Source organism: Shewanella marina JCM 15074, from assembly GCF_000614975.1.
Classification (GTDB): domain Bacteria; phylum Pseudomonadota; class Gammaproteobacteria; order Enterobacterales; family Shewanellaceae; genus Shewanella; species Shewanella marina.
Genome location: NZ_BALM01000031.1, coordinates 1 through 47,782, shown reverse-complemented (window position 1 = coordinate 47,782; position 47,782 = coordinate 1). Strand labels below are relative to the sequence as shown.

Sequence of the window (47,782 nt, the reverse complement as noted above, 5' to 3'; positions counted from 1 at the left end):
CCGATGAAACTAAATACCCTGTGGTTGATAAGCACTTTACTCCTATCATTGCAGTTAACGATTCTGAATTAATGGTCGCAATGCCTAAATTCTTAACTGCTGCGACTGGTATGGACGCATTAACTCACGCAGTTGAAGCTTATGTCTCTACTGCTGCTACACCAATTACTGATGCATCTGCTATTAAGGCGATTGAGTTAATTTCTCAAAACCTAGCAACTGCCGTTGAAAATGGTGAAGACCGCGAAGCACGTGATGCAATGCAATATGGTGAATACCTAGCAGGTATGGCGTTCTCTAACGCATCTCTTGGTTATGTTCACTCTATGGCGCACCAATTAGGTGGTGTTTATGACCTAGTACACGGTCTATGTAACGCTATCTTATTACCTGAAGTATCTCGCTTTAACGCCAAAGTCACACCTGAGCGTTTCGTTGATATTACTAAAGCAATGGGCGTTGACGTTACTGGTATGACCCAAACACAAGCTATTGAAGCGGGTATTGCGGCGATTGAAGCGCTATCTGCTCAAGTGGGTACAAATCAGCGTTTAGCTGACCTTGGCGTGAAAGAAGACAAGTTAGCATTTATGGCACAAAACGCCCTAAACGATGCTTGTTCACTGACTAACCCACGTCAAGCAAGTCTTGAAGAGATTGTTGAGATCTTTAAAGCTCGCATGTAATCACTACCTGCGAATAGCAACAAGATTGAATAACTCAAACTCAACGACATGACCGAGTTATTCAATAACCTAAAACCTTCGACAAACGTTACAACACAACAGCAAAAAGGGTAAAGACGGAGTCTTTACCCTTTTTTTATCTCTATTTTTCGTCAACACATTTCAAGCTAAATATCACTGCGGCCTTTGCGTTACTCATCGGTCATCAAAAACGATTAAGGTCATCGGCCATATCTTGCATTTCATACTTGATAATGATTATCATTTACATATAATTGTGGCAATCTATATGCCTATAAACATATCAATTATCGGAGGTGCTGATGAATACACTAACCATTAAAACAAGCAGCTATTTACAGCAATTCCGCTTATCACATAAACGTCTTATCCTACCGATATTAATGCTAGTACTGATTGCTACACCAAGCACTCATGACATTGCAATTGGCAGTTTGTCAGATGCCTTTTGGGCTGTCTCTTGCTATGTAGCACTGACTTTATCGATTTATCATTATTGCGCAAAATTATTTAGCCAAAACAATAAACTAAGCCAGTTATACCACCAGTCTGCGACCAATCAGGTCGTTATTGCCTCTTTATTAGGTGCATTACCTGGGTGTGGCGGCGCGATTGTGGTCACCAGTCAATTTATTAGTGGCCGCGTTGGTTTTGGTTCATTAGTTGCGGTGCTGACAGCGACCATGGGCGATGCCGCCTTTTTGTTATTAGCAAGCCAGCCAGCAACAGGTTTAGGCGTAGTATTGCTTGGTATTGTGGTCGGTATTATCACGGGCTTAGTGGTCAACAAGATCCACCCCGCTGACTATTTAAGACCCACCAGCCCGCAGCAAACAGACTCATTCAACTCGTGCTCATGCCAAGCCAGTAACACACCGCCGCAGTCGTTAAAAGCGATTAACTTGCAAGGCCAATTTTGGCAGTTATTACTGATCCCTACTGCAGTTATTGCACTGTTGGGGTCATTTCAAGTCGATAGTAATCAGCTGTTGGGGCTGCCAGAGATGAGCATTGAATATATAGGCGTAGGCTTACTGATTATCAGCATGTTTTTATGGGCACTGACCAGTGATATTTATGATTATCAATCGGCAGTGGCTGAAGATGATAAAAGCCGCGCCTCTCATCCCATTCAAAAAGCAGCGCAGGATACCCACTTCATTAGTGCTTGGGTGATTGTGGCATTTCTCGCATTTGAATTAACCAGCCATTTTGCCAACTTGCAGTTTGATAGCATGTTCAGCCAGATGGGTATTTGGATGCCATTAATTGGCTTAGCTGTCGGCATGTTACCGGGCTGCGGCCCACAGATTTTAATCACCAGTTTATACCTCACTGGCGCGGTGCCGTTATCGGCACAAATCTCTAATGCCATTGCAAATGATGGCGATGCCTTGTTTCCTGCCATTGCCTTAGCGCCTAAAGCGGCAATGGTGGCGTCAATTTACACCGCCGTTCCCGCCTTTATTACAGGTTATGCTTGGTTATTTTTATTTGAATAATAAAACGGGGAGCACTGCTCCCCGTCGTTAGTATTATTTACCCCGCTTAAAACGATAAACCAGCAGGTATAACACTGGCAAAATAACCAAGGTTAATAGCGTGGATGAGATAATACCGCCAATCACCACGGTCGCTAATGGTCGCTGCACTTCTGCCCCCGTACCGAGATTAAATGCCATTGGCACAAAGCCTAAACTGGCCACTAAAGCGGTCATTAATACGGGTCTTAACCGCTGACTAGCCCCTTGTTTAATTGCTTCAATCAAGACCAACCCTTGCTGAGTTAATTGTTTGATAAAGCTCAGCATCACCACACCATTGAGTACCGCAATGCCCGATAGCGCAATAAAACCAACTGCTGCTGAAATCGATAATGGCATATCGCGTAATACTAATGCCAATACCCCGCCCGTTAAGGCTAATGGCACACCACTGAAAATAATCAGTGAGTCACGCACTGAGCCAAAGGCGCTGTATAACAAACCGAAAATCAGCAATAGCGTTAATGGCACTACAATCATCAATCGATTTGATGCTGACTCTAACTGCTCGAAAGTGCCACCATACTCACTCCAATAACCGCTTGGTAAATCGAGTTTTTGTGTCATCAATTGCTGGGTATCGCTAATAAATGAACCTAAATCGCGACCTTCAACATTGGCGGTCACCACCACATGGCGCTTACCACTTTGACGATTGATCTGATTTGGGCCAATTTTAAATTGGATCTCCGCCACTTCCCCTAATGGCACATAGCTCAATTCAGGATTAGCGCCTACAGGTAATGCAATCGGTAAATTTTGCAGACGCTGGATATCTTGACGAATATCATCATCGAGTCGCACCACTAATTTAAAACGGCGATCGCTTCATACATGATACCAACATCAACACCAGCAACGGCAACTTGCAAAGCTTGCTGTACATCGACAATGGTTAACCCTAACAGCGCTAAATGATCACGATTTGGCTCAACCGATAAGGTGGGTAAACCTGACATTTGCTCGACTCGCACATCGACTGCACCTTCAATTTGATGGAACAGCCCTACTGCGCGATCACCCGCCTCTTTCAGCACATCTAAGTCATCACCATAAATACGTAGCGCCACATCGGCACGCACACCTGCGATTAACTCATTAAAACGCATCTCAATTGGCTGGGTAAATTCATAATTATTACCCGGCACTTGTGCGATATGCTGACGTAGCTCATCAACAAACTCGTCTTTGGTTTTATTGGGATCTAACCACTGTGATTGCGGCTTAATGATCACTATGGTATCGGCCACACTAGGCGGCATAGGATCGGTGGCAATTTCTGGTGTGCCGACTTTAGAAAACACCCGCTCCACTTCATCGAGTTCATTTATCACTGTTTCCAGTTTTTTCTGCATCTCGATTGATTGCTCTAACCCAGTGCCCGTAATACGCATGGCATGTAATGCAATATCACCCTCATCTAACCTTGGTAAGAACTCTGAACCTAAGCGAGTCAGTTGGTAACTGGTTAATGCCATTAAGCCCAAGGCTAAGCCAACAATCAGTGCAGGCCGCTTTAATGAGAAAAACAGTATCGGTTGGTACACTTTACGCGCACTGCGCATTAACTTATTTTCTTGCTCGTTAATTTTGCCTTTAACAAACAAGGCGATTGCCGCGGGTACAAAGGTCACCGATAAAATCAGCGCGCCCACCAATGCTGCAATCACAGTAAATGCCATTGGCTCAAACATTTTGCCCTCAACTCCGCTTAACGCGAAAATAGGCAAATACACCAACATGATGATCAACACCCCAAATACCGCAGGGCGGAACACTTCTTTGGTGGCGGCAAACACGGTTTCTAAGCGTTCATTTAGGGTTAATAGACGGCCATGTTGTTGCTGCGCCATACCAAGGCGGCGCAATGAGTTTTCAACAATAATCACCGCACCATCAACAATAATGCCGAAATCAATTGCGCCCAAACTCATCAAGTTACCCGACACTCGGTTGGTGGTCATGCCCGTAATGGCGAACAACATACTCAACGGGATCACCAATGCGGCAATTAATGCTGCGCGGAAGTTACCCAATAAAGCAAACAGCACCACAATTACCAGTACCGCACCTTCAAATAGGTTCTTTTGCACAGTGGCAATGGCTTTATCAACCAATCCGGTACGATCATATACCGCCTCAGCGACTACCCCGTCTGGCAAACTGGCATTAACCAACTGCAGGCGTTCAGCTACTTGTTTAGCGACCACTCGGCTGTTTTCACCGAGTAACATAAACGCTGTGCCTAATACGGTTTCTTGACCGTTTTGGCTAGCTGCACCTGTACGTAATTGCTTGCCATAATAAACATCGGCCACATCACCAACACGTACTGGCGCATCATCACGCTTTGCCACCACCACTTGTCTGATTTCATCAAGATTTTTTAGCTGCCCAGGCGAGCGAACCAACCACTGCTCACCGTTACGTTCAATATAACCCGCGCCGACATTGCGATTATTTAAATCCAATGCAGTTATCACATCAGCAACACTGATATTAAAGGCAAGTAGCTTTTTAGGATCGGGCGCAACCTGATATTCGCGCTCATATCCGCCTAAGCTGTTAATTTCAGTCACGCCAGCGACTTTGACTAACTGTGGTCGAATAATCCAATCTTGAATGGTGCGTAAATCTTCGGCGCTATATGCACTGCCGTCTTCTTTGGTGGCACCTTCTTCAGCGCGAATAGCATAGGTAAAGATCTCACCTAAGCCACTACTAACTGGGCCTAAAGTCGGCTTGGCTTGTGCGGGTAATTCGGTTTGAATCGCTTGCAAACGTTCACTAATTTGCTGACGTGCCCAATAGATATCAGTGCCTTCGTCAAAAATCACCGTCACTTGCGACAAACCATAACGCGAAATTGAACGGGTATGATCAAGCTTCGCGATCCCCGCCATGGCATTTTCAATTACATAGGTGAGCCGTTGCTCTGACTCTAGTGGTGAATAACCTGCTACTGCAGTATTAATTTGTACTTGCACATTGGTGATATCTGGCACCGCATCAATCGGCAATTTAAAGGTGTTATAAATCCCCAGTAATGCCATTAATAAGGTCAGTGCCAGTATTAATAAGCGCCGTTTTAGTGCAAAGGAAATAATCGTATCCATGCTTACTGACTCCTAGTGCACATGCTTAGCGGCATTTTTCATAATATCGGCTTTCAGCAGATAGCTATTTTTGATGACGTATTCAGTGCCACTGGCTAAGCCATTAATCACTTCTACATATTTGCCGTCTGACTCGCCCAAGATTACTGGGCGAGCTTCAAAGATATTGCCATGCTTCACAAACACAGCGGCTTATCCATAAAGGTTTGTATCGCATCCACCTTTACTGCCACTGCGGCTTGTTTGGTTGCAGTTTCAATATCTGCTTGTATGTGCATCCCCGGACGCCACTGACCTTGTGGGTTATCCAGTACTGCACGGACTCTGGCAATATGTCCGCCGGTCATCATCGGCGCGATGTAACTCACCTCAGTTTGACCCGCATGAGAATGGTGATCGTCATCAGCCAGTGTCACTTTCTGCCCTAGCGTTAATTTGGCGATATTGTTAGGAAAGGCTGATAACTCAAGCCAGACTTGAGAAAGGTCACTAATTTGCACCAATGCACCATTAACGGTGTGATTACCCACGGTTAAATATTGCTGCGTAATTTGACCATTGGCTGGACTAAACAATTGATAGGTTTGCAGCGTTTTAGCATTCGTAATGGTGGCAATAAGCTGATCTTGTTTAACCTTATCGCCCACACTGACATGCAACTGTTTGATCACGCCATCATAAGGTGCATGCAGGTTAAACTGCTTGTCAGTAATGGGCGCGACTACGCCAAATAGGCGATCAACAAAATGCAGTTGTTGAGTAGCAGCTAGTTGTGTTTCGATTCCTGCTAATGCTAATAAACGATCATTAATTTCGGTACGGCCATTAAAGTTATCGTAATGCCAATCAAAGTCTTGCTCAGCAATGCTGGCATGCACTTCTACCGCAAATGAATGCGGCTCAGCGACACTTTGTTGGCTGACTAAATAATCTTGCTCGGCATTAAACTGAACTGTCTCAGTGACCCCTCCTAAACGGGTGAGTAACACCTCTAACTTGACCTCATTAGGCGGCAATAACTCACCCTGTTTATAGGCATAAACTCGCATTTCAGGCGGAATGCCTGCTTCTGCCATGGTAATTTCGACGCTGTAGTCGCCACTTTCTAACAAGCGGCCGCCATGTGGGCCCTCTGGCGCGTGTTCTTGTTCCTCTTCATGCCCGTGACCATGGCCATGATCACCACCAGCAAAAACTTGATGAGTTGGCACTAATAGCAAACCTACCATTGCCCATACTGCAACTAATTGAGCTAATATCTTTTGCATTATTTTGTCTCCAGTGACGCTTGCTGATGAGGAGTTGCCACTACCATGGATTGTCCAGTAATTCGTTCTAATTCGAGAAGTTGTTGATAAGCCATTGCGCTAAAGTCGATCACCGCTAGCTGTAATTTAAATAGCTCAGATTGAGCATCAATTAATTGCAAAACATTGGCTTGGCCTGTTTGATAGGCTCGCTGTGTATCACTTAATAACTGCTGCGCTAACGGTAATAAATGGGTTTGCAAACGCTGTACTTGGGAGGCGTTATTCACCATCGTTTGATGAATTTCTAACAGGGTAAGTCGCAATTGACTCCGCGCTATACGCTGTTGTTCTAACACATTATTTTGGTCTATTTTAGCGGCTAAAATATTACCTTGATTGGGATTTTCTAATGCGATTGGCATGGATACATTAAACATTAACGCACCGCTATCAAAACCATCATAGCCGCGTACGCCAATGCCAACATTCACATCGGTGACCGCTTTTGATTGTTCAAATCGCCATTTGGCTTGCAGCACTCGCTCCCTGCTGAGTAGGTGTAAATATTGTGGTGCGGTTTCCATCGCATTTAATACACTGGCAGCGGTAGGAACTTGCGTCATTGCAGGTAAATCACCGCTGATCTGCTCAAACTGAGGCTCACTATTCCACATGGCAGCTAACTGATATTTAGCTAATTGCACTTCTCCCAGTAATTGCTGCTGTCTTGCTTGAGATGCCGCAAAACCGAGCGCCATTTTAGCGACATCAGCTTGAGTGACGGCTCCTGCATTGGCGCGGGTCGTGATGGTTTGTAATGCTTGTTGTTCGATATTAAGGCGTTGCTGATTCCAACTGAGTTGTGCCTGCAACCGTAGCAATTGGTAATATCGCTCAGTCGCTAATGCCAACACGTCTAACCGTAATATTTCATATTGAGTTAGCTGTTGCTGCTGCTCAGCCTGAGCCAGATCAATGCGTCGCTGACGTTTGTCACCCAGTTCAATCAGCTGACTTAGCGCCAAGGTCACTTCGGCATTATCAAGCCCTTTTCTATCACCACTGCCTAAGATATTTTCAATAGATAGCGACAATTTAGGGTTTGGGCGAATGCCTGCTTGTAAGGTGAGTGCTTCACTGGCTCTCAGCTCATAGGGATAGCTTTGAAGTTGGCTATTGTTGAGCAAAGTTTGCTCTAATACCCAAGCTAAATCGATACGTTTTATCGTCGGTGTTGATTGTGCTATTGCTGGCGTAACCGTCAGACTTAATAAGCATAAATATACGGCAGCAACACAACGCTTGTATGTCGCCAACCTCATGGTTAACTCTCTCTTCACGAGAACAACTCCAATAATCTCATCGCAACGTAAACTATTGCGACAACGACTAAGCCAACCTTTAACTTGCACATCGCTTTTGCACATAGCAAACATATGCCAAGCAAAGGATATGACTAATTAAATTAGACTTAACTAATGTATAAAATTTTGATTAGTTACAGGAGATTAAGCGTATGGAGGAGGAATAGGTGGCGCATCACTACGATTTTTGTAGCGAGTATCATAATGACTAATGCCGTTAATTCGATTGAATTCAGCGGCGAAACTATGTTCTACCGGTGGATGGCAAGAGGTATGAAAATCATTATCAAATTCTGCACTATGTTCACAACTATGTTGCTGCTGGTGACAACACTCAGCCTCAACGTCAGTTGCAATTAATTGCATCGACTTAGATTGTTCACTGAAATGAATATCCGCTGCCACACAGGTTGGAAATAATTGCGACACCAATACCACCAGTAATAATACTAGTGTCAGCTTTGATTGCAGTGTTTGCATCGCTACTTTGGTGTGAAACAACTAATTTTCCAATAGAAATAGAGTGATAGACCGGCTATTAGAACAAACAACCGAATTTAGGTCTAGTGACAAAATGTATCAAGCTCAAGGTTGCGCCATTGGATAAGTAAAAAATATTAGATGGATCATATTGAAAATGAAGTGTACCAATACAGCAATGGATAATTTACGAGTCCAATAATAGGCGATGCCATAAACCGCACCCGCTAATGTGGCCACAACAATAAACCTAATTCCACCCGCATAATGGGCTGCACCAAACAATATGCTAGTAATAGCAATCGCATATACAGGAGAGATGTAATTGAGTAATTGCCTTTGTATATAACCTCTAAATAATGCTTCTTCAACAACACAGGTGAACAGTAAATTATTTAAAACAAATAACCATAACCAACTTGGTACACTCCACTCTAGATGTACAAGCTGCAATAACCAAGCAAGAGCGACAATCGTGAGCAAGCCGGTAATCAAGGTTAACACTTGGCTACTCGTTAATATTGCCTTAGACCAATAAAACTCCCGCTGATCAAGTAACTGTGGGAACAATAACAGTAAACCAAAGAACACCAATGGTTTATCAAAATTAAGATACATACTAAAGGGGATGCTTGAGGAGCCAGTTACAACATGATCCAGCATAAGCCAGTTATTTACATCAGGTAACTGGTGTAGAGCGAGTGCGGCTATCCAGCCTAACGTTAATATATGACCGAGTAATTTTAGCCAGACGATTGAGCAACGATAAGTCGCATAAGCAAGTAATAAACCCGCAACAATAATCCCAACACTGATGTAATCAACAATGCCTAAATAGAGCGCACCAATTAAACTCAGACTTAATGGTATTAACCATAAATAGGGTCTTAAAAAAGCAGTTAATACTGATATCCCTAATAATATCCATACCAGTAATTCAACCGATAACTCTTGTTGCATAAGCTTTCCCTAAACTTAAATGCAATCAGTCTAGCATTAGCGATGATCAAACCATGTAAGTAAAACAAGGAATCTATTGTTGAAATGGACACGGCTTAATTGATTAGCCGTGTCCATAATTGATTATTTTTTCTTAGAAAGACGCTTGCGGATTTGCACTGTAATAATAGTGATAATAATCGACATTAAGATCAGACCAATCGCCAATACTGGGTTTTGCATTGAGGTCGGATCCCACACTAACATGCCACCTAAACCAAACATCATTAAACCTGACATTAGCTTTAAGCTCTCACCCTCTTTTTCAGATAACTTACGTTTACCAAGCGTCATACTGAAAATAATCACAATGGTCGCTAATGGGATCACATACACGATGTTGTACATCACCAAATACATATAGCGTTCAAATACTGGCAGTTCATGCATCGACAATACACTGGTGTAAATCATCGGGAAGCCCGCAGTACATAACAACTCATAAGTATTAGCTAAAATGGCCAAGATAGTGGTGCCCACAATCATGGTCGGTAAATTACTGGCGCTGGAGAGTTTACCCATACGTTTAATCAAGCTGGTGCGATTTTCGGTCGACATCGACAAGGTCACTTTGCCCTTGGAGAAGAAGAAATCTTTTAAATTGAGCGTACCTGCCACTAACGCCAATAGACCCGCCACTAAAATAATGGTGCCACCACTGCTGCCCGCCCCCAATAATTGGAAAATATTGAGCCATGCAGACATAAAGATGAAGTAAATAAAGCCAGAGAAGAACACGAAAATACCGCCAACCAGCAGCATACGACCACGGCTTTTAGCGTTGACCATAATTGACAATAGGAACAACAATACAAAGAAAGCACATGGATTAAACGCATCAACGCCGGCTAACACTACAGTTAATAATGGCAGAGACATTTTTTCTGGTGCGACTGCGCCAATTAACGGTACTTCTATTGGTTGTACTGTTTTTACTGGGGTAATATTGGCTGGCTCAGAGCTACCACAAGGTGCATCGCCATCTTCACCACTACAAGTTGAAAATAGGGCCAGTGGTTTATCAAGATTACTGCTGCTATCAGCACGCTGTTGCTGATGACTATCTAACTTGCCACCTAGCTGCTGGTAACACTGTAATAGACTATCTTCAATATATTTACCCGTCACTTCAGCGCTGCTATAACCAATAATAGCTTGACCACATACCGCCACAAATGGCACCGAGGTTACCGCTTGATTAGTGGCATTGGCTAAAACTTGTAGACGGTCAAATGCGCCATCTTCAGTCACTTTTTCAGAATACAAACTGACCCACGGATATTTAACCGCTAAGTCATCAATAAAAGGGTGGGCTTTGGCACAATGGGGACAAGTTTCTGACCAGAAGAAATATAACTTCACTTGAGGTGCAGCTTGATTATCTGTTGACCATAAATGTTGTGAATCGAAGGTTGCAGCTTGCGCTGTACTTACCAATAACATCAACATGGCAAACCATGCTGCTTTAACTACTCTTAGCGCCGTCATCTCATCTCCGCGAACAGAACTCTATATTGCATTTTTATAAAGAGGAGATTTTACGCCGACTCGGCTCATTACGCATATCGCATCCATTTTTTTGCTAGCAAGTTCAAGCTTTTACATCTAATCATTGTTATTTATCTTTTATGATTGAACTCTCGTTAACTGCGACATAAGTGCATAATTTTGCAAACCTCACTATTCTTAGCATAAATGCCAAATCCTGCTGCGATTTTAGTTTATTTAGCCAATTACCTAACTTTTTAGTAAAAATCACTGTTAATTAGTGAACCGTATTACAAGTAGCGTAATAATATTTAGCCTGAATCCCGTTTTATTTTAAATATCAGCACATTACAAAATTGGCATGAGATCTGCTCTATTCAAGTTAACACTGAATAATCACGCTATTGTGCAAGGATAAAATAATGACTAATTCAAGCCGTATTAAACGCATGCAAGCCATCTGTATTGTTGCAGTATTTACCCTCATTGCAGTACCAACAGTAACCGCTGCCAATATGAGTTTTCAACAGACCACTGCGCAGTTGATATGAATTACGATGTGGCCGTTAACCCCCAGCAAGTGACCTTTAGCGACGAAGGCAAAACCCTATATCAAATTAGTGCTGATACACTGCGAATCAATGGCGAATCAATAGCATTAACCGATGAACAACGTCATACCCTTGAACAATATCAAGATGCCATTACTGCGCAGGTACCTAAAGTGGTGACCTTTATTGGTGATGTCAGCCAATTTGCCAGTACTGCGGTCACGGAGTCATTACAACCGTTACTGAGCGACAATGCTAACAGGCAGCTTGATAAGCTAGTTGAACAAGTTAATAGCAAAATAAAAAAGCTCGCTAATCAACAAAATAATGAGTACTACTTAAGTGCCAAAAGTGAGCAAATAGAACAAGTTTTCGGACCAGAATTTGAACAGCAACTACAATCAATAATAGAGAGTTCAGTTGGCACCATTTTAATGAATTTAGGTCAACAGATGTTCAATAACGAAAACCAAAGCCTTGAACAATCCATGGATGACTTTAGCAATATGATGGATAACTATGGCGAACAATTATCGGCAAAAATGGAGCAGCATTCACAGCAATTTGAACAACAGGCTGAGCAGATGTGCCAACAGTTAAAACAGTTAGAAAAAATGGGTCAGCAAGTTCAACAACAAATTCCACAACTACAGCCTTTTGGTAATGTCATTAGCACCCAATAAACAGCATTAAATAAATTTGTATGTCCTCCCAACCTTATCCCAGCTCTGCTGGGATTTTTTTATATGCATGTCATGCATAGTGTTATTCCCTTTTATTCATTAGCAACATCTAAATAACTTAGGTAGTATGCGCGGCTTTTTTATCATCTAAGTGATTTATGTTTTCTCAGTCTTTACCTGCACAACTATTACGTTGGTTAGCGTTGCTGCTGCTTAGTTTATGGGGCTTACATCATTGTCAGCCACTGCAACAAGCCTTTAGCCAAAATGCGACCCATGCAGGTTGTCATCAAATGTCTGGTGACAGCGAAATGGATCAGCATCACTTAACCAATGAGACATCTAAATGAGTATTTTTCGTCTGCCGCTACTTGTGTGGGCCGGTATTGCAATCTTAATTATCAGCCTAGGTATAAGACAATCCTTTGGCATTTTTATGATGCCTATTTCAACCAGTTTTGGTACGGGTCGAGAGTTCTTTAGCTTTGCCATTGCCTTACAAAACTTATTGTTTGGTTTATTCCAACCCTTTATTGGCATGGCATCCGATCGTTTTGGTGCTAAACGCATTATTATTCTGGGTGCAATTGCTTATGGTCTGGGGTTATTTTTGACCTCAATCACCAGCCATGCAGAGATGCTATATCTTTCTGTCGGTGTACTGATTGGCTTAGGGTTAAGTGCCACTAGCTATGTGATTATTCTTGGCGCGGTTGCCAAAGTCGTACCAGCAGAACATACCGCCAAAGCTTTTGGTTTAACCACAGCAGCAGGTTCATTTGGTATGTTTGCGGTCATCCCAGGCGCGCAATCATTATTAGCCAACTATGACTGGCAAACCGCACTACAAGTATTTGCAGTGCTATGTAGTATTATGGTGGCCTGCTCAGCCTTTATTAAGATCAATAAAACAGACACTAACAGCAATAACCCAAGCACTGATGAACAAACATTAAAACAAGCATTAACGGAAGCTTTGAATAACCGCAATTATTGGTTAATTAATGCAGGATTTTTTGTGTGTGGTTTTCAAGTGATGTTTATTGCGACTCATCTACCCAGCTATCTTGCAGACCAACATCTATCAGCACAAACAGCAGCAATGGCGCTTGCTTATGTGGGTATCTTTAATATTTTTGGCTCATATTTTTGGGGTGTAATGGGTGATCGTTTTGACAAACGTTATGTCATGAGTTCGCTCTACCTAATGCGTACTGTGATTATTGCACTATTTGTGTCGCTACCAATTACCGAACATAGTGCGGCTATTTTTGGTGGTGCTATTGGCTTTTGTTGGCTCGGTACGGTCCCGTTAACGTCTGGTTTAGTACGTCAAATATTTGGGGCAAAATATCTATCAACCTTATACGGTTTAGTTTTCTTCTGTCATCAAATCGGCAGCTTTTTGGGCGCATGGGTTGGCGGTAAAATTTATGATATATCTGGCAGCTATACCCCAATTTGGTGGACTACCGTTGCCATGGCGCTGATTGCAGCCTTGCTGCACTTACCAATAAATGACAAACCATTACCCCGTTTACAAGCAGCAGCTAGTGCATAAATAAAGCGTCAAAATAATCGTGTTTAATTGCAAATTCGCCTTTGTAACTGATATATCAGTTACAAAGGCGGGTTATATTCATTTTTGCTCAATAAAAAATCATCACAACCACTCATCCTGCTGCGTCATAAAACCATCACCAATAAAATGATTAACTGGCCATCATTATTGCGGCTCACAAAAGCAAAAAATGAGCAGTAACTTCACTGCATTTTTTAAGCTCATTTTTGTCGAATTTTGTCATTTTCAGGTATCTATTTTAGAGCGACAATCCAACTAAAACTTGCGTGATTAATCAGCACTAAAGATGGCTAACTCAACTCATTATGTTTATCGTCAATAAAACAACATTAATTCGCAATTAAATAGTAAGCAACTGATTAACAACTAAATTCATGTAACATATTAGTGATATATTATTGATTCACAGAAAGAACATAACAATCAAGTGCTGTACTTTAAGTAGATGCATAAAGCCAAAAAAGCCGATTATCATCAAGTTTAGCCAGTGATTAATCTCATTATATTTTCCGTATCTGAGACGAGAATATTACTTAAATTAAATAGCTTTTTTCGCTATTTAATTTAGTCAAAATTTTACCCAAACTAAATAATTTTGATGACCGAATAAAAACAAGTTAAGGCACTTATTTGTTCAATATGGTGGTCGCTATTTACTGATATATCAGTAAATAATGACATCAATTAATAAGCGCATTTCGTTATCTCTGGCTTAACTAGTAAATAATGACTCTGATGGATGGATGACTTTATGGGGCGCTACATCTGCGGTAATGGTAAGGCTGGGTTGCTGTATTAAATCAACGTAATTAATCGGCGTCAGTTGCTGACTCGCCATATCAAAGAAACATTTTATAATCGTACTGGTTTGACTTTCTCTCGCTCGATACCAAACGACGCCGACACGGTTATCAGATAACTGCACTAACGATCCTACCGGATAGAAGCCAATACACTCAATAAACTGCTCCACTAAATAATAATCAAGCTTATTGGGCGTCATACTTTTCAACACCTTAAAGGCCTCTAACGGGCTTAATGCTCGTCGATAACAACGGTTCCCCGTTAACGCATCATAAATATCAACAATCGCAGCCATACGCCCATAAATAGAAATTTGCTTGGCCAGCAACCGTTTAGGATAGCCGCTACCATCAAGCTTCTCATGATGTTGCAAACAGATGTCATGACAAATGGCACTAATAGCGCCTTCTGAAGGCAAAAAGTGCTGTACATATTGTTGATGTAATTTAATCAGCTCAAATTCAATTTTTGATAATTTTGTTTGTTTATTTAAAATGCTGTTATCAACCTTTAATTTACCAATATCATGCAGTAATCCACCAATTGATAACTGCAATAACACATCGCTATCCATCTCTAAATATTGACCAAACTTGGCCAATAAAAAACTGACATTAATTGAATGTTCTAATAGATCACTACGATTCTTACGCAAGACATCGAGACAACGATAACTGTCATTTTGATGATTAACTTGCGACACAATTTGTTGGGCAAGTATTGTGATAGGAGCAAGACTAATTGGTTGTGGTTTATCAATTAGCAATTGTTGCATCAGTAATTTAGCTGCAATTAAGACTTGCTTACTTGAAGCACAGGCAATGGCCTGTTGACGTATACCATAACTCACTGATTTACTGGTTGCGACGGTTAACGCCCGATGTGGACGTTGGTAGGATGAGCGATGCCAATCAATTAATGCATATTTAACCCGACTATTTTTTATCTTGATTAATACACTAACAGAATTAAGTAATCCTAATGGCTGCGGTTCAGGTAACGCTTTTGAAAATGCAACAATGTACATCCCCAACATTAATTTTTTAGTTGCCACTTTTTCAACTTGTGCAACGGTTTCTGACTCCATCATGATTAACAGCCCTTCCATCCTTAGAGAACTCATATCTAATAAAAAAATAGCAAGCAATACCCGTAAAGTCTGTCATTCGTATGTATTCTTTCCTACATATTTTATTAACTTATTGAAATCGCTGTGACCAATGTTTGAATTACAGGCTAACGTGAGATAGATCACACAAGATTTAAGCGAATACATAGCATGCCAATAGCCTATCCTTGACACTGGTGATTGTCAGTCTTATCTTTCAACACCGTGATTCATATCGAAAAGCTATGATTAATTTGTTGGCTGCATTTCTGATATAATTACTTTTTATAGTCTTTAAATAGTTGGGAGTACCATTTGTCTGCAAGTATGCTGTTACAGATGCTGGAGTCTTTATCTGAAAAAATTAATCAGTTAAAGCAAAGTCCAGTTAGAGAACCGATTATGCAGTTGTCGATTACGATACCTGCCATTCCGCTAATCTCTTGGCTAGCAGCGCAACAAAGTTACCCTCGAATTTATTGGCAAGGGCGCGACAAAATAGAAGAAGTTGCTGCAATTGGTAGCTGTAAAAGCTTTTTCTTTGAAGAGTCTCTTGATGACACTGAGCTTGCCAACTATTACCAACAACAACGTAGTCTCTCAAATAATATTGATGTCCGTTACTATGGCGGCGTCGCATTTGATCGCAGTATTGAAAGCTGGCCTGAGTTTGGCCGCGCTCACTTTGTACTACCGCGTATCGAACTACGCCGTAGTGGTGAAAGCTATAAAATTCTCGTCAATCTTAATTTTGCAGACAATAACGATGCGCAGCAGGAATGTGATGCTGCTATTGCAGCAATCAGCGCAATTTTACCCGCCAAGCCACTGATGCCACCGCATAAACTCAAATTACTTGGTCGCGCAGATAAACCCAATTTCGTTCGCTGGCAAGAGCTAGTAGAACAAGTCACATCTCCTGAATTCAATAAACATACTCCCAAAGTCGTATTGTCACGTATCAGTCAGCTTGAAGTGAATAATGACGTTGACCCTTGGATGGTATTAGCTTGTTGGCAGGGCCGTAATCCAACTAGCTTTCAATTTGGATTTCAATTTAGTCCTGAACGTTGCTTTATCTCTTGTTCGCCAGAGCGTTTATATCGCCGCCGCCAACAAGAACTATTTACAGAGGCTTTAGCGGGCACGACCGTGCGAGGTCTGAGTGAAGAGGAAGATATCGCCTTAGCCAACCAACTACTAGATGACACCAAAAATAGTCATGAAAACCAATTAGTACGCGAACATATTGTTGATGTGCTCAATCCATTGAGCAACTATGTTGGCGCAGAAGAGATGCCAACTGTCTTTAAACTCAGCCATATTCAGCATTTACACCGTTCTATAAGAGCTGAGCTAAAAGCGGGGATTAATGACTTTCAACTCTTGCAAGCCTTGCACCCAACACCCGCTGTAGGTGGCTTACCTCGAGAAAGCGCCATGAGCTATATCCGCATTAACGAAGGTTATATGCGTGGTTGGTATGCAGGAGCCTGTGGCTACTTTAATAAATTTGAAAGTGAATTTTCAGTGGCGATCCGCAGTGCTTTATTTGAACCAGGCAAAATCAACCTATTTGCTGGTGCTGGTATTGTGTCAGGCTCAGATCCTAAGTCTGAATGGCAAGAGCTCGACAATAAACTCGCCACCATCTTATCTATTTTGGTTGAAATGTAGCGACCAACTTTAATCAAATTGGTATCACACATCACTTGCACTTCATCCAAGCTACTTTATAATACCCGCCCCTATAAAATGTAGGGGCATACCTCTAGGTATTATCACGCGGGTTCCCTAACCCCGCCCAACTAACTAAAAAGGCTACATCATGCTTGCTTTAACTCACGCACAGTATCAACGTGCGCTTGTTCTATTGGTCAGTTTTCATATTTTTATTATTACGGCCAGTAACTACTTAGTTCAAATCCCATTCCAATTATTTGGCTTCCATACCACTTGGGGCGCATTTAGTTTTCCATTTGTTTATTTAGCAACAGATCTCACTGTTCGTATTTTTGGTAAACAATCTGCTCGACGCATTATTTTCAGTGCCATGATCCCAGCACTCATAATTTCTTACATTGTGGGTGTGATATTCCATCAAGCCAGTTTCCAAGGATTTGAATCTCTAACTCAATTCAACGAAATGATGTTCCGTATTGCCCTTGCAAGCTTTGCTGCGTATTTAGTGGGACAATTAATGGATATCACTGTGTTTGCTAAGATCCGTCAAAACAATGTTTGGTGGCTAGCACCCACTGCCTCGACGATTATCGGTAATTTAGTGGATACCGTCGTGTTCTTTAGCATCGCTTTCTATGCCTCAAGTGATAGCTTTATGGCAACCCATTGGCCTGAAATTGCAACTGTTGATTATGGATTTAAGCTATTGATTAGCCTTTGTTTATTTTTACCTGCTTACGGTTTGTTACTTAAATTCCTGCAGAATAAAATTCTTAAATCTGAAAAACAGCTATCAATCATATAATTGTACTGGTCAGACCACATGATTTTAGCGTAAAATATGGCCAATTTTTATTGGCCATATTTATTCTATTATCAGGTTTGCTATGTACACTATTGAAATAAAACAGTTTGATCTTTTAGAGCAACAACATTCGCAGTTATTACTCGAGTTATACCAACAGATCCCTGAATTTGATCGTGACCTCAGCCATCAAACTTTGATGGATAAACTTGGTAATCAACCACATCTATTATTATTAGCTTATGTTGAAGGCGAATTAGCGGGCTTTAAATTGGGTTATCAACTTAACAATGAAGTGTTTTACAGCTATTTAGGTGCTATCCACCCAGAGTTTCGTCAGTTAGGTTTAGCTCAACAGCTTTTATCAGCACAAGAGCAATGGGCTATTAATCAAGGCTATCGTCATATGCAGGTCAAAACCTTCAACCATTTCCGCGGTATGCTCAATTTATTGATTAAAAACGAATATCAAATTGCAGCATTAAATCAAGCTGAAGATCTTAGTAAACATGAGCTTACGTTAACAAAACAGATTTTGCGCGCAGCTTGAACATCATATAGTTAGAAAACTATGCAATATTAGCTTGCAAACGATAATGAGAATGATTATTATTAAGTTGCGTTCCAAAACTCTCTATTTAACGTTAAGTGATTTGCTTACGTTACGCTGTTTTTGAGTTTCAAAGCACGACATTGCTCACACACTCTTTCTGCCGAATATCTTTATATTCGGCATTTTTTTATCTGTTTTTTGCCATCTTAAATTTTATTTCATCATAAGCCTGTAAATTAAGTACTTAAAAATTAGATAGTTAATTAACCGATCTTGTCTGAGGAGAAAAAAGATACAAGTTTTTTCTATTTTTTACACAATTTAGGTTGCAAACGATAATGAGAATGGTTATCGTTATCTGACGTTCCAATACTCTCTATTAGGTTTACCAAGGGTTAACTTATGTTGTTTTTGAGTTTTTAAGTACTGAGTCACTCACACTCCGCTCAGTACTAGCACTACATTTGCTCACACACTCTTCTGCCGAATATTTTATATTCGGCATTTTTTTATGAGTCACAACCATTAATGAACAAACCATGATCTTGGTTATCTTCTTTGGCAAGATGATATAAACCAATGGTAAAAATGGTGCCTTTGCCGACCACAGAGCTTACTTCAATGGTGCCACCAAAGCGCTTAATAATGCCGTAGCTCAACGATAACCCTAAACCAGTACCATCTTTACGTGTGGTAAAAAATGGGTCAAAAATTCGATTCAGTTGCTCGGCAGGAATGCCCATCCCTTCATCTTCAATTTCGATCTTAGCGCCAACTGCCTCTCCTTGCTCAAGCCAGTCATACGTGCGGATCCAAATTCGCCCTTTACCATTCATCGCATGAGCGGCGTTGACCACAAGGTTAATCAATACCTGTAATAATTGAGGTCTATTTACCTGTACTAACTGGGTTGCACTCAATTCTTGGATTAAATGCACTTCCTGCTTTTGAATCGAGTGACGTACCAGCACCATCATCTCTTCAATAATTGGGGTTATTTGGTGCATCTCTAGTGGTGCATTAAATTCACCAGGGCGACTGTATTGCAATAAACTGCGGATAATCGTACTGATCCGACCCACTTGTTGGATCACCAGCTCAATCTCTTCTTCAACGACTTTGGCATCGTCACCTAACTCATAACGAAGCAGCTCCATATTACCGAGAATCACCGCTGTCGGATTATTGATCTCATGCGCGATACCCGCAGTAAGTTCACCTAATGCAGTTAATTTTTCATTGGTCACCATTTGCTGTCGAGTCGCATTCAACAACGCCATATTACGTTGCAACTCTTCCGTTTTTTCTTTCAGGCTACGAGTACGCTCTTCCACTTTCATTTCGAGCTGCTCAGCGGCGGCTTGAATTTGGCTATTACGACGTTGTAATAGATCTAACATACGGTCAAATTGCTCCGCCAAATTAGATAACTCATTATCACGATCAAGCCCAAGTGAGCCAATCCGTAAATTACGCCCAGCTTGTACGCCTTTCACCACCTGATGAATACGCTCAATAGGCAGTAATAAACTGTAAGCCCCGCGATATACCAATAAGCCTGAGACCAATAGCACCAACATTAAAATAGTGCCTAGCTCGATAATATTCAGCAGGTAATTATGAATAAAGGGTGACTCTGAAAAACCTGCGTAGATCATACCAATACGTTTACCGCGAATATCTTGCAGTGGCGCGTATGCAGAGATAAACCAGTCATCATAAACAAAGGCACGATCAACCCACAGCTTACCTTGCTGCAATACTTGCCTTTGCACATCTTCAGACACTAGACTGCCCAACGCTCGACCTTGTTGTTCAGGCGAACGAGGGAAGAAATGCAATGGTACGTTAGTGGCAATACGTACGTTATCCAAAAAGATAGTTACCGCGCCAATAGAGCGGTCAGGTAAGGTACCTTTGTCGTACACCAGATCGCGAATATGATCGACAATCCGCGTGTCATGATTTAATAAAACGCCGCCATCCAAATACCAAATTGGATGACCTGTTTTACTCATGATCGGCATCAAACTACGACTCACAAGCCCTTTCTTTTCAACCGTTTTATCTAGCGGTAAGGCTCGTTGGGTGGCAATCAGTGGAATTAGCGCTTTACTCGCCAATGCTGGATTTATTCGCGCTAACTGCTGTTGATCTAACACCATTAACCCTGAAAATGCTTTGCCATGCTGAGTATGGGGTAGCATTAATCTTAATTCCGGATCCGCAGCGGCATCAGAGACGCTAATTAGACGCACAAAGTCTAAATTTAATTGCGATTTTTGGTTATTAAGATAGGTTTGTATTTGCTGCTGCACCGGATCATGATCACGACGCAGATGTTGGAATTTATTTTGGAATGTCCACGAGTTCATGATGTATTCAAGCTGCTGCGCTTGATGAACTTGCGACTCTTCAAGGGTGTTTTTAGCGACAGTTAAATCAGCTTTTACTTTCATAAATAGCTGTTTACCTGTGTAGCTGATGTTCCAATAAATGGTAATAAATACCAAACTTACCAGTGTTAGTAGAATTGGCACCAAAGTCAGGATCAGAATGCGATAACGCACTTTTGCCTGCAGATGACGCCAACTCACCCCAAATAGTTGGGTAAAGAACGACACGATTAGTCTTCCTTATCGCTATCGATATCAAACCACTCTTTATATTTACGATCGAGGGTTTTTCTAGAAACACCTAAGTCGCGTGCTGCTGCTGATTTATTACCACCATGAGCATCGACAACGCGGGTTAAATGACTCTTTTCCACATCTTTCAGTGGCCAATCTAATGGATAACCGAACTCTGACTGACTTTCCACTTTTGGTTGCGCTTTCCAATATTCAGCAGGTGGCTTACCTAACAAAATACAACGCTCAATCATATTACGCAGTTCACGAATGTTACCTGGCCAATCATGTTGTTGCAGTTTAACCAGATCTTCATGGCTCCATACAACTTCACGTACACCTAATTCCGCCGCTAACTGCAAGGTAAAGTGATGGGTCAGTTCAACCACATCTTGAGGACGCTCACGCAATGGTGGGATCACAATATCCAGTACGTTTAAACGATAATAAAGATCACGGCGGAAATTACCGGCTTCAACTTCTTCAGCCAATTTACGGTTGGTTGCCGCAACCACCCGGACATCAATATTAACTTCTTTTTCGCTACCCACAGGACGAATTGCACGCTGCTCTAATACGCGTAATAAAGCCGTTTGCATCTTTAGTGGCATCTCACCAATTTCATCTAAGAAAATAGTGCCACCAGAAGCAAAACTAAATAGTCCTTCACGGTTACCTTTTGCCCCAGTAAATGCACCCGATGTGTGACCAAACAATTCACTTTCTAGTAGCTCTGGCGCAATCGCACCACAGTTAACGGGCACAAAAGGCCCTTGGCGACCACTTAATTGATGCAATTGACGAGCAACTAACTCTTTACCCGTGCCCGACTCGCCTTCAATCAATACCACTGAATTAGTCGGCGCTACACGTTCAATAATGCGCTTCACTTCCATCATGGCTTCACTGTTGCCAATAATGGTTGATGAATGACCGATTGAGACTTCACGACGCAGCATTAAATTTTCGCGTTTTAATAAACGGCGTTCAATACAGCGATCAACCGCTTTCATCATCTGTTCAAGATGAAACGGCTTCATGATAAAATCTGATGCACCAGCACGTAGTGCTTGAATGGCGACATCCATATCCGCATAACCGGTCATAAAAATAATGTCTGAGCGGCGTTCATGATCTTCTAACGCTTCATGCCACTCGATGCCTGAACGACCAGGTAATCTGATATCCACAATCAATAAGTCAAAATGACAACGGCTTCTTAACTGCTCAGCTTCTTCTACACTGGCGGCCGTTTCCACTAAGGCAAATTTCTTTGATAGGGCTTTTTTCAAAAAACTGCGCATGCCGGGTTCATCATCAACAATCAATAATGACACTGCTGATGGAAGTGGCTTTAATACATTTTCGAATTGACTCATTGGGGCTTCTTCAAGACATATTGACTCATATGGAGCAGATTCTATCATTGTTGAAACCAAAATAGGTCATCATGAACCACATAAAGCGAGACATTGGACAAATTGTCTGACAAATTTTGGCTATACTTGCTCACAAGCTCTAGCCAGATCACATTTATGCCTGTATTTTTTGTTGGCACGGAATATGCTTAAGTGCGATTCTTAGTAGATAATTCTACTCAAACAACCGATAATATATCCTTTATTATTATCCCATTACTGCATTCATCTTCTTAGGAGCCAGAATGTTAAAGTTAAAACAGATCATCGGTCTAGTATTTGCCGCTGTATTAGTTGCTAGTGCACCAGCACATGCCAGCAATGACATCATCAAATTAGCAACCACCACCAGTACTGAAAACTCAGGTCTACTTGGCTACTTATTACCAAAATTTGAAAAAGAAACAGGTTACCAAGTACAAGTTATCGCAACTGGTACTGGTAAAGCACTTAAGTTAGCTCGCCAAGGCGACGTTGACGTTGTAATGACTCACGCTCCAGCTGCTGAAGCTAAATTTGTTGCTGAAGGTTATGGTATTGACCCACGCGGCATCATGGAAAACGATTTCGTAGTGCTAGGTCCTAAAAATGACCCTGCTAAAATCCGTGACAGCAAAAACGTAGCACAAGCTTTCGACAAAATTGCTAAATCAGGTTCAGGCTTTATCTCTCGTGGTGACAACTCTGGCACTAACATGAAAGAGATGATCATCTGGGAAAAAGCTGGTGTTAAGCCAGACTTCAAAGGCTACACTTCAGTAGGTCAAGGCATGGGTAAAACTCTGCAAATGGCTAACGAATTACAAGCTTATACCCTATCTGACCGTGGTACTTACGTTGCTTATAAGTCTAAGCTAGACCTAGCAGTTGATTTTGATGGTGGTAAGCAACTTGCTAACCCATACCAAATCATTCTAATCAACCCTAAGAAATACCCAGACCTAAACCACAAAGGTGCTTTAGCACTTAGTGACTGGATGATTTCTGCTAAAACTCAAAGCTTAATCAATAGCTACAAAGTTAACGGTGAGCAGCTATTTAAGGCTACTTATCACAAATGAGTGATAGCTGGTTAACATTGATAAAGCAGGCCTTTGGCCTGCTTTTTTCACTTGATCCCCATGTATGGTCAATCATTGGCGTCTCGTTTAGCGTCTCATTTGCAGCACTTGCAATCACCCTAATTCCATCGATGGTGCTGGGCTTTATTCTAGCCTTCGTCAAATTTCCGGGTCGCTGGGTTGTCACTAACTTAGTACAAACTCTGCAATCTATTCCCACTGTTGTTATCGGCTTACTGGTTTATCTGCTACTGACACGTAATGGTGCATTTGGCGATCTCAAATGGCTATTTACCAAAAAGGATGATTTTAGGCCAAATGATGGTTTGTGCTCCGGTAATTATCTGTATGAGCCAAGCCGCATTTACCAGTGTCGACCGTCGTGCATGGGAAACCTCTCGTACCCTTGGTGCACCATGGTTTAGCGCGGTATGGACGCTTTGCCGTGAGCTCAAAATGCCATTACTGCTTGCGATTGTTGCAGCCTTTAGTCGCATTGTAACCGAGGTGGGTTGTTCAATGATGGTCGGTGGTAACATTATGAATGTTACCCGTAATATTCCGACGGCAATTGCGTTAGAAACCAGTAAAGGAGACTTCGCCCAAGCGATTGCTTTAGGTCTCGTATTACTGATTTTATCGCTTATTCTTAACTTTATGTTAGGCACGCTTCGCGGCCGCGCCGATCCTCGGAGTCACTAATGACAGCCAAGCTACTCATTAACAATATGCGTATGAATTTTGGTGACCGATTACTGTTCGCAGCACCTCAATTAGAGTTTGCGCAAGGTGATGTGATCTACTTACAAGGTGAGAATGGTGCGGGTAAAACCACACTAATGAAACTGTTAGCAGGCCTTGTCGCACCAAGTTCTGGCTCAATCACCGCGACGGGATTCCCTGCTCGGCCATGGTGGCGCAATCAGCGCTCTGTTTTAGGCCGCGCCATCTATTTACATCAATATCCTTATCTTTTTGATGGCAATGTTAAGCGCAATCTCACCCATGGCTTAAAATTTATTGATGACGATAAAAAAACCATTGATTTACGCGTAGAACAAGCCTTAGAGATGGCACATCTACAACACTTAATCAATCGTACTGCCAGTCATCTGTCTGGCGGTGAAAGACAAAGACTTGCCATTGCACGCGCTTGGTATTACAACCTAAACTGCTAATGCTTGATGAACCAACATCGAATATGGATAAATATTCGCAAAGCTTAATTATGCAAATGATCCACCAGCTACGTGAGTTAGGGACAGGGTTATTAATCAGTAGTCATCAAACTTGTGAGCTAACTGACTTATGTCACAATCAATGGATAATTCAGCAGCAACTAATTCAAGCATCTGCTATTGTCGCTACATCCGTTACCACCGAGGATACACAATATGAGCTTGCAAATTGAAGCCGTCATTTTAGCTGGCGGCATGGCCCGTCGTATGGGCGGCCACGACAAAGGATTAGTCGACTTTGATGGTCAACCTATGATCCAATGTACGCTTGATCGTATTCGACCTCAGGTAAATAGTATTTTAATTAATGCTAATCGTAACCAAGCGCAATATCAGCAGTTTGGTTATCCCGTATTATCAGATATAGAGACTGGTTACTTGGGACCACTTGCAGGCATGATTACTGCCATGCACCACACCCAAGCCCAATTATTATTAACAGTACCTTGTGACTGTCCGCAATTACCACTCGACTTAGCAGCACGTATGCACTCAGTCATGCAGCAGCAAGGGTGTGAGATTGTGGTGGCCAGTGATGGCAAGCGCGAGCAACCTGTAATCATGCTACTTAAACCAGATTTGGTCAGTTCAATGCAAGCCTTTTTGGATGGTGGTGAGCGTAAAATTGATTTTTGGTATATCAAACATAACTATGCGGTCTGTGACTTTTCTGATGTCGATAACGCCTTTACAAACGTCAACACACCAGAGCAAAAACAACAACTAATTCAATTAATTAATTCGTAAAATTGTTTGTGAGGTTTCAATGAGCATTTCGTTTACTAATCCCTTATCTTTACCTGTTTTGGGATTTTGTGCTTACAGCGGTACGGGCAAAACAACCTTACTTAAAAAGCTGATCCCAGAACTCAACCGCCGCGGTGTACGCATGGCAGTGGTTAAACATGCGCATCATAACTTTGATGTCGATATTCCGGGCAAAGACAGTTACGAAATGCGTAAGGCCGGTGCCAAACAGATGTTAGTCGCCTCCCATGTGCGTTGGGCATTAATGACTGAAGATGCACGCGAAGGCGACCCAGAATTACCACATCTATTGAAACAACTCGACACTGACAATATTGATATCGTTTTAGTTGAAGGCTTTAAGAAGTTAACCCTACCTAAAATTGAATTACACCGCGCAGCTCACGGCAAACCCTTTATTTACCAACAAGACGATAATATTCAAGCTATTGCTTGCTGTGACGATACCGTTCTTCCCGCTGAACTCACTCGCTTAGACATCAATAATGTTGAGCAAATTGCTGATTATGTACAGCAATATATTAGTCAATGGCGTCCACAGATCACCCATATTCCATTAGCTGAAGTACCAGCATGTGAGCTTGATAGCAGTAGCAGTTTGACCGTACGCCAAGGTATTGATCATATCTTAAATCAAGTGCAGCCAATTACAGCAACCGATGCCGTGAGTTTAGATCAACTTGATAATCGCGTGTTGGCAGCAGATGCCATCTCACCTATCAATGTGCCGCAACAAAATAACTCAGCAATGGATGGCTATGGTTTTGCTTTTAGTGATCCATTACCGACTGAATTTACCCTTGTTGGTGAAGTACTTGCTGGGCATAGCTACGATAAACAAGTGCTTGCAGGTGAAGCGGTACGGATTATGACTGGAGCCCCGGTTCCTGCAGGAGTTGATACCGTTCAACCTCGTGAACTTGCCCATGAACAAGCTGGCAAAGTGAGCTTAGAAGGCAAAATTAAACAAGGTCAAAACGTCCGCCAAGCAGGTGAAGATATCGCTAAAGGCGCAGCCGCAATCAATCAAGGCCAACGTATTGGTGTAGCCGCCCAAGGCTTATTAGCCTCATTAGGCATGGCGCAGTTTGATGTTTATCGTCGTCCTAAAGTGGCGGTATTCTCTAGTGGCGACGAAGTTTGCCAGCCGGGTGAAGCACTGAAATCAAGCTGCATATTTGATGCTAACCGCTATAGCATTAAAGCCATGCTACGCCGCTTAGGCGCTGAAGTGATTGATTTAGGCATTATTGAAGATTCAGAAGCAGCTCTTGCGCAAGCGCTATTAACGGGTGCTAGCCAAGCCGATATGGTGATCAGCTCTGGCGGCGTATCAGTGGGTGATGCTGATTATATTAAAACCGCATTAGCCAAAGTCGGTGAGATTAATTTCTGGCGTATTAATATGCGTCCGGGACGTCCACTTGCATTTGGTAAAATTAATGATTGTCTATTCTTTGGACTACCAGGTAATCCCGTTGCCGTCATGGTCTCATTATTGCAGTTTGTTCAACCAGCACTTAGAAAATTGGCTGGCGAGCAAGCGTGGCAACCACAACTTATTGCTGCAATAGCCGATCAGCCATTGCGTAGCCGTAGTGGCCGCACTGAGTTTATTCGCGGTATTTACCATCTTGGTCAAGATGGCCGCGTGCACGTACGCAGCACTGGCGCTCAAGGTTCTGGTATGTTGTCATCAATGGTGCAAGCAAATTGCTTAATCGTGATTGCCGATGACAATGCCAATATTAATGCAGGTGAGATTGCCTACATTCAACCTTTTGCCGATTTAGTTTAACGGTAGAGATATCAAAATGAGTGTATTGGTTGATAAATTTGGCCGTAAAGTCGAATATTTGCGACTCTCGGTCACTGACCGCTGTGATTTCCGTTGTGTGTATTGCATGAGTGAAAACCCATGCTTTTTAACCCACGAACAAGTTCTATCATTAGAAGAATTGGCGCTTATCGGCCAAGCATTCACTGAGCTCGGCGTAAGTAAGATCCGCTTAACAGGTGGTGAGCCGCTCATCAGACCGAATATTGATTTCCTCGTTAACCAATTAGGACAACTGCCCGGTTTAAAAGAGTTATCGATGACCACCAATGGTTCTCGTCTAACTAAACTGGCTGATAGCATGTATCAATCTGGATTAAGCCGTTTAAACATCAGTTTAGATACGCTCAATCACGAGCGTTTTAGTGCCTTAACCCGTAATGGTAATTTAGAACGCGTGATAGCAGGTATTGATGCCGCTAAAGCAGCAGGGTTTAATCGCATAAAGATTAATGCGGTGATCCTCAAAGGCAAAAATGATGATGAAATTATCGATCTGGTTAACTTCTGCCGTGATCGTGAACTGGATATTTCATTTATTGAAGAGATGCCATTAGGCGTTATTGACGAGCGTAAACGTCAGCGTCATTGCAGCAGTGATGAAGTAAAACAAATCATTAATGATGTTTATCCATTAACTGTGTCAGACAAGCGTACTGGTGGTCCATCTAAGTATTTCACTATGGCTGATAGTGCCATTCATATTGGCTTTATTTCGCCGCACAGTCATAACTTCTGTCATGAGTGTAATCGCGTCAGAGTCACCGTTGAAGGGCGTTTATTACTTTGTCTTGGTAATGAACACTCGGTTGACCTTAAAGCCGTATTACGCGAGTATCCAAATGACTTAGCGCGTTTAAAGCAAACCATTATTGACGCAATGGAGCTCAAACCTAAAGAGCACCATTTTAGTACCGATGGTGATGTGCAAATCTTACGCTTTATGAATGCGACAGGTGGCTAATAGCAATTCCAATTTATTAGCGTTACACTGACGAGATAATAATCAACTATCCTAGAATAAACATGGCATTATCTCGTCGAAATTGGAATAACATTATTATTTTCTGTAGCGTGGCAATGGTCGCCACACTCAGTTTTTTATATGAAAAAACGGATCATTTACCGGATAACAGCCAAGTATTATTTGATGCTCAAGCGCCACTTGCTCAACTGGAGCAAAATGATTGGTGGATGGCACACCGTGATAATAATTGGCTATGCAGCAGCGATATCAAAAACTGTCCAATCTGGGTCGAAGCATGGCGCAATGTGCATGTATCAATAGTAGAACATCCAACCTTACCTACTGAACCACCACAGCACCTCACTATTACCATTAAAGATATTCCCCATAGTCAGCACTGGCAATATTACCCAGACGCTGGACTACTGCAATCGGCTAATGGTGCTTGGTATTTAGTCCCCCCAAGTTTGCGCGCAGGGCTTATCCCTGAAACGGCAGCAAACGTTCAAGGATAAATAACACCGTATGCCTGAATTACCCGAAGTAGAAGTTACTCGCCAAGGTGTAGCCCCCTATTTAGAGGGACAAACCGTTAAACAACTGATTGTCCGCAATGGCTCATTACGCTGGCCTGTACCAGATATTGCCCAAAATATTGTCGGCCAAACCATTAAAGCCGTCCGTAGACGCGCAAAATACCTATTAATTGATACCGATGCTGGTACCACAATAGTGCATTTAGGTATGTCTGGCAGCTTGCGTATTTTAAGTGCTGATACGCCACCCACTAAACATGATCATATTGACTTGGTATTAGATAATGGCCGTGCATTGCGCCTTAATGATCCTCGTCGATTTGGGGCATGGTTATGGTGTGAATTACCAGAAACCGTTCATCCTTTACTGAGTAAGTTAGGGCCTGAGCCATTGCTTGATGACTTCACGCCAACCTATTTGGCTAACGCACTAAAAGGCAAAACCAAGGCGATAAAACTGGCGCTAATGGATAATGCTATTGTGGTCGGCGTAGGTAATATTTATGCCAATGAGGCACTATTTGCTACCGGCATTAACCCGCAGACGGCGGCAGGAAAAGTCACCAAGAAACAGATCTCGCAATTAGTCACAGAGATAAAACGGATCTTAGCGGGTGCAATTGAGCAAGGTGGCACCACCTTAAAGGATTTCACCAACGCCGAAGGAAAACCGGGCTACTTTGCGCAAAAGCTACATGTCTATGGCCGTGGTGGCTTGCCTTGTACGCAATGTGGTCATCTACTCACCGAAATAAAACTAGGCCAACGTGCCACGGTTTTTTGCCCGATTTGTCAGCCTAAAAAGCGTTAATAATGTCATATAAAAAGCCCCTATGATGACCAATAGGGGCTTTCTGTTAGATAAATCGCTGCTGCGCTTATCGGTCTTGGCTAATAAAATAGCCCTCTTCACACTGCCTTTGATAACAAGGCAAAATTACCCGTCCATCAAATGGTGCAACTAATGCTTGCCCAGATAACCTTGCCAATAATTGTCCTGCATTAACTTGCTGGAAATTAACAAAGCCCGGTTCCATCTCAAATATCTGCTCAGTTGTCACAGCTTGTCGATAACAGATATGTGTTTTTAAGTAAGAGTAAGGCTGGGTATGCGCAGATAAATAACTAAACGCTTGCTGAACTTGTTCACAATCATCAAGCATATCAAGTAAATACATGTGATAAATCAAGGTGTGAAAACCAAAATCAAAGGTTGACTCTGCTTGATGCTGACCACATTCGACAATATGACTACTGGTTAACATAGGTGCAAACCACTTAGCTAAGCATCCTTGTAAACTATCAATAATGCCTTCAATCACTGGGATTGGTGTTTGCGCAATAATCTGTTGTGGTGGTTTATCAGCAACAAACGACATAAATGGCGTACCGTCAGCAGACATAGAATGAATGTCTAATAGGTGCTTGGCACTGCCATCGGCCTGTTCATCTAACAAGTTGAGCACTAATTGCTGTAACTGTTGTGCGGCAATCAGTTCATGGTTAATCGCATCCCGCTGTAAGTTTTCTGCGGTAAAGGCACGATTAAAATCTTGATCAATAAAGCGTTCACCTAATGATGTCGCTAACGGATTACCATGAATGGTAACCACTCGACCTTTAAAAGGAAGTTGATCTGCTATCAGGTTAAAATGGTCAATGGCTTTAAGGCCCACCAGCTCATTACCGTGTACAGCAGCGGTAATGATTAACAGTGGGCCGGCATTGGCGGAGGTTATATCTTGGTATATGTAGGGTAATTTATTCAAAACTTAATGTAGGCTATCCAATAAAGTACTGTATTCTTTAAACAGCTCAGCTTCTGTCATCATTCCCATTAAATTACCATTATCAACTACGGGTAATGCACCTACTTTATTGTCACGCATCAACTTAATGGCGACGCCTAAAGAATCATAAGGCGCAATCGTAATCGGCTTAGCATTCATGACTTCTTTAACTGGAACTAAATGTACATCTCCTGAGCTAGCGTAACGACCATAGATATCTAATATCTGCCGATAAGATAACACGCCTATTAGTTCACCAGAATCTGACTCAACGGGCAAGTGTCTTACATTATTCCAATGCATTATCTTAGCAGCGAGATCGATTAAGTCGTCACCGCGCACTGAAAAAATATTGGTCGACATCACCTGTTCAACTGACTTATAGGTCTCTTTCAGGGTAGCCATTTCTGCTGCCGTAACGTCTTCCCATAAATGCAGTGGTTGCTCGGTCGCTTGGCGTGCGTGCATCACTTGCACCAGTAATTTACTACTGATTTTATGATTATAGCCTTGCTGATGGATCTTATCGAAATTACGGATCATCCAGATACTACCGTTAGTCCGTTTCGCTACGCGCTGCTCAATAATCCCCATATATTTATCAATATCTGCTTGATCAATATTGGCTAATGCTAAGCCTTCGCGTGCCACAGGGATTAACTCACGCTCGATTAACTCTGCACATGGGATCACTTCGCCATTAAACCATTCAATATCGGTATTTAATGAACGCATTGAGACATGGTCAAAATTCTTTTTAGCAGAGCTAAACTCCATTAGCTTAGTAACATCCTCTAACTTATCACCGTAACCATTCATTAAGCCTAGATAGAAAGCCATGTTGGCAATCGCATCAACAATAGTTGGCCCCGCAGGCAATACACGGTTCTCAATCCGCAGGTGTGGAATATTATTGTGCACCCCATAACAAGGACGATTCCAACGATAAACCGTGCCATTATGCATACACAAAGCTTCTAACTTAGGGGTAATCCCCTGCTCCAATTGTGCCATCGAGTCGACTTCTAGATCATTGGCCATCAGCACCTTAAACTTAGAAATATCTTCTTGAAATAGTTCTAAAACTGATGATTTCACCCATTTGCTGCCAAACCAGACTCTAGGCTCTGATTCTCTTAGATTTAAGTTCGACTGACGGGTATCAATTGCTTGTTGAAACAGGGCAATTCGAGTTTCATGCCATAAGCGCTTACCCAGTAAAATAGGGCTGTTGGCGGCAATAGCCAATAATGGTGCAGTTATCGCTTGGGAAATATTATAGTAATGGGCAAAATTTTGTTGAGACACCTGAAAGTGCACTTGAAAACTGGTATTACAGGCTTCGATCAATACATTGTCGTGACTAAATGACAACTCATCTTGACCACGAATATAAAGTTTATAATCTTCGCCTCGTTGCTGGCCTAAGGTGTCATTTAACGCAAAATAACGCGGTTGTGGGGTTAAATTATCAAGGGTTAAGTCACGATAACGGATCGTCGGTAAAATACCGGTAGTAATCACCTCGCCCTTTTCAGCAGCAGCATGCTCAACTAACTGATGATAAAGATCTTGCAGTTGTGACTCTGTTTTGGAAATAGCATCTTGGGTAAACTCATGCGGGTCGAGATTGGCTTCAAGGTTAAATAAGGCAAGTTCATTGGTAAAACATGGATTATTCATACTCTCAAGCAACTTCATGCCTAATGGAGCAGGATCCATATGTTCATCCACTAAAAAAAACTCCTGTTCAGCGCCTATGCGACTGATATCTTTTTCAAACATCTCCTGTTCAAGCATTTTTTCAAGTGCATGTACGTCTTTTAGCAGCAACTTCATAAACATGCGAATTTTATCGGGTGAACTTTGTTGATCGACTTGTTGAATCCCCATAAGCCGGCACCTCTTCATTTTTAGTAATAATTCATGATCTTTATACCTACTGTAACAACCCTATTTACGCTACATCACAATTAATACGACTTCAACCGACTCAAAACACGTCTGACATATCTGTACATAAAAATTGTTATCAAAATTTAGACATAAAAAAACACGCATTACGCGTGTTTTTATAGACTCTTGATAGAAATTATTTCGCTTTCGGTCTGAACGGCTTCATCACCGCTTCATCACATTCTAAAAATGGACCTTCCATCAAATCGATACAATATGGAATGGCAGGGAATACCGCATCTAAACACTCACGGATAGACTTTGGTTTACCCGGCAAATTGACGATAAGTGAATCACCACGTAGGCCTGCAGTTTGACGCGATAAAATGGCTGTAGGGACAAACTTTAATGACTCAGCGCGCATTAGCTCACCAAAGCCTGGCATCATGCGATCACAAACAGCTTCAGTTGCTTCAGGGGTCACATCACGCTTAGCTGGACCAGTACCACCTGTAGTCACGATTAAACAACAGTTTTGCTTATCGGCAAGGTCAATCAATGTTGCAGCAATTACATCTTGTTCATCAGGGATCACCACATAAACAGGCTCCCACTCAGAAGTCAGGTATTCATTTAATACTTCAATAATCGCCTTACCTGAAATATCTTCATAGATCCCAGCACTTGCACGATCACTTACTGTAACAATACCGATTTTAGCTTTAGTCATTGTTTATCCTATTATTCGATTCACGCCAAAAAGCATGGCTCTTCATTCTGATTTGATTATAAAACGTAACACACGGTGAACCAATGGTTATTACTCACCATTAACCACTCTTCTGGCCTGCCAAAAATGATCACGCCAATAACCTTGATTAAACTGCGAGATAATCACCCCTTTGCTAGTTGAAGCATGTAAAAAGCGGCCATCCCCCATATACACGCCCACATGACGCTTGCCCCAGCCCGTTTTAAAGAAAATTAAATCCCCCACGAACAGCTCATCAATATCAACTTCATCACCCACATCTTGCTGCTGTGCTGTGGTTCGAGGTAAAGATTGCTGCAATACTTGCTGATAAATCAATTGAGTTAAACCAGAGCAATCAATGCCCGCTTTTGACTGCCCACCAAAGCGATATGGTACGCCGTGCCATTGCTGATAAAAACCTTGTAATTTAGGCTGTAACTGCTGCTCGATTAGCTGTGCTTCAGTATGATATTGTTGTTCTGATAATTGACTGGCACAACCTGATATCACAAAGATTAAGCCACTGATAATAATCGTTTTAAAGCGGTGACTCATATTGGTAACCAAGCCGATAATAATGCCCCATAAATTAACGACTCTCTGGCTAACTTGCAAACAAAAACGCCCCGTCATTACGCAATGACGGGGCGTTTTTGTTAATGCTATTAATTAAGCAGCATGTGCCATATTTAAATCAACCTGTGGTGCCTGCACCTGAGGCATCTTAATGGTTAGCGCAATCACTAGAGAGACAATCAGTAAACCAAACATTAAGTAGAAGGTAGCAAAGAAACCGCCAAACATTGAAGCCACGACGCTACCAATAAAGCTACCAATACCGAAACCTAAGTAAATTAAACCGTAGTTTTTAGCTAAGTTGTTTAAGCCAAAGAAATCGCTAATCAATGATGGGAATACGGTAATGGTGCCACCGAAACAGAAAGCGATACAGGCGATAGCGAAGTAGAACATATTGATATTAAGGTGAGCAAACAACAAGGCACATACACCAGCAAGACAGATAGCTAAGGCAATTGCGACAACTTTAGCACGCGCCATTTTGTCAGATAAGATACCAAGAACTAAACGTCCACCTAGGTTAGCCACCGCAATAATCGCAACCGCAGATGCCGCATCAGCAAGACTTAAATGTACCAGCTCTTGACCGATATCTTTAGCCACACCAATAACATATAAGCCACTCATACATACAGTTAAGAAGACTAACGCTAACATCCAATATTGAGGACAACGCACCGCTTCAGCTAAGCTGAAATCACGCACTGTTGCTGTACTAGTTGCAGAAACCTGTTGGTTAGGTGCATCGGTCATCATTAAGCCACCGATAATCACCATAGTCATCGCAATTGCGCCCCAGATTTCAAAGGTATAAGCCAAGCTCACATGAGTTAATAAGTACATATTAATAAACTTAAACCCTAAGCTACCTAAACCGTATGCACCAATCGCACAAGCAGAGGCCAAACCTTTATGATTAGGGAAGAATTTAACGCAGTTAGACAGTGTTAATAGATAACCGGTACCGTCGGCAAAACCAATTAAAAAGCCGCCAAACACATAAAGCATAATCAGGTTAGACGCATTGGCGGTTAGCAGTAAGCTCACACCTAACAAAATACCTGCACCAATAGTCACTTTACGAACGCCGAATCGCTCTTGCATCTTGCCAGATAAAGAAGAGGCAACAGCCAAAGCTAAACTCATAATACCGAAAGCAAAAGCCACCTGACTCACAGGCTCTGATAACTTATCTGCCAGCTTGGCATTGAATAAGCTCCATGTATACACAGAGCCTAAAGCGAATTGGGTAATGATGGTACCAATTAAGGTAAACGCACGGGCTCGGTTAGATATTTGCTTGGCCATAACCTGTCTCTCCAACGGATATGATATGACGAAATAACGCCTGTTATTTCTTTAATATCCATCAAAATACGACCTTTTACAGTATAAGCAATAGCTGTTAAACATTAAAAAATGAGATGCATTTTGGCAGCATGAACTGCAATATAACGGCATGAATTACAACTGCATCAACTCACGAAACTCTTTTAAATTACTGCGGCTCACTGGGATTTCACCGCCTACATCCACCAGCGTTAATTGATAAGTGCTATTAATCCAAGGAGTGATTTCCTGAATTTTGGTTAAGTTGACGCAGTAAGAACGATGACAACGATAAAACTGTGCAGCAGGTAAGCGGGTCATTAACTCGCTAATTGTAAATGGCACACTATAAACACCATCGCGCAAATACACATCGGTGCTTTTTTCACGCGCAACAGCATAATAAATATCATTAATAGCAGTAATTCGGATACGGCCATCTTTGCTTAAATTAATGGTTTTAGGTAAACAGACTGTCGGCTCAGCAACTTGCACAGGCGCTAATGTCGACGCTAACTTATGTAGCAGTCCTTGCATTCGCGGTTCGCTAATAGGCTTTAATAGATAATCAAATGCTTCAAGCTCAAATGCATCAACCGCAAACTCTTTATATGCAGTGGTAAACACAATATGCGGTTTATCCGCAAACTGATGAATATTGCGAGCCAATAACATGCCATCAATTGATGGAATTTGGATATCTAAAAAAACAATATCGACCTTATGGGTTTGCAAGTATTTAAATGCCTCTAAACCATCCTCAAAGGCTGCAACGACTTCAATATCACTATGGGTCGCAATCAGATAACTTAACTCTTCACGCGCCAGATATTCATCTTCAACAATTAGTGCTTTTAAACTCATGGTTATCCCCATTAACTGACATAGAACATCATTTCAGTGCCTTTCTCTAAACGTGTAATATGCAATCCCTCACCGTAGAGCATGGTCAGTCTTTGCTGCACGTTCATTAACCCTATATGGTTGTTGCCCATCTTGCCTTGATGTAACTGCTGTATCACTTGTTCACTAATCCCCGCCCCGTATCGGTAATGGTAATCCGTACACGGTCAACTTCACGCTTGACGGCAATGGTCACTTTACCCGCCCCAGGAGACCGTTGAATACCGTGAATGATCGCATTTTCAACTAAAGGCTGAATCAATAAACCGGGAATATTGACGTGAACATCATCAACATCAAAATCCACACTTAACTTGACCCCAAAACGAGCTTGTTCAATCGCAACATAATCTCGAACTTGCTGTAACTCCTCTTGGATATCGATAAGCTCTTCATCACGCTCAAGGTTATAACGAAGAAAGTCTGCCAAATTAGCAATCAGTTGCCGCGCTTGATCCGGTTTTATCCGTACTAAGGTTGAGATGGCATTAAGGGCATTAAACAAAAAGTGAGGGTTAATTTTGCTTTGTAGTGCTGAAAATTCTGCTTTACTTGCCATTGCCCGTAATTGTTCAACTCTTGAAACTTCTAACTGAGTCGAAATCAATTGCGATAAACCAATTGCCATCTCTCGTAATGAGGCGCGAATACGATGCGGCTGACAATAGAAGATCTTTAACGTGCCACTGACCTCACCATTCTCCCGCAATGGAATAATCAACAAAGAATGAAATTGATGAACGTTAAGGTTATTACTGATGATCTGCTCGCCAGTCGATACCGCTTGCTGGGTCATGGCGCTGATTTTATGCGATGAATCAAGATAGTTTTCTTGTCCCACACCAACATAGGCTAAAACGGCTTTAGTATCGGTAATAGAAACGGCATCAGCGTCAGTATCTTGCCGAATGATACTGCACACTTTAGTGAGAGACTCGCGATTACTTTGTCTGAAATAAGGCAGGGTTTTGTTGGCGATATCTAACGCCAATTTAGCTTGGCGCGCGGCAATGGTTTCTTTCTCATCATCCAAGTCTTGCACTAACTTGATGATTAAACCAATACTGAGTGTCCCAAGCACCATAGGAAAACTAATATCAGCCACAATTTCATAAGCTTGCGGTTTGTTTTCCGATAGCAATACGATCAATAACATGGTCAGCATTTCGCAAAACATGCCCGCAAGAATACCAAACCGAACATAGTCTTGTTTGCGGCAGCGATAATGAATAAGAGTAGCAAGTAAACCCGCGCTAGTACTGGTAATCAAACAAGCTAACGAGGTGGGGCCATCCATATCGATTAAATAACGATGTAAACCTGAGATAATCCCCGCAGATCCCCACCCAAGGCCAAATATAATCCCGCCCGATAAAATCGCGATAATCCGCACGTTAACGAGCGAACCATCAACTTTAATGCCGGTGTAAGTACTAAACACCGCAAAAAGAATAAATAACACCGAGATCATGGCGGTCTCTTGTGGCCGCCGCCGAGATTTTTTAACGATATGCTGAAACAGTGGCGTTCGCGTCAGTAAAAACAAGGTCATCAGCATTAATGCTGCCCGTTCAAAAACCGCCAGCAACATCATCAATTGTTCGCTATACACCTAACTTCACCTACACTTGCATCACGATTGATACAAGTGTAAACGAGCTTATACAGTTTGAATGTGTTCGTTCATAAAAAAATGTGAGCTAGCTAACAATTAATATTAAACAACCAATCAATTTACACGCTGCGCCTCAACTTTGCGCTTAACCCAAGTTTGATTGAGCCATAATGCCAATATGATAATTAGTCCGCCTAAGATTAAGCGTGGATAATCAACATCTCGATTCCAAATCACAATATTGACGATTAGGCCTGCTGGCACCAAGGCATTATTCATAATCGCTAATGCGCCAGCATTAACTAATGTGGCACCTTTATTCCAAATAAAATAACCCACACCTGAAGCCACAACGCCAAGGTAAAATAAGATGCCCCACTGTAAAGACGTTGTCGGTAATTTTGAGGTATCGCCAAACAATAGGAACATAGGTAATGCCACAGCAATAGCACCGAGGTAAAACCAGCCAAAAACAGTGTGTTGTGGCAGATCTTGTTGCTCTTGTTCCATGATGCGTTTGTAACCCACTTGGCCAATCGCAAAACAGAGGTTAGCCCCCTGTACTATGACAAAACCAATAATAAAATTCGGGTTAATTTCAGCGAACTTAATCACAGCCGCGCCAAGCACAGCAATAGCCGCAGTGAGTAGATACCAAGGTGAAAACTGACGATGCAGACCATCATAAATGAGGGTCACATAAATGGGCGTGAAGATAGTAAATAATAAGACTTCTGGCACACTCAAATATAAAAATGATTGGTAATAGAAGCAGTACATTAAGCCTAATTGAAATGCTCCCACCAGCATTAATTTAAGCGCAAGTTTTAGATGAATATGCTTTAGACGCATAAACGGCAAAAACACCAATGCCGCCAGAACTACTCGGGTTAATACTGAAAACCAAGCATCCACTTGACCAGCAAGGTAAACCCCAATCAAACTAAATGAGAATGCCCACAACAGCGTAATGGCAGATAAATAACCCATCAATAATGACCTAAATTGATAAAAATAAAGCCAGTGCACGCACTAGCTTTACTCACATAATAATATTTTTATGGATTAAGCCACTTCACCGGCAGCATAGCCACTCGACCATGCCCATTGGAAGTTATAACCGCCAAGCCAACCAGAAACATCCATCACTTCACCCACAAAGTATAAGCCCGGCTGTTTTTTAGCTTCCATGGTTTTAGAAGATAGCTCGTCGGTATCAACCCCGCCTAAGGTCACTTCTGCAGTTCGATAGCCTTCAGTACCGTTAGGTGCAATTTGCCAATAAGTGAGATATTGCTCAATTTGGCTGATTTCACCTTTACCAAGTTGATTCAAATTCTTTTCAGGTAATTCGCCATGCTCAATCAATACTTCCACTAATCGTTTTGGCAAAATTCGGCTTAATGCATTTTTAAAAGAAAGCTTTGGTGATTCAGCGGTTGTCGCCGTTAACCAAGCAATAAAATCTGTTTCTGGCAGTAAGTTAAAGCTCACCTTTTGCCCTGCACGCCAGTATGAAGAGATCTGCAACACAGCTGGGCCACTTAAACCACGGTGAGTAAATAACATAGCCTCTTTAAAACTTTGACCGCTCTCAGCAGTAGCAATAACGGGTAAAGCAATACCCGCTAATTGCTCAAACTTATCTTTATCTGCTTGATGTAATGTAAATGGTACTAATGCTGCACTTGTTGGTTTAACCGCTAAGCCAAACTGCTCAGCAACTTTATAACCAAATGGTGTGGCTCCCAGCTTTGGCATAGATAAACCGCCAGTTGCGATGACCAATGATTGGCATTGATAATCGCCAGCCGATGTCTGTAATAGGTAACCTGCGTCATTAGCCGTAATCGACACAATTTCAGTTCGCAGTTGGATATTGACCCCAGCCCATTCGCATTCTGTTTTTAGCATATCGACAATCTCTTTAGCCGACTCATTACAGAACAACTGACCTAATGTTTTTTCATGATATTCAATACCATGACGCTCAACCATGGCAATAAAATCCCACTGGCTAAAACGTGCTAATGCAGACTTACAAAAATGACGATTACCGCATAAGAAAGCATTTGTTTCAATATTCTGATTGGTAAAGTTACAACGACCACCACCACTGATCAGAATTTTACGACCCATCTGTTTAGCATTATCAAGCAGCAACACATCTCGCCACGATAACCCGCAGTTAACGCACACATTAAACCTGCAGCTCCAGCGCCAATAATAATGACATCTTTATGTTGCACAACTTACTCCAAACAAATAGTAGTATTTATAAATACAAAAAAGGATGCTATTTTAGCATCCTTTTTCAATGACACGCCCAAGTTTTATACGCTTGGCGTCTCTGATTTCTTTTCTCTGCCGAGAAGTTCAACCGCCGCATCTTGCGGTGATTTACCTTGGTATAGCACTTGGTAAATTTGTTCAGTAATCGGCATTTCGACACCAAGACGTTTAGCTAATGTGTAAACTTCTTTGGTATTGCGATAACCTTCAACAACTTGACCAATTTGCTCTTGCGCAGTATCAACATCAAGACCTTGACCTAATGCGAGACCAAAACGGCGATTGCGCGATTGGTTATCGGTACAGGTCAGCACTAAGTCACCTAAGCCTGCCATCCCCATAAATGTTGAACCATGCGCGCCAAGGGCTTCGCCCAAGCGAGATAATTCAACTAAGCCACGAGTAATTAATGCCGTACGAGCATTAGCACCAAAGCCAATACCGTCTGACATACCCGCACCAATAGCGATAACATTCTTAACTGCGCCACCTAACTGCAGACCAATAAAGTCATCATTAGCATAAACACGTAAACGTTTAGGGCTATGCAATAACTCAACTAGGTCTTGAGTAAACTCATGATCAGTACCTGCTACCGAAATGGCAGTAGGTAAACCAGCGGCAAGCTCTTTGGCGAAAGTCGGGCCAGACAATACCGCTAATGGATATTGATCGCCCAGTATTTCGCGTGCCACATCTTGTAATAGGCGACCCGTTTCAGGCTCAAGCCCTTTGGTTGCCCATACAATACGAGCATCAGCTCGTAATAGCGGTTTAGCTTGTGCTAACACCAATCCAAACACATGACTTGGCACCACGACTAACACATTGCGACTCGCGCTCAATGCTTTCGCTAAATCAGCTTCAACAATCAACTCATCAGGAAAACTAATTCCCGGTAAGAAATCTTCGTTGCTACGATCACGCTCAAGATTAGCCATATGCTCAGGTTCATGTCCCCAAATCAGGGTTTTATGACCATTGCTAGCAAGTGAGATAGCAAGAGCAGTGCCATAAGACCCTGCTCCTAATACCGTTATTTCGGCAGAATTATTCATTATTAAGCGTCAGCTTCTTCTGTTGCTGGTGCAGCTTCAGCACGCTGTTGCACGTATTGTGCAAATAACGCATCAAAGTTAACTGGAGCAAGGTTTAACTGTGGGAAAGTACCACGAGATACTAAGCTACCAACAGTTTCACGCGCATATGGGAAAAGGATGTTAGGGCAATAAGCACCTAAAGAATGCGCTAGTTGTGGCTCAGTTAAACCAGAAATTGCGAAAATACCCGCTTGTTGTACTTCACATAGGAATGCAGTTTCTTCACCGTTAGTTGCGGTAACGGTTAGTGATAACACAACTTCGAAAACATCATCAGCAAGTTTGTTAGAGCGAGTATCTAAATCTAATTTAACTTCAGGATTCCATTCTTTTTGAAAAACAGCAGGACTGTTAGGCGTTTCAAATGAAACATCTTTAGTAAAGATGCGTTGAATATTGAATTGTGGGGCTTGTTGTTGTTCGTTATTTGCTACTTCAGCCATAATTTCCTACCTATCCTATGTGGTTTCAACGTTAAATTTATATCTTTAGGTGTATCTTGTTTCGACTCATTTGCGTTAATGCTAAATCAGTCAGAACGCAATTGCTTGAGTAATACTGTACCCAAAAATCCTGTAAAAAAACAAGATACAGCCCTAATTCTATTATTTTTTACCCTTAACTACTGGCATATTGGCAGCTTGCCATTCACCCATACCACCTTTTAGATTACTTACTTGCTCATAACCTAACTTACTTAACAGCTGAGCTGCTTGCGTAGATGTCATTCCAGTATTACATACAGTAATAATGGGGCTAGTTTTGAACTTTTCAAGGCTTGGGATTTGGTTATTTTTAATATCTGCTAATGGAACACTTACAGCATTAACAATATGACCTTTACGGAATTCTTCAGTTGAACGCACATCAATCACTTTTGCGTCTTGCTTATTCATTAGTAGTGTTGCTTGTTGATTATCAACGTTATTTACCTTTGATAATCCAGATTTAACCATAGTAACAACTACAGCAACAAATAGACCAACCCAGGCCAGGCTTAACATAGGGTTGGCTTTAAAAAACTCAATATACTCTTGCATAATTAACTGCCTGCTCAATGTGGCGAACTAAAAATAGGAAGCTGAGTATACCCATTGCGATTGCGAATTGCAGCAACAGACTCAGTATATTCACCTGCAAATATTAAGAAATTTCGTGCAAATCAAACCTAAAACAGCAAACATCAGCTTGAATCGATTTAAAGCTGCTCAATTAATGTCTATTACGGCTTGTACTCAATCAAACCATCAAAATCGTTAAATATGGTTAATCGATAATGATAATCGTCTATAGATCTTTTTATCAGCATTGAATACGTAGTAATATTTAACCAATTTCTTTTTTAGTATTCATTCAATTCTATAAAGGTACCACCATGAAGACAGGTAAACGTCCGTTAGCACTGCTAATTCTCGATGGTTGGGGTCACCGCGAAGGCACAACCAAGAACGCGATTTTCCATGCAAATACCCCAGTATTAGATCAACTCAACCAACAATACCCTCATACTCTTATTTCTGGCTCGGGTTTAGACGTAGGTTTACCTGATGGCCAAATGGGCAACTCCGAAGTCGGTCACATCAATATCGGTTCAGGTCGCATTGTTTATCAAGAATTAACCCGTATTGGTAAAGCCATTGAAGATGGCGAATTTGATCATAATCCTGCACTCAATGATGCTATTGAACATGCGCTCAACCATGATGGCGCAGTACATGTGATGGGCCTACTTTCTCCTGGTGGCGTACATAGTCATGAAGCACATATTGAAGCGATGTGCCGTTTAGCGGCTAAAAAAGGAGTGAGCAAAATTTATTTACATGCATTCCTTGATGGTCGTGATACCCCACCAAGAAGTGCTAAAGCCAGCCTTGCACATTTTGATGCACTATTTAATGAGCTTAAAGTAGGTCAAACGGTTTCAATCATTGGTCGATACTATGCCATGGACCGTGATAATCGCTGGGATCGTGTTGAACAGGCATACGATTTAATCAGTCAGGGGATTTCACAATACCAATATACTAATGCAGTAGAAGCATTAGCGGCTGCATATGACCGTAATGAAAATGATGAGTTTGTCAAAGCCTCAAGCATCTATCTAGCCGATGGTAGTACAGCCCAGCTTAATGACAGTGATGCATTAATTTTTATGAACTTTAGAGCTGACCGTGCTCGCCAAATCACCCGTTGCTTTGTTGAGCCTGAATTTGATGGTTTTGCTCGTAAGGTCATTAAAAATAATGAATTTGTCATGTTGACTGAATATGCAGCCAATATTCCTGCGCCTATTGCCTATCCGTCACACGAGTTAGTAAATACCTTAGGCGAAGTGCTTCAGCAACGTGGTAAAACGCAGCTACGCATTTCAGAAACAGAAAAGTATGCTCACGTGACTTTCTTCTTTAACGGCGGTAAAGAGCAAGTATTCGATGGCGAAGATCGCATTTTAATTAACTCTCCTAAAGTCGCCACTTATGATCTACAGCCCGAAATGAGTTCAACTGAACTAACAGATAAACTAGTTGAAGCAATTGAATCTACTCAATATGATGTCATCATCTGTAATTATCCAAACGGTGACATGGTTGGTCATACAGGAGACTTTGACGCAGCAGTTCAAGCATGTGAAGCAGTCGATCATTGTATTGGACGTGTCGTTTCAGCACTAAAATCAGTGGGCGGCGAATGTTTAATTACCGCAGATCATGGTAATGCTGAGCAAATGATTGATGAAACTACTGGCCAAGCGCATACCGCACATACTTGTGAATTAGTGCCTTTAATCTATGTGGGCCGCAATGCTGAAATTAAAGCTAACGGTCGTTTAAGTGATTTAGCTCCAACCATGTTAAGCTTGATGGGTGAGACAATTCCTGCAGAAATGACAGGTCGCCCTTTAATAGACTTAAAAGAGTAATATTTTACGTGAGCTCGCACTTTTTACTAAAAGCCAGCATTATTGCTGGCTTTCTTATCCTTTCATCAGCAGCGCATGCTAATGATTTACAACGTCGTCAGTCTGAATTAAAAACAATTCAGCACCAAATCTCAGCCCAACAACTTGATTTACGCCAAACCAGTAAACAACGAGAAAAACTGCAATCGTTATTAAGACGTGATGAAAAAGCAGTTGCAAGTGTCGCCAAAAAAGTAAATAAAACTAAAATAGAACTGGCTCAAGCCGATAAGAAAATTAGTGAGTTAGAGCAACAACAAGGTCAGCTTGAACAACAAAAACAGGCTCAACAAGAAACACTATCTAAACAGCTTGCGAGTGCCTATTTAACCGGTAATCATGACTACACAAAGATGATCCTCAATCAACAAAACCCAGCAACGATTGAGCGACTCTTAGCTTATTACCAATACTTAAATAAAGCGCGAATTGATGCGATTGATAATTTAAAGCAAACCCAAACTGAATTAGACAGTGTTGAGCAGCAACAAATTGCCCAAAAAGATAAACTGAATAAGTTAATGCTAGATCAGCAAGAGCAAGCTGAACAGCTCACTGCTGAACAACAACAACGCCAACAAACATTACAAGAACTGCAACGAACACTAACCAGCAAGGGTGCTCAGCTAGAACAACTGCAGATAGAAGAAGCATCACTAAAACACGTTATTGATGCTGCTTTAAAAGCAATGAAACATTCACCTGCAATGGATGGACTTGCTCGTGATAGAGGACGATTAAACTGGCCAACTAAAGGCCACATTACCCATAAGTTTGGTAGTCAACGTTCAGGCGTCGTAACATGGAAAGGCGTCGTAATTTCAGCGCCAGAAGGCAATAATATTCGAGCTATTGCAGGCGGAAAAGTCATTTATGCTGATTGGCTTAGAGGCTTTGGTATGGTAATAGTTATAGATCACGGTAAAGGCTATATGAGCTTATATGGACATGCTCAAGCATTGTTAAAATCAGCCGGAGACACAGTAAGTAAAGGTCAAGCAATCGCACTAGTTGGTCGCTCAGGTGGTCAAAGCCAAGCTGGTCTATACTTTGAGGTAAGGCACAAGGGACAGGCAATTAATCCAGCAAAATATTGCCGATAATCCCTAGCCCTCATCATGTACAGGAGTGAGTATGAGGCAGTATGTAGGTTACCTAAGTTGTATTTTTGTGGGTATTACCCTTGGTTTGTCTATCACATTAGCAAGCCAAGAAAATACCCGTACAACCGAAGCCGAATACAGCTACCCACTCCTGCTTGATATTTTAGAGACCATTGAAACTTATTATGTTGACCAAGTTAGCGAACAACAACTGATTCAAGCCGCTATCAAAGGGATCTTCACCGAATTAGATCCCTACTCAACCTTTTTAGCCCCCGACCAATTACTCGATCTGCAACAAAGCAACAAAGGAGAATACTTTGGTTTTGGCTTAGAGATCGATACCAATGATGGGTTAATTACTGTCGTCGCACCATATCCAAACTCACCAGCAGCAGCAGCGAATATTAAATCTGGTGATCACATCATCAAACTCAATGATGCAGAGATTACAGCAGATAATCTCACTGAAGTGCTAGCCCTTATTAGACTTCACGGTCAAACCAAACAAACAATTAATTTAACGCTAGATAGAAAAGGACAAATCGAGCCCGTTAACCTAGCACTCACGCCAGCAAAGATCATTGTTGATTCAATGAAAGCACAACTGATTGATGATATCGCCTATTTAAAGCTAACAAGCTTTCAAGAGAGTTCGCATGATGAAATATCGGCTCAACTGAAATTATGGCAACAGCAACCAATTAAAGGCATTATTTTAGATCTACGTAATAATCCAGGCGGACTACTTGATCAAGCCATTAGTATTGCGGATCTGTTCCTCGATAATGGTCGAATAGTCTCAACCGAAGGCAGAATATATGACGCCAACTCAGAGTATTTTGCATCAAAAGACACACTTTATGCTAATACGCCAATGATCGTATTAATCAATCAAGGTTCAGCATCCGCGGCTGAAGTACTAGCCGCAGCACTGCAAGAAAACAATAGAGCCAAACTTCTTGGACAAAAAAGCTTTGGAAAAGGCACAGTGCAAAGTCTTATCCCCACCCTTATTGATGGCAACGCAATTAAGCTGACTATTGCCAAATACAATACGCCCAGTGGGAGTAATATCCATAAAATAGGCATAGAGCCAGATATCAAAGTGAATATAGGTCAAGTAGACCTAGAGACAGAAACGCTAATTTCCACAGAAACTAGCGCTAATATTGAAGATGATTATTTAGTTAACTCGGCCATTATATGGTTGAAAAGTAATAACTAAAGTAATTCCACCACAGTAGGAATAGTTGCGATACAGGCCCGTAAGTCAGATTTATTAGTAATTATATCATCCAATGAATACTTATCTAATACTGCTAAATAAGCATTAACGGCCTCGCCTAAAGCACCTTTTAGTTTACATGCAGGTAAAAAAACACAAGGTCCAAGACCACAATCAATCGGTTGCAATGTATTTTCTAACTGCCTAACCACTTTACCAATATTAATATCTACTGGTTTTACGGCTAATTTAAATCCACCATTCTTACCACGCACAGTCTGCAGATAACCAAGCTTACCTAAATGATGAATAAATTTAGAAACATGGTTTGAAGAAAGACCAAAAACCTCGGTAATTTCAGCTATTCGACAAAGCGTCTCACGTTCAGGTTGGATAGCCAAATAAACCAAAGTTCTTAGACTAAAATCTGTGTATTGGGTTAATTGCATTTCATCACCTAATTAGTTAACTGTTCTAGCTCAGTTATCAATATCAAAGCTTGTTGATTAGTTTTACCACAAACATCAATTGTCGCATCAAAATCACTGCAAACATCAGGTCGATCAGCTGCACCAAATATCAAACACAAATTATCATCAGATAAATTAATGCAACGCATCCCCGCAGGTTTACCATTAGGCATACCAGGAATAGCGGAACTAATTGACGGCGCAATACAGCAAGCACCACAGCCTAAACGACACTTCATAAATAACCCTACAAATTTGGATGCTTATTATACTAAAAATATAAAGAGATAGGGCTAATTTATAAAAACATAAAAACACTTATATTTCAAAAAGATATTTATTTTTATTTAAGTCAGATAAAAATGATAAATATTTACCACATCTATAAATGTGGTAAATAACATAATTCTAAGTCTATATCATGATAATTAATGGTGCAGATTACAGCTTCTCTACTTCATTATTCTCACTTTTTAAAAGTGAGAATAAAAAGGGCGCTTTCATGCCCTCGGGTATGGCAATGGCCAGCTTCGAGGCAAGCTCTCCGCGTTCACCTGCTGCATCAAACTGCGTTTGATAAACGCAACAGCCT

Annotated in this window: 41 protein-coding genes and 4 pseudogenes; 20 read left to right on the top strand and 25 right to left on the bottom strand. The window is 41.6% G+C overall.

What is annotated here, in order from left to right; translation table 11 throughout:
- The coding region (locus JCM15074_RS17515; RefSeq protein WP_025822894.1) for a dehydroquinate synthase/iron-containing alcohol dehydrogenase family protein at window positions 1-686 on the top strand (686 nt) is incomplete at its 5' end.
- A 323-nt stretch (window positions 687-1,009) separates the two neighbouring features.
- Window positions 1,010-2,209 carry a putative manganese transporter gene (locus tag JCM15074_RS17510; protein ID WP_025822892.1) on the top strand — a complete coding sequence of 400 codons (1,200 nt, stop codon included), beginning with the start codon at window positions 1,010-1,012 and terminating at the stop codon, window positions 2,207-2,209.
- A 33-nt stretch (window positions 2,210-2,242) separates the two neighbouring features.
- Here JCM15074_RS17510 and JCM15074_RS22865 read toward each other — a convergent pair.
- The 7 genes and pseudogenes from JCM15074_RS22865 to JCM15074_RS17480 form a co-directional block, all read right to left on the bottom strand.
- Window positions 2,243-5,367 (bottom strand): annotated as a pseudogene (locus tag JCM15074_RS22865) (efflux RND transporter permease subunit).
- A 12-nt stretch (window positions 5,368-5,379) separates the two neighbouring features.
- Complete coding sequence (locus JCM15074_RS25075) at window positions 5,380-5,553, bottom strand: hypothetical protein (RefSeq protein ID WP_234400270.1); 174 nt, start codon at window positions 5,551-5,553, stop codon at window positions 5,380-5,382.
- The gene (locus JCM15074_RS22860) at window positions 5,544-6,635 is read right to left on the bottom strand and encodes an efflux RND transporter periplasmic adaptor subunit (RefSeq protein ID WP_234400269.1); all 1,092 of its coding nucleotides are present in this window, start codon (window positions 6,633-6,635) and stop codon (window positions 5,544-5,546) included. The genes JCM15074_RS25075 and JCM15074_RS22860 overlap by 10 nt, the downstream gene beginning before the upstream one ends.
- Window positions 6,635-7,957 (bottom strand): TolC family protein, encoded by a 1,323-nt coding sequence (locus tag JCM15074_RS17495; RefSeq protein WP_234400268.1) that lies wholly within the window; start codon window positions 7,955-7,957, stop codon window positions 6,635-6,637. Before JCM15074_RS17495 ends, JCM15074_RS22860 begins: the two co-directional genes overlap by 1 nt.
- Window positions 7,958-8,125: 168 nt before the next feature.
- On the bottom strand, window positions 8,126-8,482 hold the full coding sequence (locus JCM15074_RS17490) for a hypothetical protein (protein ID WP_025822888.1): 357 nt from the start codon (window positions 8,480-8,482) through the stop codon (window positions 8,126-8,128).
- 84 nt (window positions 8,483-8,566) lie between these two features.
- Entirely contained in the window at window positions 8,567-9,421 is an 855-nt protein-coding gene (locus JCM15074_RS17485; RefSeq protein WP_025822886.1) for a CPBP family intramembrane glutamic endopeptidase, read from the bottom strand.
- A gap of 123 nt (window positions 9,422-9,544) precedes the next feature.
- Window positions 9,545-10,948, bottom strand: coding sequence for a TlpA family protein disulfide reductase (locus JCM15074_RS17480; RefSeq protein ID WP_025822884.1), 1,404 nt, complete (start codon window positions 10,946-10,948; stop codon window positions 9,545-9,547).
- A gap of 422 nt (window positions 10,949-11,370) precedes the next feature.
- Between JCM15074_RS17480 and JCM15074_RS25325 the strand changes: the two genes are divergently transcribed.
- From JCM15074_RS25325 to JCM15074_RS17460, 4 genes are all read left to right on the top strand, one after another.
- Window positions 11,371-11,499, top strand: coding sequence for a hypothetical protein (locus JCM15074_RS25325; RefSeq protein ID WP_267880197.1), 129 nt, complete (start codon window positions 11,371-11,373; stop codon window positions 11,497-11,499).
- A complete protein-coding gene (locus JCM15074_RS17470) occupies window positions 11,496-12,182 on the top strand; it encodes a DUF2884 family protein (protein WP_025822882.1) in 687 nt (228 codons plus the stop codon). The genes JCM15074_RS25325 and JCM15074_RS17470 overlap by 4 nt, the downstream gene beginning before the upstream one ends.
- Before the next feature lie 158 nt (window positions 12,183-12,340).
- A complete protein-coding gene (locus JCM15074_RS17465; RefSeq protein WP_025822880.1) occupies window positions 12,341-12,532 on the top strand; it encodes a hypothetical protein in 192 nt (63 codons plus the stop codon).
- Window positions 12,529-13,743, top strand: coding sequence for an MFS transporter (locus tag JCM15074_RS17460; protein WP_025822877.1), 1,215 nt, complete (start codon window positions 12,529-12,531; stop codon window positions 13,741-13,743). Before JCM15074_RS17465 ends, JCM15074_RS17460 begins: the two co-directional genes overlap by 4 nt.
- 733 nt (window positions 13,744-14,476) lie before the next feature.
- On the opposite strand, the gene JCM15074_RS17455 is transcribed toward JCM15074_RS17460, so the two are convergent.
- A complete protein-coding gene (locus JCM15074_RS17455) occupies window positions 14,477-15,658 on the bottom strand; it encodes an HD-GYP domain-containing protein (RefSeq protein WP_025822875.1) in 1,182 nt (393 codons plus the stop codon).
- A gap of 345 nt (window positions 15,659-16,003) precedes the next feature.
- Between JCM15074_RS17455 and JCM15074_RS17450 the strand changes: the two genes are divergently transcribed.
- The 3 genes from JCM15074_RS17450 to JCM15074_RS17440 all read left to right on the top strand — a co-directional run bounded on the left by JCM15074_RS17450 (window position 16,004) and on the right by JCM15074_RS17440 (window position 18,714).
- Complete coding sequence (locus JCM15074_RS17450) at window positions 16,004-17,353, top strand: isochorismate synthase (RefSeq protein ID WP_199899827.1); 1,350 nt, start codon at window positions 16,004-16,006, stop codon at window positions 17,351-17,353.
- 151 nt (window positions 17,354-17,504) lie between these two features.
- Window positions 17,505-18,164 (top strand): 7-cyano-7-deazaguanine/7-aminomethyl-7-deazaguanine transporter, encoded by a 660-nt coding sequence (locus JCM15074_RS17445; RefSeq protein WP_025822871.1) that lies wholly within the window; start codon window positions 17,505-17,507, stop codon window positions 18,162-18,164.
- A gap of 82 nt (window positions 18,165-18,246) precedes the next feature.
- Window positions 18,247-18,714 carry a GNAT family N-acetyltransferase gene (locus tag JCM15074_RS17440; protein WP_025822869.1) on the top strand — a complete coding sequence of 156 codons (468 nt, stop codon included), beginning with the start codon at window positions 18,247-18,249 and terminating at the stop codon, window positions 18,712-18,714.
- A gap of 512 nt (window positions 18,715-19,226) precedes the next feature.
- Here the strand turns inward: JCM15074_RS17440 and JCM15074_RS17435 are convergent.
- Both JCM15074_RS17435 and JCM15074_RS17430 read right to left on the bottom strand, forming a co-directional pair.
- Complete coding sequence (locus JCM15074_RS17435) at window positions 19,227-21,341, bottom strand: sensor histidine kinase (protein WP_025822867.1); 2,115 nt, start codon at window positions 21,339-21,341, stop codon at window positions 19,227-19,229.
- 2 nt (window positions 21,342-21,343) lie between these two features.
- On the bottom strand, window positions 21,344-22,726 hold the full coding sequence (locus JCM15074_RS17430) for a sigma-54-dependent transcriptional regulator (RefSeq protein WP_025822864.1): 1,383 nt from the start codon (window positions 22,724-22,726) through the stop codon (window positions 21,344-21,346).
- Between the two features lie 284 nt (window positions 22,727-23,010).
- Between JCM15074_RS17430 and JCM15074_RS17425 the strand changes: the two genes are divergently transcribed.
- From JCM15074_RS17425 to mutM, 8 genes and pseudogenes are all read left to right on the top strand, one after another.
- Entirely contained in the window at window positions 23,011-23,826 is an 816-nt protein-coding gene (locus tag JCM15074_RS17425) for an ABC transporter substrate-binding protein (RefSeq protein ID WP_025822862.1), read from the top strand.
- Window positions 23,823-24,528: pseudogene (locus JCM15074_RS22855) on the top strand (ABC transporter permease). Before JCM15074_RS17425 ends, JCM15074_RS22855 begins: the two are co-directional and overlap by 4 nt.
- Window positions 24,528-25,237 (top strand): annotated as a pseudogene (locus tag JCM15074_RS22850) (energy-coupling factor ABC transporter ATP-binding protein). The pseudogenes JCM15074_RS22855 and JCM15074_RS22850 overlap by 1 nt, the downstream one beginning before the upstream one ends.
- Window positions 25,221-25,811 (top strand): molybdenum cofactor guanylyltransferase MobA, encoded by a 591-nt coding sequence (gene mobA / locus JCM15074_RS17410; protein WP_025822861.1) that lies wholly within the window; start codon window positions 25,221-25,223, stop codon window positions 25,809-25,811. Before JCM15074_RS22850 ends, mobA begins: the two are co-directional and overlap by 17 nt.
- Window positions 25,812-25,830: 19 nt before the next feature.
- Window positions 25,831-27,630 (top strand): bifunctional molybdopterin-guanine dinucleotide biosynthesis adaptor protein MobB/molybdopterin molybdotransferase MoeA, encoded by a 1,800-nt coding sequence (locus JCM15074_RS17405; protein WP_025822859.1) that lies wholly within the window; start codon window positions 25,831-25,833, stop codon window positions 27,628-27,630.
- A 16-nt stretch (window positions 27,631-27,646) separates the two neighbouring features.
- Window positions 27,647-28,633, top strand: coding sequence for a GTP 3',8-cyclase MoaA (moaA, locus tag JCM15074_RS17400; RefSeq protein ID WP_025822857.1), 987 nt, complete (start codon window positions 27,647-27,649; stop codon window positions 28,631-28,633).
- A gap of 62 nt (window positions 28,634-28,695) precedes the next feature.
- A complete protein-coding gene (locus JCM15074_RS17395; protein WP_025822855.1) occupies window positions 28,696-29,151 on the top strand; it encodes a hypothetical protein in 456 nt (151 codons plus the stop codon).
- Between the two features lie 10 nt (window positions 29,152-29,161).
- On the top strand, window positions 29,162-29,983 hold the full coding sequence (mutM, locus tag JCM15074_RS17390; protein WP_025822853.1) for a bifunctional DNA-formamidopyrimidine glycosylase/DNA-(apurinic or apyrimidinic site) lyase: 822 nt from the start codon (window positions 29,162-29,164) through the stop codon (window positions 29,981-29,983).
- A gap of 67 nt (window positions 29,984-30,050) precedes the next feature.
- On the opposite strand, the gene JCM15074_RS17385 is transcribed toward mutM, so the two are convergent.
- The 13 genes and pseudogenes from JCM15074_RS17385 to JCM15074_RS17330 form a co-directional block, all read right to left on the bottom strand.
- On the bottom strand, window positions 30,051-30,941 hold the full coding sequence (locus tag JCM15074_RS17385; RefSeq protein ID WP_025822850.1) for a succinylglutamate desuccinylase/aspartoacylase family protein: 891 nt from the start codon (window positions 30,939-30,941) through the stop codon (window positions 30,051-30,053).
- A gap of 3 nt (window positions 30,942-30,944) precedes the next feature.
- Window positions 30,945-32,855, bottom strand: a complete 1,911-nt coding sequence (locus tag JCM15074_RS17380) for a CBS domain-containing protein (RefSeq protein ID WP_025822848.1) — start codon at window positions 32,853-32,855, stop codon at window positions 30,945-30,947.
- Between the two features lie 199 nt (window positions 32,856-33,054).
- Entirely contained in the window at window positions 33,055-33,588 is a 534-nt protein-coding gene (gene mog / locus JCM15074_RS17375; protein ID WP_025822846.1) for a molybdopterin adenylyltransferase, read from the bottom strand.
- Between the two features lie 90 nt (window positions 33,589-33,678).
- The gene (locus tag JCM15074_RS17370) at window positions 33,679-34,227 is read right to left on the bottom strand and encodes a C40 family peptidase (RefSeq protein ID WP_051536952.1); all 549 of its coding nucleotides are present in this window, start codon (window positions 34,225-34,227) and stop codon (window positions 33,679-33,681) included.
- A 54-nt stretch (window positions 34,228-34,281) separates the two neighbouring features.
- Entirely contained in the window at window positions 34,282-35,499 is a 1,218-nt protein-coding gene (locus JCM15074_RS17365; protein ID WP_025822842.1) for an MFS transporter, read from the bottom strand.
- Between the two features lie 156 nt (window positions 35,500-35,655).
- Entirely contained in the window at window positions 35,656-36,384 is a 729-nt protein-coding gene (locus JCM15074_RS17360) for a LytR/AlgR family response regulator transcription factor (protein ID WP_037469932.1), read from the bottom strand.
- Between the two features lie 11 nt (window positions 36,385-36,395).
- Window positions 36,396-36,542: an ATP-binding protein gene (locus JCM15074_RS25425; RefSeq protein ID WP_304621834.1), complete on the bottom strand. Its 147-nt coding sequence runs from the start codon at window positions 36,540-36,542 to the stop codon at window positions 36,396-36,398.
- Window positions 36,539-38,035 (bottom strand): LytS/YhcK type 5TM receptor domain-containing protein, encoded by a 1,497-nt coding sequence (locus JCM15074_RS22845; protein ID WP_304621833.1) that lies wholly within the window; start codon window positions 38,033-38,035, stop codon window positions 36,539-36,541. Before JCM15074_RS22845 ends, JCM15074_RS25425 begins: the two co-directional genes overlap by 4 nt.
- Before the next feature lie 117 nt (window positions 38,036-38,152).
- A complete protein-coding gene (locus tag JCM15074_RS17350; protein ID WP_025822838.1) occupies window positions 38,153-39,028 on the bottom strand; it encodes a carboxylate/amino acid/amine transporter in 876 nt (291 codons plus the stop codon).
- Between the two features lie 75 nt (window positions 39,029-39,103).
- Window positions 39,104-40,287, bottom strand: a pseudogene (locus JCM15074_RS22840) (BaiN/RdsA family NAD(P)/FAD-dependent oxidoreductase).
- An 84-nt stretch (window positions 40,288-40,371) separates the two neighbouring features.
- Window positions 40,372-41,388, bottom strand: coding sequence for an NAD(P)H-dependent glycerol-3-phosphate dehydrogenase (gpsA, locus tag JCM15074_RS17340; protein ID WP_025822836.1), 1,017 nt, complete (start codon window positions 41,386-41,388; stop codon window positions 40,372-40,374).
- A gap of 2 nt (window positions 41,389-41,390) precedes the next feature.
- Entirely contained in the window at window positions 41,391-41,873 is a 483-nt protein-coding gene (gene secB, locus JCM15074_RS17335; RefSeq protein WP_025822834.1) for a protein-export chaperone SecB, read from the bottom strand.
- Between the two features lie 162 nt (window positions 41,874-42,035).
- Window positions 42,036-42,470 carry a rhodanese-like domain-containing protein gene (locus tag JCM15074_RS17330; RefSeq protein ID WP_025822832.1) on the bottom strand — a complete coding sequence of 145 codons (435 nt, stop codon included), beginning with the start codon at window positions 42,468-42,470 and terminating at the stop codon, window positions 42,036-42,038.
- Between the two features lie 335 nt (window positions 42,471-42,805).
- Between JCM15074_RS17330 and gpmM the strand changes: the two genes are divergently transcribed.
- The 3 genes from gpmM to JCM15074_RS17315 are packed head-to-tail and all read left to right on the top strand — an operon-like array spanning window position 42,806 to window position 46,720.
- Window positions 42,806-44,350: a 2,3-bisphosphoglycerate-independent phosphoglycerate mutase gene (gpmM, locus tag JCM15074_RS17325; protein WP_025822830.1), complete on the top strand. Its 1,545-nt coding sequence runs from the start codon at window positions 42,806-42,808 to the stop codon at window positions 44,348-44,350.
- A gap of 8 nt (window positions 44,351-44,358) precedes the next feature.
- On the top strand, window positions 44,359-45,492 hold the full coding sequence (locus JCM15074_RS17320) for a murein hydrolase activator EnvC family protein (RefSeq protein WP_025822828.1): 1,134 nt from the start codon (window positions 44,359-44,361) through the stop codon (window positions 45,490-45,492).
- Window positions 45,493-45,523: 31 nt separating this feature from the next.
- Window positions 45,524-46,720: a S41 family peptidase gene (locus JCM15074_RS17315; RefSeq protein WP_025822826.1), complete on the top strand. Its 1,197-nt coding sequence runs from the start codon at window positions 45,524-45,526 to the stop codon at window positions 46,718-46,720.
- On the opposite strand, the gene JCM15074_RS17310 is transcribed toward JCM15074_RS17315, so the two are convergent.
- Both JCM15074_RS17310 and JCM15074_RS17305 read right to left on the bottom strand, forming a co-directional pair.
- The gene (locus JCM15074_RS17310; RefSeq protein ID WP_025822824.1) at window positions 46,717-47,169 is read right to left on the bottom strand and encodes an Rrf2 family transcriptional regulator; all 453 of its coding nucleotides are present in this window, start codon (window positions 47,167-47,169) and stop codon (window positions 46,717-46,719) included. The genes JCM15074_RS17315 and JCM15074_RS17310 overlap by 4 nt on opposite strands.
- A gap of 8 nt (window positions 47,170-47,177) precedes the next feature.
- A complete protein-coding gene (locus tag JCM15074_RS17305) occupies window positions 47,178-47,429 on the bottom strand; it encodes a YkgJ family cysteine cluster protein (RefSeq protein WP_025822822.1) in 252 nt (83 codons plus the stop codon).
- Between the last annotated feature and the right edge of the window lie 353 nt (window positions 47,430-47,782).

Coding starts and splice junctions, on each gene's coding strand:
- JCM15074_RS17315 (WP_025822826.1), top strand. CDS start 45,524: ATGAGGCAGTATGTAGGTTACCTAAGTTGTATTTTTGTGGGTATTACC.
- JCM15074_RS22860 (WP_234400269.1), bottom strand. CDS start 6,635: ATGCAAAAGATATTAGCTCAATTAGTTGCAGTATGGGCAATGGTAGGT.
- JCM15074_RS17365 (WP_025822842.1), bottom strand. CDS start 35,499: ATGGCCAAGCAAATATCTAACCGAGCCCGTGCGTTTACCTTAATTGGT.
- mog (WP_025822846.1), bottom strand. CDS start 33,588: ATGACTAAAGCTAAAATCGGTATTGTTACAGTAAGTGATCGTGCAAGT.
- JCM15074_RS17480 (WP_025822884.1), bottom strand. CDS start 10,948: ATGACGGCGCTAAGAGTAGTTAAAGCAGCATGGTTTGCCATGTTGATG.
- JCM15074_RS17360 (WP_037469932.1), bottom strand. CDS start 36,384: ATGAGTTTAAAAGCACTAATTGTTGAAGATGAATATCTGGCGCGTGAA.
- JCM15074_RS17485 (WP_025822886.1), bottom strand. CDS start 9,421: ATGCAACAAGAGTTATCGGTTGAATTACTGGTATGGATATTATTAGGG.
- JCM15074_RS17510 (WP_025822892.1), top strand. CDS start 1,010: ATGAATACACTAACCATTAAAACAAGCAGCTATTTACAGCAATTCCGC.
- JCM15074_RS17430 (WP_025822864.1), bottom strand. CDS start 22,726: ATGAGTCAATTCGAAAATGTATTAAAGCCACTTCCATCAGCAGTGTCA.
- JCM15074_RS17330 (WP_025822832.1), bottom strand. CDS start 42,470: ATGCAAGAGTATATTGAGTTTTTTAAAGCCAACCCTATGTTAAGCCTG.
- secB (WP_025822834.1), bottom strand. CDS start 41,873: ATGGCTGAAGTAGCAAATAACGAACAACAACAAGCCCCACAATTCAAT.
- JCM15074_RS17425 (WP_025822862.1), top strand. CDS start 23,011: ATGTTAAAGTTAAAACAGATCATCGGTCTAGTATTTGCCGCTGTATTA.
- moaA (WP_025822857.1), top strand. CDS start 27,647: ATGAGTGTATTGGTTGATAAATTTGGCCGTAAAGTCGAATATTTGCGA.
- JCM15074_RS17470 (WP_025822882.1), top strand. CDS start 11,496: ATGAATTACGATGTGGCCGTTAACCCCCAGCAAGTGACCTTTAGCGAC.
- JCM15074_RS17460 (WP_025822877.1), top strand. CDS start 12,529: ATGAGTATTTTTCGTCTGCCGCTACTTGTGTGGGCCGGTATTGCAATC.
- JCM15074_RS17405 (WP_025822859.1), top strand. CDS start 25,831: ATGAGCATTTCGTTTACTAATCCCTTATCTTTACCTGTTTTGGGATTT.
- mutM (WP_025822853.1), top strand. CDS start 29,162: ATGCCTGAATTACCCGAAGTAGAAGTTACTCGCCAAGGTGTAGCCCCC.
- JCM15074_RS17455 (WP_025822875.1), bottom strand. CDS start 15,658: ATGATGGAGTCAGAAACCGTTGCACAAGTTGAAAAAGTGGCAACTAAA.
- JCM15074_RS17450 (WP_199899827.1), top strand. CDS start 16,004: ATGCTGTTACAGATGCTGGAGTCTTTATCTGAAAAAATTAATCAGTTA.
- JCM15074_RS17310 (WP_025822824.1), bottom strand. CDS start 47,169: ATGCAATTAACCCAATACACAGATTTTAGTCTAAGAACTTTGGTTTAT.
- gpmM (WP_025822830.1), top strand. CDS start 42,806: ATGAAGACAGGTAAACGTCCGTTAGCACTGCTAATTCTCGATGGTTGG.
- JCM15074_RS17305 (WP_025822822.1), bottom strand. CDS start 47,429: ATGAAGTGTCGTTTAGGCTGTGGTGCTTGCTGTATTGCGCCGTCAATT.
- JCM15074_RS17380 (WP_025822848.1), bottom strand. CDS start 32,855: ATGGGGATTCAACAAGTCGATCAACAAAGTTCACCCGATAAAATTCGC.
- mobA (WP_025822861.1), top strand. CDS start 25,221: ATGAGCTTGCAAATTGAAGCCGTCATTTTAGCTGGCGGCATGGCCCGT.
- JCM15074_RS17395 (WP_025822855.1), top strand. CDS start 28,696: ATGGCATTATCTCGTCGAAATTGGAATAACATTATTATTTTCTGTAGC.
- gpsA (WP_025822836.1), bottom strand. CDS start 41,388: ATGAATAATTCTGCCGAAATAACGGTATTAGGAGCAGGGTCTTATGGC.
- JCM15074_RS17445 (WP_025822871.1), top strand. CDS start 17,505: ATGCTTGCTTTAACTCACGCACAGTATCAACGTGCGCTTGTTCTATTG.
- JCM15074_RS17350 (WP_025822838.1), bottom strand. CDS start 39,028: ATGGGTTATTTATCTGCCATTACGCTGTTGTGGGCATTCTCATTTAGT.
- JCM15074_RS25325 (WP_267880197.1), top strand. CDS start 11,371: ATGACTAATTCAAGCCGTATTAAACGCATGCAAGCCATCTGTATTGTT.
- JCM15074_RS17440 (WP_025822869.1), top strand. CDS start 18,247: ATGTACACTATTGAAATAAAACAGTTTGATCTTTTAGAGCAACAACAT.
- JCM15074_RS17465 (WP_025822880.1), top strand. CDS start 12,341: ATGTTTTCTCAGTCTTTACCTGCACAACTATTACGTTGGTTAGCGTTG.